Annotated in this window: 53 protein-coding genes (2 of these 53 cut by a window edge); 28 read left to right on the top strand and 25 right to left on the bottom strand. The window is 74.4% G+C overall.

Annotated elements, in window-relative coordinates:
* Positions 1-663 carry the 3' portion of a TetR/AcrR family transcriptional regulator gene (locus BMY04_RS03545; protein ID WP_091177683.1) on the top strand. Its footprint begins 9 nt before the window's first position, so 663 of the gene's 672 nt are visible here — the last part of the coding sequence; its start codon lies off the left edge, out of view; it ends in the stop codon at positions 661-663.
* A gap of 75 nt (positions 664-738) precedes the next feature.
* Here BMY04_RS03545 and BMY04_RS03540 read toward each other — a convergent pair whose 3' ends face one another.
* Positions 739-1299, bottom strand: coding sequence for a type 1 glutamine amidotransferase domain-containing protein (locus tag BMY04_RS03540; RefSeq protein WP_091177682.1), 561 nt, complete (start codon positions 1297-1299; stop codon positions 739-741).
* A gap of 112 nt (positions 1300-1411) precedes the next feature.
* Here BMY04_RS03540 and BMY04_RS03535 point away from each other — a divergent pair, with 112 nt between their 5' ends.
* The 4 genes from BMY04_RS03535 (at position 1412) to nagZ (ending at position 6120) form a co-directional block, all read left to right on the top strand.
* Positions 1412-2503: a spore photoproduct lyase family protein gene (locus tag BMY04_RS03535; protein ID WP_091177930.1), complete on the top strand. Its 1092-nt coding sequence runs from the start codon at positions 1412-1414 to the stop codon at positions 2501-2503.
* Positions 2504-2578: 75 nt separating this feature from the next.
* On the top strand, positions 2579-3724 hold the full coding sequence (locus tag BMY04_RS03530; protein WP_091177681.1) for an N-acetylglucosamine-6-phosphate deacetylase: 1146 nt from the start codon (positions 2579-2581) through the stop codon (positions 3722-3724).
* The gene (locus BMY04_RS03525) at positions 3721-4692 is read left to right on the top strand and encodes an acyltransferase domain-containing protein (RefSeq protein ID WP_091177680.1); all 972 of its coding nucleotides are present in this window, start codon (positions 3721-3723) and stop codon (positions 4690-4692) included. The genes BMY04_RS03530 and BMY04_RS03525 overlap by 4 nt, the downstream gene beginning before the upstream one ends.
* A gap of 3 nt (positions 4693-4695) precedes the next feature.
* Positions 4696-6120, top strand: a complete 1425-nt coding sequence (gene nagZ, locus BMY04_RS23505; protein WP_091177679.1) for a beta-N-acetylhexosaminidase — start codon at positions 4696-4698, stop codon at positions 6118-6120.
* A 6-nt stretch (positions 6121-6126) separates the two neighbouring features.
* Here nagZ and BMY04_RS03515 read toward each other — a convergent pair whose 3' ends face one another.
* Entirely contained in the window at positions 6127-7083 is a 957-nt protein-coding gene (locus tag BMY04_RS03515; RefSeq protein ID WP_091177678.1) for an AraC family transcriptional regulator, read from the bottom strand.
* Between the two features lie 82 nt (positions 7084-7165).
* Between BMY04_RS03515 and BMY04_RS03510 the strand changes: the two genes are divergently transcribed.
* From BMY04_RS03510 to nagB, 3 genes are read left to right on the top strand one after another with little or no spacing between them, the layout of a single operon-like run.
* Positions 7166-8029 carry an SDR family oxidoreductase gene (locus tag BMY04_RS03510; RefSeq protein ID WP_091177677.1) on the top strand — a complete coding sequence of 288 codons (864 nt, stop codon included), beginning with the start codon at positions 7166-7168 and terminating at the stop codon, positions 8027-8029.
* Positions 8023-8529: an anthrone oxygenase family protein gene (locus tag BMY04_RS03505; RefSeq protein WP_198409907.1), complete on the top strand. Its 507-nt coding sequence runs from the start codon at positions 8023-8025 to the stop codon at positions 8527-8529. The genes BMY04_RS03510 and BMY04_RS03505 overlap by 7 nt, the downstream gene beginning before the upstream one ends.
* A gap of 11 nt (positions 8530-8540) precedes the next feature.
* On the top strand, positions 8541-9323 hold the full coding sequence (nagB, locus tag BMY04_RS03500) for a glucosamine-6-phosphate deaminase (RefSeq protein ID WP_091177676.1): 783 nt from the start codon (positions 8541-8543) through the stop codon (positions 9321-9323).
* A 177-nt stretch (positions 9324-9500) separates the two neighbouring features.
* Here the strand turns inward: nagB and BMY04_RS03495 are convergent, their stop codons facing one another.
* A complete protein-coding gene (locus BMY04_RS03495) occupies positions 9501-10682 on the bottom strand; it encodes an ROK family transcriptional regulator (RefSeq protein WP_091177675.1) in 1182 nt (393 codons plus the stop codon).
* Between the two features lie 37 nt (positions 10683-10719).
* Positions 10720-11406: a nucleoside/nucleotide kinase family protein gene (locus BMY04_RS03490; protein WP_091177674.1), complete on the bottom strand. Its 687-nt coding sequence runs from the start codon at positions 11404-11406 to the stop codon at positions 10720-10722.
* Positions 11407-11526: 120 nt separating this feature from the next.
* Here BMY04_RS03490 and BMY04_RS03485 point away from each other — a divergent pair, with 120 nt between their 5' ends.
* The 3 genes from BMY04_RS03485 (at position 11527) to BMY04_RS03475 (ending at position 15258) form a co-directional block, all read left to right on the top strand.
* Positions 11527-12654: a substrate-binding domain-containing protein gene (locus tag BMY04_RS03485; RefSeq protein ID WP_091177673.1), complete on the top strand. Its 1128-nt coding sequence runs from the start codon at positions 11527-11529 to the stop codon at positions 12652-12654.
* 64 nt (positions 12655-12718) lie between these two features.
* On the top strand, positions 12719-14227 hold the full coding sequence (locus BMY04_RS03480; protein ID WP_091177672.1) for an FGGY-family carbohydrate kinase: 1509 nt from the start codon (positions 12719-12721) through the stop codon (positions 14225-14227).
* Positions 14228-14289: 62 nt separating this feature from the next.
* Positions 14290-15258, top strand: coding sequence for a class II fructose-bisphosphate aldolase (locus BMY04_RS03475; RefSeq protein ID WP_091177671.1), 969 nt, complete (start codon positions 14290-14292; stop codon positions 15256-15258).
* Between the two features lie 66 nt (positions 15259-15324).
* Here the strand turns inward: BMY04_RS03475 and BMY04_RS03470 are convergent, their stop codons facing one another.
* The 5 genes from BMY04_RS03470 to BMY04_RS03450 form a co-directional block, all read right to left on the bottom strand.
* Entirely contained in the window at positions 15325-16518 is a 1194-nt protein-coding gene (locus BMY04_RS03470; RefSeq protein WP_091177670.1) for an ROK family protein, read from the bottom strand.
* A gap of 22 nt (positions 16519-16540) precedes the next feature.
* Positions 16541-17803, bottom strand: a complete 1263-nt coding sequence (locus BMY04_RS03465) for a sugar ABC transporter permease (RefSeq protein WP_091177669.1) — start codon at positions 17801-17803, stop codon at positions 16541-16543.
* A complete protein-coding gene (locus tag BMY04_RS03460; RefSeq protein ID WP_091177668.1) occupies positions 17800-18606 on the bottom strand; it encodes an ATP-binding cassette domain-containing protein in 807 nt (268 codons plus the stop codon). Before BMY04_RS03460 ends, BMY04_RS03465 begins: the two co-directional genes overlap by 4 nt.
* A 129-nt stretch (positions 18607-18735) precedes the next feature.
* Positions 18736-19851 (bottom strand): sugar ABC transporter substrate-binding protein, encoded by a 1116-nt coding sequence (locus BMY04_RS03455; RefSeq protein WP_091177667.1) that lies wholly within the window; start codon positions 19849-19851, stop codon positions 18736-18738.
* A gap of 270 nt (positions 19852-20121) precedes the next feature.
* On the bottom strand, positions 20122-21102 hold the full coding sequence (locus BMY04_RS03450) for an N-acetylglucosamine kinase (RefSeq protein WP_091177666.1): 981 nt from the start codon (positions 21100-21102) through the stop codon (positions 20122-20124).
* 179 nt (positions 21103-21281) lie between these two features.
* Between BMY04_RS03450 and BMY04_RS03445 the strand changes: the two genes are divergently transcribed.
* The 5 genes from BMY04_RS03445 (at position 21282) to BMY04_RS03425 (ending at position 26529) form a co-directional block, all read left to right on the top strand.
* A complete protein-coding gene (locus tag BMY04_RS03445; RefSeq protein ID WP_332452306.1) occupies positions 21282-22223 on the top strand; it encodes a MurR/RpiR family transcriptional regulator in 942 nt (313 codons plus the stop codon).
* Entirely contained in the window at positions 22220-23089 is an 870-nt protein-coding gene (locus BMY04_RS03440; RefSeq protein ID WP_232506073.1) for a sugar isomerase domain-containing protein, read from the top strand. The genes BMY04_RS03445 and BMY04_RS03440 overlap by 4 nt, the downstream gene beginning before the upstream one ends.
* An 85-nt stretch (positions 23090-23174) precedes the next feature.
* Positions 23175-24599: an N-acetylglucosamine/diacetylchitobiose ABC transporter substrate-binding protein gene (gene ngcE, locus BMY04_RS03435; RefSeq protein ID WP_091177664.1), complete on the top strand. Its 1425-nt coding sequence runs from the start codon at positions 23175-23177 to the stop codon at positions 24597-24599.
* A complete protein-coding gene (locus tag BMY04_RS03430) occupies positions 24596-25624 on the top strand; it encodes a carbohydrate ABC transporter permease (protein ID WP_232506072.1) in 1029 nt (342 codons plus the stop codon). Before ngcE ends, BMY04_RS03430 begins: the two co-directional genes overlap by 4 nt.
* On the top strand, positions 25621-26529 hold the full coding sequence (locus BMY04_RS03425; protein WP_198409906.1) for a carbohydrate ABC transporter permease: 909 nt from the start codon (positions 25621-25623) through the stop codon (positions 26527-26529). The genes BMY04_RS03430 and BMY04_RS03425 overlap by 4 nt, the downstream gene beginning before the upstream one ends.
* A 53-nt stretch (positions 26530-26582) precedes the next feature.
* Here BMY04_RS03425 and BMY04_RS03420 read toward each other — a convergent pair whose 3' ends face one another.
* A complete protein-coding gene (locus tag BMY04_RS03420; RefSeq protein WP_091177663.1) occupies positions 26583-27170 on the bottom strand; it encodes a LysE family translocator in 588 nt (195 codons plus the stop codon).
* A gap of 122 nt (positions 27171-27292) precedes the next feature.
* Here BMY04_RS03420 and BMY04_RS03415 point away from each other — a divergent pair, with 122 nt between their 5' ends.
* A complete protein-coding gene (locus BMY04_RS03415; protein ID WP_232506071.1) occupies positions 27293-27754 on the top strand; it encodes an Lrp/AsnC family transcriptional regulator in 462 nt (153 codons plus the stop codon).
* Positions 27755-27761: 7 nt separating this feature from the next.
* On the opposite strand, the gene BMY04_RS03410 is transcribed toward BMY04_RS03415, so the two are convergent.
* A complete protein-coding gene (locus tag BMY04_RS03410; RefSeq protein ID WP_170853967.1) occupies positions 27762-28355 on the bottom strand; it encodes a TetR/AcrR family transcriptional regulator in 594 nt (197 codons plus the stop codon).
* Between the two features lie 67 nt (positions 28356-28422).
* On the opposite strand from BMY04_RS03410, the gene BMY04_RS03405 reads away from it, so the two are divergent.
* Entirely contained in the window at positions 28423-30003 is a 1581-nt protein-coding gene (locus tag BMY04_RS03405; RefSeq protein WP_091177661.1) for an FAD-dependent oxidoreductase, read from the top strand.
* Here BMY04_RS03405 and BMY04_RS03400 read toward each other — a convergent pair.
* Positions 29993-32278: a glycoside hydrolase family 3 N-terminal domain-containing protein gene (locus BMY04_RS03400; protein WP_232506070.1), complete on the bottom strand. Its 2286-nt coding sequence runs from the start codon at positions 32276-32278 to the stop codon at positions 29993-29995. The genes BMY04_RS03405 and BMY04_RS03400 overlap by 11 nt on opposite strands.
* Positions 32279-32476: 198 nt before the next feature.
* On the opposite strand from BMY04_RS03400, the gene BMY04_RS03395 reads away from it, so the two are divergent.
* Positions 32477-33883, top strand: a complete 1407-nt coding sequence (locus tag BMY04_RS03395; RefSeq protein WP_091177660.1) for a sensor histidine kinase — start codon at positions 32477-32479, stop codon at positions 33881-33883.
* A gap of 20 nt (positions 33884-33903) precedes the next feature.
* Here the strand turns inward: BMY04_RS03395 and BMY04_RS03390 are convergent, their stop codons facing one another.
* The gene (locus BMY04_RS03390) at positions 33904-34962 is read right to left on the bottom strand and encodes a DNA topoisomerase IB (protein WP_091177659.1); all 1059 of its coding nucleotides are present in this window, start codon (positions 34960-34962) and stop codon (positions 33904-33906) included.
* Positions 34963-35126: 164 nt separating this feature from the next.
* Between BMY04_RS03390 and BMY04_RS03385 the strand changes: the two genes are divergently transcribed.
* Together BMY04_RS03385 and BMY04_RS03380 are read left to right on the top strand one after the other, a co-directional pair.
* Positions 35127-35486, top strand: coding sequence for a DUF3072 domain-containing protein (locus tag BMY04_RS03385; RefSeq protein ID WP_091177658.1), 360 nt, complete (start codon positions 35127-35129; stop codon positions 35484-35486).
* A gap of 158 nt (positions 35487-35644) precedes the next feature.
* Positions 35645-36640 carry a TIGR03557 family F420-dependent LLM class oxidoreductase gene (locus BMY04_RS03380; protein ID WP_091177657.1) on the top strand — a complete coding sequence of 332 codons (996 nt, stop codon included), beginning with the start codon at positions 35645-35647 and terminating at the stop codon, positions 36638-36640.
* A gap of 70 nt (positions 36641-36710) precedes the next feature.
* Here BMY04_RS03380 and BMY04_RS03375 read toward each other — a convergent pair whose 3' ends face one another.
* Positions 36711-37400, bottom strand: coding sequence for a response regulator (locus tag BMY04_RS03375; RefSeq protein ID WP_269766190.1), 690 nt, complete (start codon positions 37398-37400; stop codon positions 36711-36713).
* Entirely contained in the window at positions 37397-38617 is a 1221-nt protein-coding gene (locus BMY04_RS03370; RefSeq protein WP_091177656.1) for a sensor histidine kinase, read from the bottom strand. The genes BMY04_RS03375 and BMY04_RS03370 overlap by 4 nt, the downstream gene beginning before the upstream one ends.
* Positions 38618-38723: 106 nt before the next feature.
* Between BMY04_RS03370 and BMY04_RS22620 the strand changes: the two genes are divergently transcribed.
* Positions 38724-38861, top strand: a complete 138-nt coding sequence (locus tag BMY04_RS22620) for a hypothetical protein (RefSeq protein WP_170853966.1) — start codon at positions 38724-38726, stop codon at positions 38859-38861.
* 32 nt (positions 38862-38893) lie between these two features.
* Here BMY04_RS22620 and BMY04_RS03365 read toward each other — a convergent pair whose 3' ends face one another.
* Both BMY04_RS03365 and BMY04_RS03360 read right to left on the bottom strand, forming a co-directional pair.
* On the bottom strand, positions 38894-39700 hold the full coding sequence (locus BMY04_RS03365) for a hypothetical protein (RefSeq protein WP_091177655.1): 807 nt from the start codon (positions 39698-39700) through the stop codon (positions 38894-38896).
* A gap of 97 nt (positions 39701-39797) precedes the next feature.
* The gene (locus tag BMY04_RS03360) at positions 39798-40424 is read right to left on the bottom strand and encodes a DedA family protein (RefSeq protein WP_139209728.1); all 627 of its coding nucleotides are present in this window, start codon (positions 40422-40424) and stop codon (positions 39798-39800) included.
* A gap of 107 nt (positions 40425-40531) precedes the next feature.
* On the opposite strand from BMY04_RS03360, the gene sppA reads away from it, so the two are divergent.
* Both sppA and BMY04_RS03350 read left to right on the top strand, forming a co-directional pair.
* Entirely contained in the window at positions 40532-42226 is a 1695-nt protein-coding gene (gene sppA / locus BMY04_RS03355; protein ID WP_198409905.1) for a signal peptide peptidase SppA, read from the top strand.
* A gap of 92 nt (positions 42227-42318) precedes the next feature.
* Positions 42319-43284 (top strand): bacteriorhodopsin, encoded by a 966-nt coding sequence (locus BMY04_RS03350; protein ID WP_170853965.1) that lies wholly within the window; start codon positions 42319-42321, stop codon positions 43282-43284.
* A 9-nt stretch (positions 43285-43293) separates the two neighbouring features.
* Here BMY04_RS03350 and BMY04_RS03345 read toward each other — a convergent pair whose 3' ends face one another.
* From BMY04_RS03345 to ggt, 3 genes are all read right to left on the bottom strand, one after another.
* Positions 43294-44073, bottom strand: coding sequence for a hypothetical protein (locus tag BMY04_RS03345; RefSeq protein WP_091177653.1), 780 nt, complete (start codon positions 44071-44073; stop codon positions 43294-43296).
* Between the two features lie 73 nt (positions 44074-44146).
* The gene (locus BMY04_RS03340; RefSeq protein ID WP_170853964.1) at positions 44147-44857 is read right to left on the bottom strand and encodes a GAF domain-containing protein; all 711 of its coding nucleotides are present in this window, start codon (positions 44855-44857) and stop codon (positions 44147-44149) included.
* Positions 44858-44972: 115 nt separating this feature from the next.
* Entirely contained in the window at positions 44973-46874 is a 1902-nt protein-coding gene (gene ggt, locus BMY04_RS03335) for a gamma-glutamyltransferase (protein ID WP_091177651.1), read from the bottom strand.
* Between the two features lie 349 nt (positions 46875-47223).
* Here ggt and BMY04_RS03330 point away from each other — a divergent pair, with 349 nt between their 5' ends.
* Entirely contained in the window at positions 47224-47703 is a 480-nt protein-coding gene (locus tag BMY04_RS03330; RefSeq protein WP_091177650.1) for a DUF4383 domain-containing protein, read from the top strand.
* Between the two features lie 104 nt (positions 47704-47807).
* The gene (locus tag BMY04_RS03325) at positions 47808-48923 is read left to right on the top strand and encodes a sensor domain-containing phosphodiesterase (RefSeq protein ID WP_139209727.1); all 1116 of its coding nucleotides are present in this window, start codon (positions 47808-47810) and stop codon (positions 48921-48923) included.
* 34 nt (positions 48924-48957) lie between these two features.
* Here BMY04_RS03325 and BMY04_RS03320 read toward each other — a convergent pair whose 3' ends face one another.
* Positions 48958-49371, bottom strand: coding sequence for an ester cyclase (locus BMY04_RS03320; RefSeq protein ID WP_198409904.1), 414 nt, complete (start codon positions 49369-49371; stop codon positions 48958-48960).
* A 10-nt stretch (positions 49372-49381) separates the two neighbouring features.
* On the bottom strand, positions 49382-51751 hold the full coding sequence (locus tag BMY04_RS03315) for a putative bifunctional diguanylate cyclase/phosphodiesterase (RefSeq protein WP_091177647.1): 2370 nt from the start codon (positions 51749-51751) through the stop codon (positions 49382-49384).
* An 87-nt stretch (positions 51752-51838) separates the two neighbouring features.
* Between BMY04_RS03315 and BMY04_RS03310 the strand changes: the two genes are divergently transcribed.
* Both BMY04_RS03310 and BMY04_RS03305 read left to right on the top strand, forming a co-directional pair.
* Positions 51839-52669 carry an SDR family oxidoreductase gene (locus BMY04_RS03310; protein ID WP_091177646.1) on the top strand — a complete coding sequence of 277 codons (831 nt, stop codon included), beginning with the start codon at positions 51839-51841 and terminating at the stop codon, positions 52667-52669.
* Between the two features lie 178 nt (positions 52670-52847).
* Positions 52848-53843 carry a glycerophosphodiester phosphodiesterase family protein gene (locus tag BMY04_RS03305; RefSeq protein WP_232506068.1) on the top strand — a complete coding sequence of 332 codons (996 nt, stop codon included), beginning with the start codon at positions 52848-52850 and terminating at the stop codon, positions 53841-53843.
* Between the two features lie 43 nt (positions 53844-53886).
* On the opposite strand, the gene BMY04_RS03300 is transcribed toward BMY04_RS03305, so the two are convergent.
* The 3 genes in view from BMY04_RS03300 to BMY04_RS03290 are tightly spaced (each overlapping or abutting the next) and all read right to left on the bottom strand, a layout consistent with a single transcriptional unit that may run on beyond the window.
* Positions 53887-54717, bottom strand: a complete 831-nt coding sequence (locus BMY04_RS03300; protein ID WP_091177644.1) for an ABC transporter ATP-binding protein — start codon at positions 54715-54717, stop codon at positions 53887-53889.
* On the bottom strand, positions 54714-55784 hold the full coding sequence (locus tag BMY04_RS03295; RefSeq protein WP_091177643.1) for a FecCD family ABC transporter permease: 1071 nt from the start codon (positions 55782-55784) through the stop codon (positions 54714-54716). Before BMY04_RS03295 ends, BMY04_RS03300 begins: the two co-directional genes overlap by 4 nt.
* Positions 55781-56392, bottom strand: the 3' portion of a protein-coding gene (locus tag BMY04_RS03290; RefSeq protein ID WP_091177642.1) for a FecCD family ABC transporter permease. Its footprint extends 450 nt past the window's final position; the window shows 612 of its 1062 coding nt (coding positions 451-1062); its start codon lies off the right edge, out of view — the gene reads right to left on this strand; the stop codon is at positions 55781-55783. The genes BMY04_RS03295 and BMY04_RS03290 overlap by 4 nt, the downstream gene beginning before the upstream one ends.

Raw genomic sequence — 56392 nt, 5'->3', positions numbered from 1 at the left:
GACGTCAAGGCCCGTCGCTACGACGCCTCGGGGCGGCAGGCGGCGGCGGTGGAGACGCGCCGCCGGATCCTGGCGGCGGCGTCGGAGCGTTTCCTCGCCGACGGGTACGCCGCCACGACCGTGGCCGTGGTCGCGCGGCAGGCGGGGGTGTCGGTCGACACGGTGTACGCCTCCGTCGGACCCAAGCCGGCGCTGTTCCGCGAGCTGGTGGAGCTGGCGCTGTCGGGCACCGACCGGCCCGTCGAGGGCGGCGCGCGGGAGTACGCCGTGCGGATGCGGGCTGAGCCGAGCGCCACCGGGAAGCTCGCGATCTACGCGGACGCGGTCAGTGAGCTCCAGGGGCGCGTGGCGCCGCTCTTCCTGGTGCTGCGCGACGCGGCGAGCGCGCACCCCGACCTCGCCCAGGTCTGGCGGGAGATCACCGAGCGCCGTGCGCGGAACATGCGCCGGCTGGCGGCCGACCTCGCCTCCACGGGCGAGCTGCGCGAGGACCTGACGCTCGACGAGGTGGCCGACGTCGTCTGGACGACCAACGGCGCCGAGCACTACGCGATGCTCGTGCGCGACCGCGGGTGGAGCACCGAACGGTTCCGGTGGTGGCTCCTGGACAGCTGGCAGCGCCTGCTGCTGAAGGACGTGCCCGCGGCGTCAGCGGGATCCTGACCACTCGTCGAGGTGCCTCCCGCTGTCGCACCGGGGCTGCCGGCGCCCGGTGCGACGAGCGGTCAGAGGTGCGCGCTACGAGGCGGAGAGCTCCTCGACCAGCGCCGCGCCGAAGGCGGGGATGTCGTCGGGGTTGCGGCTGGTGATGAGGACGAAGCCGCCGGCGTCCGAGCGGGTGACCTCCTGGTCCTGCCAGGTGCCGCCGGCGTTGCGGATGTCGGTCTTGAGCGAGGGCCAGCTGCTCAGGGTGACGCCGCGCACGACGTCGGCCTCGATGAGGGTCCACGGGCCGTGGCAGATCGCCCCGACCGGCTTGCCGCTTCGCGCGAAGCGCTTGACGAACGACACCGCGTCGTCGTCCTGGCGCAGGGTGTCGGGGTTCGTCGTGCCGCCGGGCAGCACGAGCAGGTCGTAGTCGCCCGGGTCGGCGTCGCTGACCGCGAGGTCGGCGTCGAAGGTGTCGCCCTTCTCGACGTCGTCGTTGAACGCCTGGATCGTGTCCTTCTCCGGCGCCAGCAGGACGACGGTCGCGCCGGCCTTCTCGAGGGCCTCGCGCGGCCCGGTCAGCTCCACCTGCTCGACGCCGGCGTTCGCCATCAGGAAGGCGACGGTGCGCCCGTTCAGCTCGTCGGCCATGTCGGTCGCCTCTCGTGGGAGTGTCTTGTCGTGCGCGACCCAACGTAGTGCGGGGCCGTCACGCCCCTGCGGTGCGTCGCTCCGGGCGGGTGCCGCGGAAGCATGGGTGACGATGACGACCCCCACCGCCGCACCGGTCCGCCCCACGCCACCGCTGCTGGACATCACTCGTATCTACGCCGAGCCGGCTGCGCTCGCGTCGCCGCGCGGTCAGCAGGTCGCGGCCCGGTGGCCCGACGCCGAGGTCGTCGAGGTCGCGAGCCACTGGCGCATCCCCGAGCTGCACGGGGACGAGGAGAACGTGCGCCGCTGGGTGCGGATCAAGCGCGAGGCGCTGGTCCTGGGCGAGCTCAAGACGGTCCGCACCCGGCCGAACGGGCGCTCCGCGGACTTCATCGCGCCCTCGACGAGCAACGGCTGCGCCATGGCCTGCGCCTACTGCTACGTCCCGCGGCACAAGGGCTACAGCAACCCGGTCACCGTGTTCACGAACATCGACCAGATCACCGCGCACCTCGTGCGACACGCCGCCAAGCAGGGCGTCAAGCCCGAGCCCAACCAGTGCGACCCGACCGACTGGGTCTACGACCTCGGCGAGAACAGCGACTGCAGCGTCGACGCGATGATCAGCGACAACGTCGCCGACCTGGTGGCGACGTTCCGCTCCCTGCCGAACGCCAAGGCGTCGTTCGCCACCAAGTACGTCAACCGGGACCTGCTCGACCTGGACCCGCAGGGCCGTACGCGCGTCCGCTTCTCGCTCATGCCCGAGGACACCGCCAAGCTCCTCGACATCCGGACCAGCCCCGTCCCGGAGCGGCTGGCGGCGATCGACGCGTTCGTCGAGGCCGGCTACGAGGTGCACGTGAACTTCTCGCCCGTCGTCGTCGAGAACGGCTGGCTCGCGCGCTGGGCCGACCTGCTCGACGCCCTCGGCGACGCGACGTCGGAGCGCACCAGGGCCCAGCTCGCCTGCGAGGTCATCTTCCTGACCCACAACGAGCAGCTCCACGAGGTCAACCTCGGCTGGCACGCCAAGGCCGAGGACCTGCTCTGGCAGCCGCGCCTGCAGGAGACCAAGCGTTCCCAGAACGGCCAGCTCAACGTCCGCTACGCCTGGCGCGCCAAGCAGGGCTACGTCGAGCAGCTCCTCGCGCTCATCGAGGAGCGCGCGCCCTGGTGCACGGTCCGGTACGCCTTCTGAGCCCCGGTCGCGGAACCCGGCCCCGTCCCCTGAGCCTGGCGAAGGGCCGCGGGCTCCGCTCGTTAGCCTGAGGCCGTGACCGACGACGTCCACCGCTTCCGGGCCGCGCACGTCGTGACGGCGGGCGGAGTGCTGGACGACGCGGTCGTCGAGGTCCGCGGCGAGCGGGTGGCCACGGTCGCCGCGAACGCCTGGGACGAGCGCGCGGAACGTCTGGGCGGCTGGGTGGTCCCCGGCTTCGTCGACACCCACGTCCACGGCGGCGGCGGGCACGACTACGCCACGACCGACGCCGACGAAGCCCTCGCCGCGCGCGACTTCCACGCGGCGCACGGCACGACGACGAGCTTCGCCAGCCTCGTCACCGCCTCGGTCGACGACCTGTGCGCCCAGCTCGACACCCTCGCCGACCTCGTCGCCGACGGCCACCTCGCGGGCGTGCACCTCGAGGGGCCGTTCCTGTCCGCCGACCAGCCCGGCGCCCACGAACCCTCCCTGCTCCGCGCCCCCGACCCGCAGGCCGTCGACCGGCTCGTCGAGGCCGGGCGTGGTGCGCTCCGCCTGGTCACGCTGGCCCCCGAGCTGAACGGCGGGCTCGACGCCGTACGCCGCTTCGTCGCCGCCGGCGTGCACGTGGCGGTGGGCCACACCATGGCCGACGACGCCATGGTCGTCCGGGCGCTGGAGGCCGGGGCCGACGTCGGCACCCACGTCTTCAACGCGATGTCGCCCATCCACCACCGCAGGCCCGGCCCGGTGCCGCGGCTGCTCACCGACCCGCGGGTGGCCGCGGAGCTGATCGCCGACGGGTTCCACGTCGACGCCGAGGTGCTCCGCATGGCCCTGGGTGCAGCCGGACCCGACGGCGTCGTGCTCGTCACCGACGCGATGGTGGCGGCGGGGATGCCCGACGGCCCGTACGCGCTCGGCGGCCTGCAGGTGCAGGTCGTCGACGGACAGGCCCGGCTGGTCGGTCGCGACGGCGCCCCGGGGGCCATCGCGGGCTCGACGCTCACCACGGGCCGCGCGTTCGCCCTCGTCGCGGGGATGACCGGCGACCTCGCCGCGGCCTCGCGCGTCGCGTCGACGAACGCCGCCCGGCACTACGGCCTGGACGCCGGGACGTTGCGGCCCGGCGGTCCGGCGGACCTCTGCCTGGTCGACGACGACGGGACGCTGCGGCGCGTGATGCGGCGCGGTCGCTGGCTCGACGCCGCATGAGCGCCGACCCCTCCGCCGCGCCCACCGCCACCCTCGGCGCCGCACCGTCCTCCAGTCCGGCCCATGTCCGGGCCGAGCTGTCCCGGCCGGACCTCGAGGAGCACGCCGAGGCGCTCGGGTTCCGGGGGCCGGACCTGCCCGACCTGGTCGCCGCGGCCCGCGGCGTGCTCGAGCGGCCCGCCGACCTCGCCGTCGTCGAGCAGGCGGCGCGACGCCTGCTCGACCGCATCGGCGACCTGCCGGCGCGCGACGGGGACGACGTCTGGGAGGGCGTCGAGGTCGGGGAGGACGGCGTGCTCGCCGTGCTCGCCCTGCTGGCGACCGCGCCCGCGCTGGCCGCCTTCCACGCCTCGCGCGGGGTCCCGGCCGACGTGTCGGCCGCGACGGTGGCCGACCTGGGACAGCAGGTCTGGGTGCACCGCCTGGTCAGCGGCCGGTTCGGCCTCTACTCGTACGCGTGGGAGACCGGGTGGGTCTGGTCGGGGGCGCTCTACCGGCTCGGTCGGCTCCAGTTCTCCGTCGAGGAGGGCACCACCGTCGACGGGAGCGGGCGCGAGCTCGTGTGCTCGACGCACATCCCGCGCGGTGCCGCCCTGCGCGACGCCGACGTCGACGCGGCGCTGGCCGCCGCGCAGCCCTTCTTCGCCCGGCACTTCCCCGAGCTCGGTCCGCTCGACCTGCACTGCGTCAGCTGGATGCTCGACCCGCGCCTGCCCCGGCTGCTGCCGGGCTCCAACCTGGCGCGGTTCCAGCGGCGCTGGCGCACCTACGGGGAGCGGCGCGAGGCCGACGAGGACGCGTTCTTCTTCGCCTTCGCGCGCCGCGGCCGGCCCGAGGTGGACCGCCTCGTCGCAGAGACGTCCCTGCAGCGGGCGATCCTCTCCGTGTGGCGCTCGGGTGAGCACTGGCACCTCGTCGAGGGCCGGCTGGCCGCACCGGCCGGCACCCGGAACGACGGGGAGGTCTGAGTCGTGGACGTCCTGCCCACCCTGCTGCCGGGGTTCTCGGGGACCACGCTGCCGGGCTGGCTGCGCGACCGGCTGCGCGACGGCCTGGGCGGGGTGTGCCTCTTCGCCCGCAACATCGCCGGCCACGCCCAGCTGGCGGCGCTGACCGCGGAGATCCGCGAGGCCAACCCGGACGCCGTCGTCGCGCTCGACGAGGAGGGCGGGGACGTCACGCGGCTGTTCGCCGACGTCGGCTCGCCGTTCCCGGGCAACGCGGTCCTCGGCCGGCTCGACGACCTCGCGCTCACGCGGGTGGTGGCCGCCGAGGTGGGCTGGGCGATGCGCCGCACCGGGTGCACGATGACCTTCGCGCCGGACGTCGACGTCAACAGCAACCCCGACAACCCGGTGATCGGGATCCGCAGCCTGGGGGCCGACGCCGACCTCGTGGCCCGCCACGGGGTCGCCTGGGTCGAGGGCCTGCAGGCGACGGGCGTCGCCGGCTGCGCCAAGCACTTTCCGGGCCACGGGGACACGGGCCAGGACTCCCACCTCGCGCTGCCGGTCGTCGACCGCTCGCCCGCCGAGCTCCGCGAGCGTGAGCTGGTGCCGTTCGTCGCGACGGTCGGGGCGGGCGTCCGGGCGGTGATGACGTCGCACATCCTGCTGCCGCAGGTCGACCCGGACGCCCCGGCGACCTTCAGCCGACGGGTGCTGACGGGCCTGCTGCGCGAGGAGCTCGGGTTCGACGGCGTCGTGGTGACCGACGCGCTGGACATGGCCGGGGCGTCGAGCCCGGGCGGGCTGGGGGAGAGCGCGGTCCGGGCGCTGGCGTCCGGGTGCGACCTGCTCTGCCTGGGCAACGACAACACCGCCGAGCAGGTCGACGCGATCGTCGCGGCGGTGGGACGGGCGGTCGCCGACGGTGCGCTCGGCGGCGACCGGGTCGCGCAGGCCGCGGCCCGGGTGCGGGCGCTGGCCGCCGCCGAGACCCGGCCGGTGGTGCCCGAGGGATCGACGGCCGACGCCCTCGCCGGCCTCCTGCCGCCCGGACGCGTCGCCGCGGCCTTCGACGTGAGCCCGTACGCCGCCGCCTGGCGCGAGCGGGCGGCCGGGCGCTTTGGCGTGGTCCGGCTCGAGGACCGCCCGAACATCGCCGTCGGGGTCGTGCCCTGGGGCCCCGAGCTGCCCGGGCGGCCCGTGGTCGTGGCGCACCCTCAGGACCGGCTCGACGAGGGCGCCCTCGGGGCCGACCCGGTGCTCGTGCTCGGCCGCGACGTCCACCGGCACCCCGAGGCCCGCGCGGTGGTCGACCGGCTGCGCCGGGACCGCGACGTGCTGGTCGTCGACCTCGGCTGGCCCTCGCCCGACCGCGCGTACGCCGACGTCGCCACGTTCGGCGCGTCCCGGCTCGTCGGCACGGCGCTGCGCGGGTGGCTCGGGGCCTGAGGGCGCTCAGCCGGCGAGGGCCCGGCCAGCCTCCTGCCGCCAGGCCAGCGGACCGCGCCCGTAGCGCCGCTTGAAGGCGGTGCTGAAGGTGAAGGGGCTGGTGTAGCCGACGGCCCGGCTGACCGCGGCCACCGTGTCCTGGCCGTCGCGCAGCCGGTCGGCGGCGAGCGCGAGCCGCCACGCGGTGAGGTAGGCCATCGGCGGCTCGCCGACGGCCTGCCCGAACCGCCGGGCCAGAGCGGCCCGCGAGAGCCCGACCGCGTGCGCGAGCGAGGCCACCGTCCAGGGCCGGGCGGGCTCGTCGTGCAGCAGGGCCAGCGCCTGCCGGACGACCGGGTCGTCCCCGCGCCACCACGCCGGCACCGTGCGCGCGCCGGTCGCCCACTCGCGGCAGGCCGCGACGACGACGGCGTCCAGGAGCCGGTCGAGCAGGCCCGCCTGCCCCAGGTCGTCGGCGCCGGCCTGGCCGGCCAGCACGGCCACGAGCGAGGCCAGCAGCGGCGAGCGGGCCTCGCCGGCCCTCAGCACGACGACCCCCGGGAGCGGTGCGAGCAGGCGCGCGCCCACCTCCCCGGCCCGCTCGTACGTCCCCACGAGCAGGGTGTCGGGACCGTCGCCGGCGTTGCCCCACGACCGCACTCCCTGGCGCATCGCCAGCTCCAGGCTCACGCCGTCGGGCGTCTCGCACCGCCCGCCGGGGTGGATGACGGCCTGCGGAGCGGTGCCGTCACGGTCGGCGACGACGTACGGGTCGGGGCCACGCACCAGAGCCACGTCCCCTGCGCCGAGCTCCACGGCCGGCCCGGACCCGGGCCGGAGCACCGCGGAACCGCTCGTCACGGCCATCACCGTGAGCGGGGCTCCGTCCTGCACCCGGACCGACCACGGGGGCGCCATGACGACGCGCAGCAGGAAGGCGTCCGCCGCGCGCGGCGCCCGAAGCAGGTCGCTGAGCGGGTCCACGGGACGTCACCCTAGACGCTCACGAAGGAAAGCGAGCGTTCAGGTCATGGATCGTCTCGCTCGGCTCGGGCTGGATGGAGCCATGACCACCTCGTCCCGTCCGCCCGTCCTCCTCCTCGGCGGCACCGGCCGCACCGGCCGCCGCGTCGCCCGCCGCCTCGCCGCCCGCGGGCAGCGCGTCCGCGTCGCCTCGCGGCGCGGGGACCCGCCCTTCGCGTGGGACGCGCCGGACGGCTGGCCGGCGCTGCTCGACGGGGTGTCGGCCGCGTACGTCGCCTACGCCCCCGACCTCGCCCTGCCGGAGGCCGAGGGCCACCTGCGCCGGCTCGGCCGCGCGGCCCGGGCAGCGGGGCTGCAGCGCCTGGTGCTGCTCTCCGGGCGCGGCGAACCGGCCGCCGCCCGCAGCGAGGCCGCGCTGCGCGAGGCCGGCGTCCCCCTCGCGGTCGTGCGCTCGAGCTGGTTCGCCCAGGACTTCAGCGAGCACTTCCTGCGCGACGGCGTCCTCGACGGCGTGGTCGCGCTGCCCACGGCCGGGCGTCCCGACGCGGCCGAGGCGTTCGTCGACGTCGACGACGTGGCCGACGTCGTCGTCGCCCTGCTGCTCGCGGTCGAGGCGTCGACGCAGACCCTGGAGCTGTCCGGGCCCGGACTCGTCACCTTCGGCGAGGCGGCCGCGACCATCGCCGCGGCGACCGGCCGCCCGCTGGCCCACCTGCCCCTCGACGTGGCCGGCTTCGCGGCCGGCGCGGTCGCCGCCGGCGTGCCGCGGGAGGAGGCCGAGCCCCTGGCGCGGCTCTTCGCCGAGGTGCTCGACGGGCGCAACGAGCACCTGACCGACGACGTCGCGCGGGTCCTCCGGCGCCCGCCGCGCGCGTTCGCCGACGTCGTCCGCGAGGCGGCCGCGGCCGGCGCCTGGGACGTGGTCCCGGCGGGTGCGGCGTGCTGACCGGCGGCCCCGCGACGGTCGCCACAGCGCTCGCCGCGCTCGGGTCCGCACTGGTCGCCGGGATCTTCCTCGCCTTCTCCGCCTTCGTCATGAGGGCGCTGCAGGCCCTCGACCCGGCCTCGGCCCTGGCCGCCATGCAGCAGGTCAACCGCTTCGCCCCGCGCGCCGGGCTGCTCGTCCCGCTGCTCGGCACCGCCCTGCTCTGCGCCGTCCTCGGCGTCGTCGCCGTGGTCTCGCTGGCGACCGGTCCGTCGGCGCGCGGCTGGCTGGTGCTCGTCGGCTGCCTGCTGCACCTCCTCGCCTTCGGCGTCACCTCGGGCTACCACGTGCCGCACAACGACGCGCTCGCCCTGGTCGACCCGCACGCGGCGGGGGCCGCCGCGGCCTGGCGCGCGTACGCCGGCCCGTGGCTCGTCTGGAACCACGTCCGGACCGCCGCGGCGGCGCTCGGTGCGGCCGCGCTGCTGGCCGCTCTCGGGGCCGGTCGGCAGGTGCCCTAGGGTGCGAGGCGATGGAGATCGTGATCCTGCCCTCGGCGGCCGAGGTCGGCGTGCTGGCCGCCCGCAAGATCGCCCGGGTCGTCCGCGACAAGCCGGACGCCGTGCTCGGGCTGGCGACGGGGTCATCGCCGCTGGCCATCTACGCGGCCCTGGCCGAGCAGACCCGCGACGGTTCGCTCGACGTGAGCCGGGTGAGCGCGTTCGCCCTCGACGAGTACGTGGGCATCCCGGCCGAGCACCCCGAGTCGTACGCGGCCGTGATCGCCCGTGAGGTCACGGGCCCGCTGCACCTCGACCCTGCGGGGGTGCAGGTGCCGGACGGGCGCGCGGTCGACCTCGAGGCGGCTGGGGAGCGCTACGAGGAGGCGATCCGTGCGGCCGGAGGGGTGGACCTGCAGATCCTCGGCATCGGCGCGAACGGTCACGTCGGGTTCAACGAGCCGACCTCCTCCTTCGCCTCGCGCACCCGCATCAAGACGCTCACCGAGCGCACGCGGAGCGACAACGCACGGTTCTTCGACTCCGCCGACGACGTCCCCACGCACTGCCTGACGCAGGGCCTCGGCACGATCATGGACGCGCGCGAGCTGCTGCTCGTCGCGCAGGGACCGGCCAAGGCCGCCGCCGTCGCCGCCGCCGTCGAGGGGCCGGTGACGAGCATGTGCCCGGCCTCGATCCTGCAGCACCACCGGCGCGCGACGATCATGGTCGACGAGGACGCCGCCGCCCGGCTCACCCTGGGCGACTACTACCGCTGGACGTACGCGCACAAGCCGTCCTGGCAGCAGTTCTAGCCTTTCGCACAGACCCTGGGCACCGCCGTCCGGCGCGCCGTCGCCTGGACGACCGAGCGAGGAAGCCCCGTGGCACCCGGCTGTCCGCCGCACGACCTGCGGGCTTCCGAGCGAGGGAGGAAGGCGACGGGTCCGAGCGCCGGGCGCGTCCGAGCGGAGCGAGGACCGAGGATCGGACTACGCCAGGGCGCGGAGGCGGTCGTTGACCGCGTCGGGGCGCAGGGTCTTGGCCGCGACGAGCCGGGCGGCCCCGGTCGCGCCGCCGCGCTCGTCGTGGCGGCCCTCGACGATCCGGAGCTCGTTGGTGGCCAGCGGCAGCGAGTGGGCGTAGACCGAGGCCCGGACCCCGGTCAGCAGGTGCTGGCCCGCCGTGCCCGTGAGGCTCCCACCCACGACGACGACGGCCGGGTCGAGGAGGTTGACCGCGTACGCGATCGCCTGGCCGAGGGTGCGGCCGGCGGCCTGCAGCAGGGCGACCGCCTGCGGGTTCCCGGCGCGGACCAGGTCCATCGCCTCGCGGGTGGTGCTGACCTCGAGGCCGTCGCGACGCAGGTCGCGCACGATGCTCCACCCGGCGGCCAGCGCCTCGACGCAGCCCCGGTTGCCGCAGCGGCACAGCGGCCCGTCCTCGGGGCGCAGCCGGATGTGGCCGATGTCGCCCGCGGCGCCGTGCGTGCCCCGGAACAGCTGGCCCGCGCTGATGATCGCGCTGCCGATGCCCGTGCCCGCCTTGACGTAGAGCAGGTCGTCGTCGGGGCCCCAGGCCTGCAGGTGCTCGGCGTAGCCGCGGGCGTTCACGTCGTTCTCGACCACGACGGGCACGTCGAGCTCGGCCCGGATCAGGCCCTCGACGGAGCGCCCCTCCCACCCGGCCATGACCGACGGCGAGGCGGGCCGGTTCGTCGCGCGGTCCACGGGTGCCGGCACGGAGAGGCCGACGCCCAGCAGGTCGCGCCCGGTGCGCCCGCTCGCGGCGAGCAGCTCGCGCCCCGTCGCGGTGACCCAGCCGAGCACGGCCTCGGCCCCTGCGGACACGGGCATCTCGGTCAGCCGCTCCGCGACGACCACGCCGGTCAGGTCGGTGAGCAGCAGCCGGACGTGGTCCTCGCCGACGTCGGCGCCGAGGACGACGTAGCGGTCGCGGTCCAGGTCGAGCACGCGCGACGGGCGCCCGCCCGACGACGCGGCGTGCTCGCCCTCGCGGATCAGCCCGGCCCGGAAGAGCACCTCGAGCCGCTCGGCGAGCGTGGGCCGGGACATGCCCGTCAGCCGGGCGAGCGCGCCGCGGGTCTGGGCCTGGCCGGAGGCGATCAGCCCGAGCACCTCGCCGGCGCTCACGCCCACGCTCAGCGCGGCCACACCGCTCCCGTCGCCGGTCCTGTCGGTCGCACCGGCGTCAGGACGCCGGGGCCAGCGTCGTGGTGAGCCGCAGCACGGCGTCGGCGCGGCTGCGGGTGGTGGCGACGAGCTCGGCGTTGCGGCCGTCGCTGCCGACCGTGCGGGCGTACGCCTCCTCGGGGCTGCGCCCGAAGCGCTCGTGCCGGGCGACGAGCCGGTCGACCCGGACGTCCTCCCCCGGCTCGAGGAACCAGCACTCGTCGAGGAGCCCCCGGACCCGGGCCCAGTCGCCCGCGTCGGCGAGCAGGTAGTTGCCCTCGGTGACGACGAGCGGGACCTCGGCCCGGACGGGTTGCGCCGACCCGATCGACTCCTCCAGCCCGCGGTCGAAGACCGGCGCGTAGACCACCGCGTCCGTACGGGCGCGCAGCCGCTCGAGCAGGTGCACGTAGCCGGCGGCGTCGAAGGTGTCGATCGCGCCCTTGCGCTCGCGCCGGTCGAGGCGGGTGAGCTCGTCGTCGCGCAGGTGGAAGCCGTCCATCCCGACGAGCACCGCCTGGTCCGGCCCGAGCGCAGCCACGACCGCCTCGGCCAGGGTCGACTTGCCCGCGCCGGGGGCGCCGGTGATGCCGAGGAACGTGCGTCGCCCGGCGTCCACGAGGCGGCGGGCCCGCTCGACGAGCTCCTCGACGGTGCAGCTGACGGGGGTCACCGGGGTGGCTGCCGGTGCGGGGGTCGCAGACATCCCACCCATCCTCTCGTCCCGGTCGTCAGGCCAGGGGCTCGTCCCAATCGTTATGCCAGGTGCTAGACGTAAGCACCGGAACTTCGGTAAGAATAGCGTCAAAAGCCACCAGGAGGACCCATGCAACGTCGCATCTCTCTCGTCCACCGTCCCGTCCGCCGCGGTCTCGCCCCGCTCGCGCTGCTCGCCACCGGCATGCTCACCCTCGCCGCGTGCGGGGGGTCGTCCGCCGCGCCGGACGCGCAGGGCAGCGCGAGCGGCGGCGGCGACAAGCCCGTCGCCGTCACGCTGATCACCAAGGACTCGATCAACCCGTTCTGGATCGCCATGCAGAACGGCGCCAAGGAGTCGTCGACCAAGAACAACGTCGACCTCACCATCGCCGCGGGCAAGGAGGACGGCGACGAGGACGGCCAGGTCCAGGCCATCGAGGCCGCAGTGACGCGTGGCGACCAGGGCATCCTCATCACCCCGAACGGCCCCGGCGTGAACACCGCCATCGAGAACGCCCGCAAGCAGGGCCTCTACGTCATCGCCCTCGACACCCCGCCCGAGCCGGCCGACGTCGTCGACATCACCTTCGCCACCGACAACTTCAGCGCCGGCGAGGAGATCGGCAAGTGGGCCGCCGCCCAGATGGACGGCAAGAAGGCCACGATCGCGCTGCTCGACGCCTTCAACGACAAGGTCATCTCGGTCGACTACAACCGCGACCAGGGCTTCCTGACCGGCATGGGCATCGACGTCAAGGACCCCAAGAAGAACGGCGACGAGGACAAGACCGGGAAGTACACCGGCGGCAAGGGCGGCGACTACGAGATCGTCTGCAACGAGCCGACCAAGGGCGCGCAGGACGGCGGCAAGTCGGCCATGGAGGCGTGCCTGTCCAAGAACTCGAACATCAACCTCGTCTACACGCTGAACGAGCCGGGCGCCGCCGGTGCCTCGGACGCGCTCAAGGCCGCCGGCAAGAGCGCGCTCATCGTGTCGGTCGACGGCGGCTGCCAGGGCGTCGAGAACGTCAAGAACGGAACGATCGGCGCGACCTCGCAGCAGTACCCGCTCAAGATGGCCGAGCTCGGGGTCGACGCGATCGCCAAGATCGCCCGCGGTGGCGAGAAGCCGGCGGTCACGCCGGGCCTCGACTTCTACGACACCGGCGTCAAGCTCGTCACCGACAAGCCGGTCGACGGCCTGGACAGCATCGACACGGCAGAGGGCCTGAACCTCTGCTGGGGCCAGAAGTAAGAGCCACCCGGCGCCCCCGCGACGGGTCCGGCCGTGCTCACCTCCACCGGAGGGTGAACTCCCGGTGAGCACGGTCGGGCTCGACCTCGGCACGACCGGGGTGCGGGCGGTCGCCTTCGACGGCGACGGTCGCGAGCTGGCGTCCGCCGCCATCCCCACCCGCCGGTGCGCCCCACGCCCCGGGTGGCTGGAGGTCGACGCCGAGGCCGTGCTGCGCGACGCGGAGGCGGTCCTCGCTGACGTCGCGCGGCGGGCGGCGGAGGCGGGCGACCCCGTACGGGCGGTCGGCTTCAGCAGCCAGGGCGAGGCCGTCGTCCCCGTCGACGCGGCGGGCCGCGCGCTGGCCGGCGTGCCGCTGGGCCTGGACGCCCGCGGCGCCCGGGCCGCGGCGGCGCTGGCCGCACGGCTCGGCGCCGACCGGGTGCAGGAGCTGACGGGGCAGCCCTCGCACCGGATGTTCTCGGTGGGCAAGATCGCCGAGGGCGGGCCGGCCTGGCGCACGCCGGCCGTCGTCGGCTACCGCACGCTGGCCGACTTCGTCGCCGGTCGCCTCGGCGCCCCGCCCGCGGTCGACTGGACCGGCGCCGCCCGCACGGGCATGTTCGACGTCTCGGCGCGCACCTGGTCGGGCGAGGTGCTCGGGGCGACGGCGCTCGACGCGCCCTGGCTGGAGCCCGGACGGCTGTCCCCGCCGGTCGCCCCGGGCACCGACCTCGGTCCCTTCCACCCCGGCGTCGCCGACCGGCTCGGGCTCGCCCGCAGCACGCGGCTCGTCGCCGGGATGCACGACCAGGCCGCCTCGTACGTCGGCGCGGGCGGGTCGCCGGGGGCGGTCTCGGTGTACGCGCTCGGCTCGAGCGACTGCCTCGCCGTCGGCACGACGACGCGGCCGCAGGGGCTGGGCGGGACCGGCTTCGCGACGTACCCGTGGCGCGAGGACCGCTGGCTGACGCTGGCGGGTTCGGCCACGGGCGGGCTCGCCGTCGAGTGGTGCGCCGAGCTGCTCCGGTCCGCGGACGTGGAGGCGCTGGTCGCCGAGGCCTCGGCCTCGCCGTCGCCGGTGCTCGTGCTGCCCTACCTGGCCGGCTCGGGGACGCTCGACAACGACCCGGACGTCCGGGGCTCGGTCGTCGGGCTGACCCTCGCCACCACCCGGGCGGACGTGCAGCGGGCGTTCCTGGAGGCGAGCGGCTTCGAGCTGGGCGTGCTGCTCGAGGCCTTCCTGACCGTCGGCGTCGTGGCCGGCGACCTGCGGGCGGTCGGCACCGGGGCGACGAGCCCGGTCGCCCTCGGCGCGCGCGCCGACGCCGGCGGCACCGCCCTGACGCCGGCTCCCGGTCGTTCGTCCGCACGGGGGGCCGCCCTGCTCGCCGCGGCCGCGCTCGGCGCCGTGGACCTCGACCACCTGCCGCCCCCGGTGCTCGGCGAGCCCCGCCGACCGGTGCCCGCCACCGCCGGCTGGTACGCCCGGCAGCGTCGCGCCTACCGCGCCCTCGCGCTGACCCTGCGCTCCTTCGAGCACGAGCACGGGGCGGTCGCCAGGCAGGCCCCGCCCTGCGTGCCGGCTCCCTGAACCCGCCCGATCCCCACGACCCACCACGACCCACCAACCCCTCACCCGGACAGGACCTCGCCGTGCCCCTCACGACCCTCGCCCACCTCCTCGCCGACGCCGAGCGCGGCGGCTACGCCGTGGGCGCGTTCAACTGCTCCGACCTCAACCAGGCCGTCGCGGTCCTCGACGCCGCGCGCGCCGAGCGCTCGCCGGTGATCGTCCAGGCCATCGCGGGCACGAGCGCGTACGACGACGAGGGCTGGTGGTGGGACCAGCTGCGGGCGGTCGTCGAGAGCTACGCCGACGTGCCCGTCGGGCTGCACCTCGACCACGGGCGCCACCGCGACGACTGCGTCCGCGCGATGGACCACGGCTTCACCAGCGTCATGATCGACGCGAGCCGCTCCGTCGACGACGACGAGCCGAACGACCTCGAGACCAACATCGCCCTGACCCGCGAGGTCGTCGAGATCGCGCACGCGCGCGGCGTCAGCGTCGAGGGCGAGCTCGGCACGGTCGGCGGGGCGGAGTCAGGCGCGAGCGGGATCGTCGAGGAGATCGTCTACGCCGACCCGGACGAGGCCGCCCACTTCGTCGAGGCCACGGGCGTCGACGCGCTCGCCGTGGCCGTCGGCACCAGCCACGGGACGGTCAAGTTCACCGACCCGTCCGGCGGCGAGCGGCTGCGCCCCGAGCTGGTCGCGGCCATCAAGGAGCGGGTGCCCGGCGTCGGGCTCGTGCTGCACGGCAGCTCGTCGATCCCGCCCGAGTACGTGGAGACGATCAACGCCCACGGCGGCGCCCTGACGCCCTCGTACGGGATCGCGCCGCAGCAGAAGGTCGAGGCCGTCCGGCAGGGGATCCGCAAGGTCAACCAGGGCGCGGACAGCCACCTGGCCTGGACCGCGGCGCTGCGCACGGCGCTCGCCGAGCGGCCCGCGGAGGTGGAGCCGAGCGCCGCGGTGGCGCAGGCCAAGGCCGCCATGGGCGCCATCGTGCGCCGGCGGATGCGTGAGTTCGGCTCGGCGGGGCAGGTTCCGTCGGCCTGAGGGTGGTGCGCGTCCTCGAGGACCGTGCCGGGTCGACCGGGAGGTCGCGGTCGGCGCCGGGAGCGCTCAGGCGCTGAGCGCGGCGACCGGGTCGAGGAGGACGCGCTGCCAGACGGCCTCGGCGGCGCCGAGGAGGACGGCGTCGTCGCCGAGCTCGGGCAGGGCCAGCCGCACCTGCTCGGCGGGGGCCGCGAGGGCGCCGCGGACCATCGTGCGGCGCACCTGCGCCGAGACGACCGGGTAGAGCTCGCGCAGCAGCCCGCCCAGCACGATCAGCTGGGGGTTGAAGACGTTGACCACGGTGGCCAGCCCGGCCCCGAGGTGCTGCGCGACGCGGTCGAGCCCTGCGACCTCGGCGGGGCCCGCGGCCCGCAGGGCGTCGACGACCTCGCGCCGGTGCGCGTCGTCGTCCAGCCCGAGCCCGCGCACGATGGCGTCGAGGCCGATCTCGGTCTCCCAGCAGCCGTACGACCCGCAGCGGCAGCGGCGCCCGGCCAGGCCCGCGACGGCGATGTGGCCGAGCTCCCCGGCGTAGCCGCCCGCCCCGACGAGGGGCTTGCCGTCGACGATCACGCCGCTGCCGACCCCGACCTCGCCCTCGACGAAGACGACGTCGCCGCACCCGCGGGCCACGCCGCGCAGGTGCTCGGCGAGGGCGCCGGCGTCGCCGTCGTTGACGACCCGGACGTCGGTCCCGGGCAGCCGTGCGGCGAGGAGCCGGCCGAAGGCGACGTCGCGCCAGGAGAGGTTCGGGGCGAAGCGGACGGCCCCGTCGTCGTGCCGGGTGACGCCGGGGACGGCGACCCCGAGGCCGAGGACCCGGCCGGGGGCGGCCCGGGCGAGCTCGGTCACCGCGTCGGCCAGGAGGTCGGCGATCGGCTCCGGCGCCGACGCCGCGGTGCGGTGGCTCTCGCGCCGCAGGACCGTGCCGCCCAGGCCGACCAGGGCGACCTCCACCGCGTCCACCCGGACCTCGGCGGCCAGCACCTGCACCCCCAGGGGGCAGGGCCGGACGACGGGGGAGGGCCGGCCGCGGGTCGGGGCGCCGGCGGTCGGCGTGGTGGTCGCTGCCGTCTGCTCGACGGCCCCGAGACGCCCGAGCTCACCGACCAGGCCGGCGACCGTGCTGCGGGTCAGGCCGGACCGGTCGGTGAGCTCGGCCCGGCGCATCGGGCCGTCCAGGTGCAGGTGCCGCAGCAGGACGGCGAGGTTGGTGCGCCGGACGTCCGGGGACCCGGCGAGGGTCTCCCGGACGCTCATCGGCTCTCTCCTCCTCCGGGCGCTAGCGCCCGGAGGCCGCGGCTCGTCGGCGGGAGATCGCGTCGACGCTCGCCGCCAGCAGCAGCACCAGCCCGGTCACGATGAACTGGATCTCGGCGCGCTGGGTGATGAGCGGCAGACCGTTCTGGATCACCGCGATCACCAGCCCGCCGATGATCGCGTCGATGATCCGGCCCTTGCCGCCGAACAGCGAGGTGCCGCCGATGACGGCCGCGCCGACCGCGAGCAGCAGGGTGGAGGCACCACCGGTCGAGGGCGACACCGAGTTCGCCCGCGAGGCCAGCAGGATGCCGCCGAACGCGGCCAGCGTCGAGCTGATCATGAAGCAGGCGATCTTGATCCGGTTGACGTTGATGCCGGCCCGGCGCGCCGCCTCGGCGTTGCCGCCCACGGCGTAGATGTGCTGGCCGAAGCGGGTCCGCTTGAGCACGAAGCTCAGCACGACCACGAACACCACGGCGATCGGCACGATCAGGGGCACGCCCTTGAGCGACTTGATCGCCGGGTTGACCGCGCGCTCGAGGTTGAACAGGTAGACGACCAGGCCGAGGAGCACGGCGATGACCGCGATCCGCAGCGCCGGCAGCGCCACCGACGGCGACGGCAGCCCGGCCTTGCTGCGGCGGCGCCGGCCGAGGACCTCGGTGAGGGCGTAGCCCGCGACGACCAGGAACCACATGACCCAGCCCAGCGCCGGCGGCATGTTGTCGTTCATCAGCGAGAGGACGAACGGGTCGCGGATCGGCACGGTGCCGCCGGTGCCGATCACCGTCAGCAGCACGCCCTGCAGGGCCAGGAAGGCCGAGAGGGTGACGACGAACGAGGGGATCCCGAGCCTGGCCACCAGCAGACCGATCAGCGCGCCGATCACCAGGCCGACGACCAGGGCCGCGAGGACGGCGGCGGGCCACGGCCAGCCCTTGAAGGTCAGCAGGACGGCGAGGGTGCCCGCCCCCACGCCGGCGGTGTAGCCCGCGGACAGGTCGATCTCGCCGAGGAGCAGCACGAACACCAGGCCCATGGCGATGAAGATGACCGCCGCGCTCTGGTTGAGCAGGTTGGCCCAGTTGAGCTTCGTGGCGAAGTTGTCGGGGCGGAGGATCGTGAACAGCACGACGAGGAACACGAAGCCGGCGATGGCCGGCAGCGAGCCGACGTCGCCGCCGCGTACGCGGGTGACGTAGTCGCGGGCGGCGCTGCCGAGGGTGGCGCGCTCCGGCGCGACCTCGGTGGACGCGGCCGTGGGCTGGGTGGTGGTGCTCATCGCAGCACCTCTCTGTCGGCGGCGAGCCCGAGCTCGCCGCTGCGTCCGGTGGTGATGAGCTCGACGATCTGGCCGGTCGTCACGTCCTCGGCGCGCACCGTGGCGGCCAGTTGGCCGAGGTAGAGCGCGGCGACGGTGTCGGCGACCTGCTTGACGTCGTTCATGTTGTGCGAGATGAGGATGACCGCGAGGCCGCTGTCGGCGAGGCGGCGCACGAGGTTGAGCACCTGCTCGGTCTGGGCCACGCCGAGGGCCGCCGTCGGCTCGTCGAGGATCACGAGCTTGCTGTTCCACAGCACGGCCCGCGCGATGGCGATGGTCTGGCGCTGGCCGCCGGAGAGCCGGGAGACGGAGGTGCGGACCGACTTCAGGGTGCGGACGGACAGGCCCGCGAGCGTCTCCTGCGCCCGTCGTTCCATCGTCGTCTCGTCCATGACGATGCCGTTCGTCTCCTCGCGGCCGAGGAACATGTTGTGGACCACGTCGAGGTTGTCGCACAGGGCGAGGTCCTGGTAGACGACCTCGATGCCGAGGTCGCTGGCCGCCTTGGGCGAGGTGACGTTCACGGGACGGCCCTCGAAGAGGTACTCGCCGCCGTCGAAGGTGTGGGTGCCGGCGATGCCCTTGACCAGGGTCGACTTGCCGGCGCCGTTGTCGCCGACCAGGGCGGTGACCTGGCCGAGGTAGCAGTCGAGGTCGACGCCCTTGAGGACGTCCACCGCCCCGAAGCTCTTGGTGATGCCGCGCAGGCTGAGCAGCGGCTGCTGCCCGTCACCCGCGGCGCTGACGCTGTCGGACGTCATCGGTTCTCCTGGTTCATGGTTCGTGTGCGGGCGTGCGGGTCGTGCCTCCCGGTCGCGGCCGGGGCGGACGAGGGACGGCCTGGTCGCCCCGCTCACGAGGAGCGGGGCGACCAGGCCGGGTGCGTCAGGTCAGGAGATGCCCGCGGAGGAGCACGCCTTCTTCAGCGCCGCCGTCGTGCAGATCTTGTCGGCGGTGGTGTAGCCGTCGTCGATGACCGCCTTGACGTTGTCCTTGGTGATGGCCTGCGGGTCGAGCAGGATGGCCTTCTTGTCGGCGCCGGCCTTCGGGTCGTTGAAGGTCTGGGTGGCCAGCGCGTCGGCCCCGGACACGTCGCCCTTGGCGAGCGCGATGCCCAGCTTGGCGGCGGCGTCGGCCTCCTTGGCCACGGCCTTGTAGACGGTGTTGCACTGCGTGCCGAGCAGGATGCGCTGCAGGCCCTCGTCCGTCGCGTCCTGGCCGCTGACCGGGACCTTGCCGGCGAGGCCGTTGCGCTGCAGCACGGAGACCACGGCACCGCCGAGGCCGTCGTTCGCGGCGGCGACGCCGTCGATCTTGCCGCCCTGCTTGGTGTAGATCTGCTCGAACAGCTGGCCGCCCGTGTCGTTGTTCCACTTCGGCACGGCCTGGTCGGCGACGACGGTGTAGCCGGCGTCGCGGATGACCTTGTCGTAGCCCTGCTTGAACAGCGTGGCGTTGTTGTCGTCCGGCGAGCCGTTGAGCTCGACGACGTTGCCGCTGGTCTTGCCGTCGGCCTTGAGGCAGCCGACGAGGCCCTCGCCGATGGTCGTGCCGACCTTGACGTTGTCGAAGGACACGTAGTACTTCGCGCCGCCGCCGAGGTTGGCGCGGTCGTAGTCGATGACCGGGATGCCCGCGTCGGTCGCCTTCTTGATCACGGCGCTGCCCGAGTCGGGGTCGAGGCTCGTGATGATCAGCGCCTTCACGCCGGCGCTGATCATGCCGTCGGCGATGGTCTGGAACTGGGTGGCGTCGCCCTGGGCGTTCTGGATGTCGGCCTGGACGCCGGCGTCGCCGAAGGCCTTGGTGAAGAACGGCCGGTCGGCGTTCTCCCAGCGGGCCGAGGACTCGGTGTCGGGGAGGATGACGCCGATCTTGCCGGTCACGGCGGCGGACGAGCCGCCCGAGGCTGCGGGCTGGGCGTCGGAGCCCGAGCCGCCGCAGCCAGCCAGGGTGAGAGTGGCGACGGCCGCGAGCGTGCCGATGCCGAGCAGGTGCTTCTTCATGGAGTACGGACCTTTCTCGAGCCGGCTCTCGTGCCGGCTCAGAGGGCGCACCGGGTGGTGCGCTGGACGTGTCCGTCGTGCCCTGCGGGCAGCCTCGCACCCGGGTGGGTCCCGGGAGCGGGTGGACCGCGTCAGCGTTGACGGGTTAAGTAGTGCAGCGAAACATAACAGCCGGCTGAGGGAATCGGGCGCCCTCGAGATCACGGCTTGATAACCGTTGGAGGCGAAACTTTCGAGGGGGCTTCGCGCGGTTTCGCGCTCGTGCGCCCGTCAGCGCGTCGGGCCGCGGCCGGTCACCTCGGCGCGGAGGCGCTGGTAGCGCTCGTCGTCGACCACGGTGCCGGTGTGGCGCAGGGCGAGCACGGCGGCCCCGACGAGCCCGTCCGGGACGGCCTGCACCGCGGCTCCCCGGGCCGGCGGGACGAGGTGCGGCGCCAGGTCGTCCGACGCGCCGAGGATGCCGCGGGCGACCACGCTGCCGCCGACGACGAAGGGCCCGGCGAGGTCGGGCACCCGGACGGCGTCGAGGAGGTCCGCCAGGGCCTCCGACGCCGCCACGGCGATCCCGCGCGCCACGGGGTCGTGGGGGAGGGCGAAGACGAGCGGGGCCAGCTCGGCGAGCGCGACCGGTCGGCGCGCGTACACGGCCGACACGACCTGCCGGATCGCGGCGACCCGGCCCGGCTCGCCCGAGGGGTCCGCGACGACGCCGAGCGCGCCCAGCACGAGCGGCGTGAGGTCGGTGGGCTCGCCCTGGCCGTCGAGCGCGGCGACGACGGCCCGGGCGACGCGGCGCCCGATCCAGAACCCGCCGCCCGCGTCGCCCAGCAGCCAGCCGCGGCCGCCGACGACGCGCTCCAGCGAACCGTCGCGGACCCGCGCCGCCACCGTTCCGGTGCCGGCGATCAGCGCATACCCCTCGAGCGCCGCCGTCCCGGAGCAGAAGAGCGCCAGCAGGTCGTGGTCGAGGACGACGCGGGAGACGCCGTACGCCGCCAGACCCTGCTCGACGAGGCTGCGGAAGGCGTCGCTCTGCTCCCCGGCCATGGCCAGCACCGCGACGTCCGCGCGCGCCCTTGCGCCCAACGCGGCCCCGGCCGCGGCGACGACGGCCTCGGCCGCCGGGACGACGCCCGCGGCCGTCGGGTTCCCGGCGCTGCTGCGCCCGAGGCCGAGCACGCGCCCGTCGTCGTCGAGCGCGACCGCCCGGGTGCTGGTGCCGCCCGCGTCGAGGGCGAGGAGCCGGGTCATGGGTCGTCGGTCTCCTGGTCAGGGGCTCACCCGCGTCACCTGGTGTTCGGGCGATGGTCGCCGGTCGGGGGTTGTGTTGCGGTTGCGTTGCGGTCCTGCGACGCCGCCATGAGGTGGTTGCCAGCGGCGCGGCCACACACTAGCGTGATAGCGAATTTCACGGACCAGGGCGAGAGGCGATACTCATTCTCACGTCGGAGCGGGCTGCGCAGACGCGCGAGCAGGCCCCCGGTGTCGCGGACCGGATCCGCGCGCTGCAGCCCGACATGCCCGCCGCCCTGGCCCGGGTCGCCGACTACCTGCTCCTGCACCCGCAGGCACCGCTCACCCTGTCGATCGGCGAGCTGGCCGAGCAGGCAGGCACCTCCGCCGCGACCGTCACGCGTTTCTGCCGCATGATCGGCTACGCCGGCTACGTCGAGATGCGGGTGGGGGTCGCCACCGACGTCGGTCGCAGCACCGCCCGCGAGTCGTGGGCCAACGAGATCGGGCGCGAGTTCGGCCCCGACGACACCCCCGAGCTGCTGCTCGCCCGGCTCATCGGCAGCCACACCAAGTCGCTGCGCGAGGCCACCTCGGCCATCGACCTCGCGGTGATGAGCGAGGTCTCCCACCGCATCGGCCGCAGCCGCCAGGTCGACATCTACGGCGTCGGCGGCAGCGCGATGCTCGCCTCCGAGCTGCAGGGTCGGCTCTACCGGATCGGCGTGCCCGCCTTCACCTGGGCCGACGTCCACCTCGGCCTGGTCAGCGCCGCTATCCAGGGCCCCGACACCGTCGCGATCGGCATCTCCACGACGGGACGGACCGAGGAGACGATCGAGATGCTCGCCGAGGCGGGCCGGGCCGGCGCCTTCACGGTCGCCGTCACGAACAACCCGGGCTCGCCCCTCGACGAGCTGGCGCAGGCGAGCATCGTCACCTCGGTCTACGAGCAGGCCCTGCAGCCCGACGACCTCTCGGCCAAGCACGGCCAGCTGCTCGTGCTCGACCTGCTCTACCTGCTCGTCGCGCAGGAGGACTTCGACCGCTCCAGCGACAAGCTCGCCGCCTCCGCGCTCGCCGTGACCTCCCACCGCCGTCCGCGGCGCTCGGCGCGGTCGGCGGCGGAGCACGCATGAGCACCCCGACGCTGCCCACCGGGCAGACCAGCCCCACCGACCAGAGGAGCCCGATGGACTTCGCCGCCGTGGCGAACGACTTCGCCGAGCAGGTGCGCACGCGCCTCGACGCGATCACCCGCACCGCCGCCGAGGGTGGCCTCGACGCCGCCCTCGACCTGATGACCAGCACCATCGAGTCCGGCGGTGTCGTGCACGCCTTCGGCACCGGCCACTCCGAGGCGTTCGCCATGGAGATCGCCGGCCGGGCGGGCGGATTCATCCCCACCAACAAGATCGCGCTGCGCGACCTCGTGCTGCGCGGCAGCCTCTCGGTCGACGACCTCGGCGGCTCGAGCCTGGAGCGCAACCCGGACAACGTCACCGAGCTGTGGGAGCTCGCCGGCGTGCAGCCGGGCGACCTGCTGATGATCGCGTCGAACTCCGGCGTGAACGGCTCGATCGTCGGCCTCGCGCTCGTCGCCAAGGAGCACGGCATCCCGGTCGTCGCGGTCACCTCGATGGAGCACACGATGGCCGTGCCGATCAAGCACCCGAGCGGCCAGCGGCTCTCCGACGTCGCTGACGTCGTGATCGACAACCTCGCCCCGTACGGCGACGCGACGCTGACCCTCAACGGCTCGAGCGGTTCTCGGGGGGTTCAAGGGGGGTCGTCCCCCCTTCGCGGAGAGACGGTCCCGGTCGGCGCGGTCTCCTCGATCACCGCCGCGTACATCGCGCAGCTGCTGACCGTCGGCGTCTCCGAGCGGATCGCCGCCGACGGCCGGCGCCCGCCGCTCTACCTCTCCGCGAACATCCCCGGCGGCGACGAGCACAACTCCGCCCTCGAGCAGCGCTACGCCGGCCGCATCCACCGCGGCACCTAGACCCCGAGCACATCCCGTACGACCTCAGCAGCACCTCGGACCCATGCAGCACCTCACACCCACACGCACCCGGAGGACCAGCCAGATGACCACCTCGCTCCCGTCCCTGCGCTCGCTCGACAGGCGGGACTTCCTGCGCGGCGGGCTCGCCGCCGCGGCGCTCGCCGCCACCGGCGGCCTCGCCGGCTGCGCGACGTCGGGCACCGGCTCGACCGCGCCCTCGGCCAGCGCCACCGGCGCGACCAGCGCCGACAACCCGTTCGGCCTCGCCGCGAACTCCTCCACGGAGGCGGTGATCTTCAAGGGCGGCTACGGCATCGACTACGCCACGTTCGCCGGCCAGCAGATGCAGGCGAAGAACGCCGGGTCCACCGTCAAGGTCAGCCCCGCGACCAACATCGCCCAGACGCTGCAGCCGCGCTTCGTCGCGGGCAACCCGCCGGACGTCATCGACAACTCCGGCGCCGGCCTCATCGGCATCAACACGATCCGCGACCAGCTGGCCGACCTCACCGACGTGATCAACGCCAACAACTACGAGGGCACCAAGATCGCGGACACCCTCTACCCGGGCGTCACGGCGCCGGGCACGTTCGACGGCAAGTTCGTCCAGCTCAACTACGTGCTGACGGTCTACGCGCTGTGGTACTCCGCCTCGCTCTTCGAGTCGGAGGGCTGGACGGTGCCGAAGACGTACGACGAGATGTACGAGCTCGGCGGCAAGGCCAAGGCCAAGGGCAAGTACCTGCTCGGCTGGGGCAAGGAGGCCGCGACCTACTACCAGACGATGGCCATCGCCTCCGCGATCAAGCAGGGCGGCGACGAGGTGCGCCTGGCGCTGGAGAACCTGAAGCCCGACTGCTGGTCGATGCCGGCCGTCCAGGCGGTCTTCACCGGGCTGAAGAAGATCATCGACGCGGGCTACGTGAAGCCGGGCGGCGCGGGGACGCAGTTCACCGCGGCGCAGGCGCAGTGGAGCAACGACCAGGACTTCGTGCTCTACCCCTCGGGCGGCTGGATCGAGAACGAGATGAAGACCCAGACCAAGGACGGCTTCAAGATGACCGGCGCGCCGGAGCCGACGGTCGACTCCAGCTCGTCGCTGCCGTGGGAGGCGCTGCACTCCACCGCCGGTGAGGGCTACATCGTGCCCGCGCAGGCGAAGAACCTCGCCGGCGGCAAGGAGTTCCTGCGGGCGATGCTCTCCAAGGAGGCCGCGACGAACTTCGCCAAGACGACCTTCAGCTCGAGCATCGTCAAGGGCCTCATCCCCGAGGACGGGTTCGGCTCGACCGCCCTGCAGTCGCAGGTCAAGATGCTCGACGCGGCCGGCAGCAACGTCTTCACCTGGAACTTCGTCGACCTCTACGGCACCAACACCGACCAGCTCGTGCTGTGGAACGCCTTCCTGCAGGGTGACTCCGACGTCGCCACCCTGACCAAGGGCCTGCAGTCGATCACCGACAAGATCGCCAAGGACGACTCGATCAAGAAGGTCCCGGTGTCGTGACGGCCGTGGGTCCGGTCGCCCCCGTCGAGGGGGCGGCCACCGGCGTCGGCCTGCGTCACAGCCTGCGCCTGCTCGGGTCGGCCCGGTGGCGCCGGCGCAACCTGACCTTCGACCGGATCAGCTTCTTCGCGGTCTTCCTGGTCGTCCCGCTCGTCGGGTACATCGCCTTCGTGGTGTCGCCCTTCGTGCAGGCGGCGTACTTCTCGCTGACCAGCTGGACGGGGTTCTCGCCGAGCATCCCGTTCGTCGGCCTGGCGAACTACACCAAGCTGCTCGACGACGAGATCTTCCTGAAGGCCCTGGGCAACAGCGTGGTCCTCGCGCTGGTGCTGCCGACCGTCACGCTGGTGCTGGCGATGTTCTTCGCCACGCTGGTGACGGTGGGCGGCTCCAGCCGCGGCAACGTGCGCGGCCTGGCCGGGTCGAGCTTCTACCGGATCGTGTCGTTCTTCCCCTACGTCGTGCCGGCCATCGTCATCGGCCTGATCTGGTCGCAGATCTACGACCCGAACAGCGGCCTGCTCAACGGCGTCCTGACGCGGCTCGGGCTGGACTCGTTCACCTCGTTCGCGTGGTTGGGCGAGGTCAGCACGGCCAAGCTCGCGGTGATGTTCGTGATCGTGTGGGGCCTGGTCGGCTTCTACATGGTGCTGTTCATCGCCGCGATCAAGGGCATCCCGGCCGAGGTCTTCGAGGCGGCCCGCGTCGACGGGGCGGGACGGTTCCGCACCACGGTGTCGATCACGATCCCGCTGGTGCGCGACAACATCCAGACCGCGTACATCTACATGGGCATCCTGGCCCTCGACGCGTTCGTCTACATGGCGGCGCTCGAGCCGGGCGGCGGCCCGGAGAACTCCACCCTCGTGATCTCGCAGCGGCTGTTCACGACGGCCTTCACGCAGGGCCAGTTCGGCTACGCCTGCGCCATGGGCGTCGTGCTCGCGGCGGTCACGCTCGCGTACGCGGGGCTGGTGTTCGCAGTGATCCGGCTGACCGGCGGACGGGACGAGGTGGCGGAGTGACGTCGACGCAGGCGCCGGTCGAGGCGCCCCCCGCCCCGCGGGCGACCCCCGTGACGGACCGCGCGCAGGGCCGTTCGGCGGGCGACACGGCCGTCACGGTGGGCTCGCACGCGGTGCTGATCATCTGGTCCCTGCTCGTGATCGTCCCGCTGCTCTGGGTCGTGATGAGCTCGTTCAAGACGAGCTCGGAGATCTTCGCCTCGCCCTTCGCGCTGCCCGCGCGGCCGCGGTTCGACAACTACGTCAACGCGTGGACGACCGCCGGGATCGGGAGCTTCTTCCTCAACTCGGTGATCGTCGTCTTCGGCGCGCTCGTGGTGACGATGCTCTTCGGGTCGATGTCGGCGTACGTGCTGGCGCGGTTCTCCTTCCCGGGCAACCGCTTCATCTACTACCTGATGCTCGCCGGGCTCACGTTCCCGATCTTCCTGGCGATCGTGCCGCTGTTCTTCGTGCTGCGCGGCGTCGGGCTGCTCAACACCCTGCCCGGGCTGATCCTCACCTACGCCGCGTTCGCCTTCCCGTTCACGGTGTTCTTCCTCTACTCCTTCTTCCGCTCGCTCTCGCGCTCGATCGCCGAGGCGGCCGCGCTGGACGGGGCGGGGGAGTGGCGCACGTTCTTCTCGGTCATGCTGCCGATGGCCCGCCCCGGGCTGGCGACGGTCGCGATCCTCAACTTCGTGGGGCTGTGGAACCAGTTCCTGCTGCCGGTCGCGCTGAACACCAACACCGACAACTACGTGCTGACCCAGGGCATGGCGGCGTTCGCGTCGCAGGCCGGCTACTCCGTCGATTTCGGCGCGCTGTTCGCCGCCGTCGTCATCACGGTGGTCCCGGTGCTGGTGGTCTACCTGATCTTCCAGCGTCAGCTGCAGGGTTCCGTGTCGCAGGGCACGAACAAGTAGTTCCCGCGCGGGGAGGCACGAACGCCCCTGAGCTGGTCGGCGCCCCGACCAGCTCAGGGCGCCTCGAGCCACAGCGGGACGACGGAGGCGACGAGCAGGACGGCGAGGGCGCCGTTCAGCAGCCGCCAGTGCCAGGGCCGGGTGAGAATCCGGCCGAGCACGCCGCCGAGCGTGCACCACGCCAGCTGCGAGACCGTCGCCCCGACCAGGAACGTCCCGCCGAGGAGCAGCGCCAGCCGCGCGGGGCCGTCGACGGCGGTCGCGAAGGCGCCCGCCGCGCTGAGCGTCATGGCCCACCCCTTGGGGTTCAGCCACAGCAGCAGCACCCCGGCGCCGAACCGCCGCGGGCGCTCGAGCGTGGCCTGCCCGGGCGCTCCGCCCCGCGCCGTCTGCCAGGCCAGCCGGAGCAGGTACGCGGTGCCGAGCAGCCGGACCGCGAGCTCGACGTGCGGCACCCGGAACAGCACCCCGGCGAGCCCGAGCGAGGCCGCCGCCGCCAGCGTCGCCAGCCCGGCGGCGATCCCGAGCATCAGCGGCAGCGAGCGCCGTACGCCGAAGCGTGCGCCCGACGCCGTGGCCAAGGCGGTGGCCCCGCCGGGGGAGAGGGTGGCGACCAGGACGAACAGCAGCACGGCGAGCACGCCTCCAGCCTGGTCGACCCAAGCGCTGGCCGACAGGGGAAAGTCGCGGTAGAACTCGTCTCGTGCCTTCGAACCGACGCCGACTCGACGTCCACGCCGCCGAGAACGATGCCCTCGATGCGGTGAACCTGCAGATCCTCGCCGCCCTGCAGGACGACCCCCGGCTCTCCATGACGGCGCTCGCCCGGCGGGTGGCGATGAGCCCGCCCGCCGTCACCGAGCGCGTGGACCGGCTCCGGGAGGCGGGGGTGATCGCCGGCTGGCGCCTGGACGTCGAGCCGGAGGCGCTCGGGCTGCCGGTCAGCGCGTACGCGCGCATGCGGCCCGGGCCCGGTCAGCTCGCGCGGGTGACGGCGCTGCTGCCCGACGTCGAGGAGGTGACGGAGTGCCACCGCATCACCGGCGACGACTGCTTCCTGATCAAGCTCCACGTCCGCTCGATGGGTCATCTGGCCGACGTCCTCGACCGGCTCTCGGTGCACGGCCAGCTCACCACCTCGATCGTCGTGTCGACGCCGGTGCCCCTGCGGTCCGTGGCCCTGCCCCGGCGGGGAGTGGGAGCCGCTGCCGCCACGCCGGCCTAGCGGGTGCTCAGCGGTCCGGCGTCTGGAGGTGGACCTGGACGAGCGGGGCGGTCCGCGCGACGACCTCCTCGAGGTCCGGCTCCACCAGCGGCGGGACGCCGATGACGTGGCGGCCGAGGGCGGTCCCCAGGAGCTGGGACATGGCGAGGGCGAACCCGGTCCGGCGGCCGTCGATCAGCTCCCCGAGCCCCGCGATGGCCCCGGTCAGCAGGGCCCGCAGCTGCTCTGACGCGGCGTCGTTGCCCAGCGCCGACCGGGCGAGCGCCTGCAGGTGGGTGCTGGTCGCGGGCTCCTCCCAGAGCGTCAGGTAGCGCCGGGTCAGGCGCTCACCCTGCGTCTCCATGGGTCCCGACAGCGCCTGCGCCAGCATCCCGTAGGCCTCCTCGGGCAGCTCGAGGGTGGCGGCGAAGAGGCCGTCCTTGTTGCCGAAGTAGTGCGACAGCAGCGCGATGTCGACCCCGGCCCGGAGCGCGATCGCCCGCATGGTGGCGCCGCGGAACCCGTGCGCCGCGAAGACCTCGCGCGCCGCCCGGCGCACCCGCTCGCGGTTGGACCCGTCGCTGCCGGCCGGTCGCCCGGGGCGGTCGCTCGTGCTGCTCACGACCCCCACCCTACGACCGTCATCATCAACCGTTGACATCATCACCTGATGAGATCACCATCGAGGCATGCGTACGAGCGATCTGCCAACCACTGCGACGACCGTCCTCGTGGTCGGCGCCGGACCGACGGGACTGATGGCCGCGCTGGTGCTGGCGCGGCGCGGGGTGCCCGTGGTCGTGGTCGACCGCAAGGCCGGTCCGACGCGGGAGTCGCGGGCGATCGTGCTCCAGGCCCGGTCGATGGAGCTCTACGACCAGCTCGGCCTCGTCGAGAAGGTGCTGGCCGGGTCGTACCTCGCCACCCGTCTCCAGGTCCGGCCCGACCGGCCGGCGCAGAGCCTCCGGGTCGACCGGGCCCAGCAGGGCGCGACGCGCTTCCCCGGCCTGCGCGTCTTCGAGCAGAGCCGCAACGAGAGCCTGCTGGTCGAGGCGCTCGACGAGGCGGGCGTCTCCGTGCGGTGGCGGCACCGGTTGGTCGACCTGATGCAGGAGGACGGGCCCGAGGCCGGCGTCACGGCCCTCGTCGAGGGACCGGACGGCCTGTCGCGGGTCCGGGCCCGCTGGTGCGTCGGTGCGGACGGGGCGGCGTCGGTCGTGCGGCGCCTGCTGGACGTGCCCTTCGAGGGGGTCACCGACGACGCGACGTTCTGGGTCGCCGACCTGCGCGGCGTCCCGGGCACGGCCGACGACGCGATCGTCGCGCGGTTCGGGGACGCGACCTTCGCCCTCGTGTTCCCGCTGGGGCCGGGCGGGCACGTGCGGCTGATCTCGCTGGCGTCCCACGACGGCGTCGACCAGGAGGAGGCGCTCGCCGGTGCGCGCGCCGACCTCGGGCTCCGCTACGACGCCGTCGACTGGTTCTCCACCTACCGCGTCCACCATCGGGTCGCCGCCCGCTTCCGTACGGGCCCGGTCTTCCTCGCCGGGGACGCCGCGCACGTGCACTCCCCGGTCGGCGCCCAGGGGATGAACACCGGCCTGCAGGACGCGCACGACCTCGCCCACCTCCTGGCCGACGTGGCGCACGACCACGTGACGACGGCTGCGCTGGACCGCTACGAGGGCGAGCGCCGCCCGGTCGCGCTGCGGCTGGTCCGACTCACGGACCGGGTGTTCGGCGTCGTCGGCCGGCGCGGGCGGGGGCCCGCGTGGGTGCGGCGCCGCTTCAGCGTGGTGGCGGCGACGCTGCTGCCCTCCTTGCTCGAGCGGCCGGCGGGCGCCCGGCTCGGGGGCTGGCTCGGCCAGTACCGCATCCGGTACCACCTCGCCGCGAGCGCGACGCCTCCCGCCTGGGCGGACGACCCGGCGGTCGGGGTGCGCCTGCCGCCGGCCGGGGAGAACGCCGCGGCCCTGCGCGACCTCACCTGGCAGCTGCACACCTACGGCGGCAACGCCGCGCGACCGGACGTGCCGGGCTGGGTCGACGGGCCCCGAGACCTGGGCCCGGACGACCGGCGCCGCCTGCGGCCCGACCGGCTCTACCTCGTCCGGCCCGACGGCTTCGTGGTCGCGTCGCTCCCGCTCGCAGGCGGCCGGGTCGACGACGCGCTGCTCGGCGCCGCCCTCGAGGCGAACCACGTGGTCCGAGGTCCGGACGCCCCGGACCCCGCCTCGGAGACCGGGGTCGCGCCCGGGGTCAGCCGGTGACCTCGAACGAGCCGGTCAGGTCGGCGGTGGAGCTGCCGCCGACCCACACGTCGAAGGTGGAGGGGTCGAGGACCCAGTCGCGCTCGACGGCGTTCCAGTAGCGGCGGTGCTCCGGGCCGACCTCGAAGGTGACCGACCGCGCCTGGCCGGCGCCGACCGCGACCCGCTCGAAGCCCTGGAGCAGACGTACCGGGCGTGACGAGCGACCGCTGCGCTGGTGCAGGTAGAGCTGGACGACCTCCTCGGCGTCCCGGTCGCCGGTGTTGGTGACCGTGACCGTCACCGAGACCGTGCCGTCGAGGCCGACGGAGTCGGCGCTGAGGTCCAGGTCGGAGTACGAGAACGGCGCGTACGAGAGCCCGTGCCCGAAGGGGAAGAGCGGGGTGCTCTCCTCGTCCCAGTAGCGGCGGCCCTGGTTGTCGGGCTCGTGGGAGATCGTGTGCGCGTAGTAGATCGGCACCTGTCCGACCGTCCGCGGCCAGGTGAAGGGCAGCCGGCCGCCCGGCACCGCGTCCCCCACGAGCAGGTTGGCGACGGCGGCCCCGCCCTGACTGCCGGGGTACCAGACGTCGAGGATCGCGGGCACGTGCTCGGCGGCCCAGCGCAGGGCGAGCGGGCGGCCGTTCATCACCACCGCGACCGTCGGCGTCCCGGTGCCCACCACGCGCTGCAGCAGCTCGAGCTGGCGGCCGGGCAGCTCGAGCGAGGAGCGCGAGGCCGCCTCGCCGATCATGTTCTGCCACTCGCCCACGACGACGACCGCCACCTCGGCGCCCGCCGCCAGGTCCACCGCCCGCTGGAGCTCGGCCTCGTCGTCGAACCCCTCCGGGTCGACCGGCGCGTTGTCGCCCCACATGTCGAACATCGAGGGGAAGGTGCGCTGCCCGGGCCGGACGCCGGGGGCGAAGTCGACCCGCGTTCCCTCGCCGAGCCGGGCGCGCAGCCCGGCGAGGATCGTCACCGTCTCGTCGTTGTCGTAGTCGAAGACCCAGGGGCCGATGGTGTCGCGCCGCGAGTCGGCCAGCGGGCCGAGCACGGCGACCCGGGCCAGGGCGTCGGGCTCCAGCGGCAGCAGCCCGCCCTCGTTGCGCAGCAGCACCGCGCTCCGCTCGGCCGCCAGCCGGGCGACGTCGCGGTGCGCCGGGTCGGACAGGACCTCGGCCGCGCGGCCCTCGTGCACGTACGGGTCGTCGAAGAGCCCCAGCCTGATCTTGACCGCGAGCACGCGCCGCACGCAGACGTCGAGGGCGGACTCGTCCACCAGGCCGGCGCGGACCGCCTCCGGCAGGTGCGCGTACGCGGGGTCGGAGACGGCCATCTCGAGGTCGACGCCCGCGCGCAGCCCGCGGACGCCGGCGTCGGTGAGGTCGGTGGCGAAGCCGTGGGTCATGAGGTTGCGCACCGCGTTGGCGTCGCTGACGAGGAAGCCGTCGAAGCCCAGCTCGCCGCGCAGGATGTCGTCGAGGAGAAAGCCGTTGCCGGTCGCCGGCACGCCGTTGACGTCCATGTACGCCGTCATCACGTTGCCCGCGCCGGCGTCGACGGCCGCCGCGAACGGGGGCAGCACGACGTTGTGGAGCTCGTGGTCGGAGACGCTGACCTCGTCGTAGTCGCGCCCGCCGACGCCGTAGCCGTAGCCGGCGAAGTGCTTGGGGCCGGCGACCACCCGCTCCGGAGCACCGATGCCCTCGCCCTGGAACCCCCGCACCTGCGCGGCGGCGACCGCCGCCCCGAGGAAGGGGTCCTCGCCGGCGCCCTCGACGATGCGCCCCCAGCGCGGGTCGCGGGCGATGTCGACCATCGGGGCGAAGGTCCAGTGGATGCCGACCGCCCGCGCCTCGCGGGCCGCGACCGCCTGGCCGCGCTCGATGGTGACCGGGTCCCAGGACGCCGCCAGGGCGATCGGCACGGGCAGGATTGTGCGCAGCCCGTGGATGACGTCGAAGCCGAAGAGCAGCGGGATGCCGTGGCGGCCGCCCTCGATCGCCAGGTGCTGGAGCCGGTTGGTCTGGGCGGGATCGGTCACGAAGAGCAGCGAACCGGCACCGCCGCGCCCCAGGGCCTCCTCGACCGAGCCGGTCGGGTCGTCGGCGACGCCGATGGTGGCCCTCGCCTCCGAGTCGGCCTCGGACCCGGCGAGGTCGCCGAAGTAGAAGAGCTGGGTCAGCTGGCCGGCCTTCTCCTCCACCGTCATCCGGGCGAGGAGCTCCTCGACCCGCTCGGCGACATCGCTCCCGCCCGGCTCGACGGACCCTGCTGCGTACGGCTGCTCCACGGACGTCCTCCCACGGCTCTGTCGGTCCGACCATGCTCCCAAGCGCCCCTTCGAGCAGGGACTCGGGGCCACGTTGCAGAAGAGTCTTGAGATTTTTCTGAGAAATGTTCGAACTGAGGCTTACGATGTTCACAGTGACCGGCGCTCCCCAGGTGCCGGCGCGGACGACGGCGACGTCAGAGGTGGAGGACCGGCGCGGTGGAAGGTCTCTGGAGCTACTTGCGGCGCAAGCCGCTGCAGCGACGGGTGACCCTGCTCACCGTCCTGCTCGTCATGCTCGCCATCCTCGTCTCCAACGTCGCCGGTTACATCGCCCTCCGCCACACGCTGGTCGCCGCCTCGCAGTCCGTCGCCTTCTCCATCGCCGACGACATCGTCTCCGACACCACCGCCTCGCTGCAGCAGTCCGGCACGCTCCTGCCCGAGTCCAGGCAGGCCGGCGGGGTCATCGTCGAGGCGGTGGACCCGACCGGGCGGGTCGTCCGCTTCCCGGGCGAGACGGCCGAGCTGGTCATCGAGCCGGGCGACCTCACCGCCGCGACGCCGGACGGCCCGCGCGTCCAGCGGACCGGCGTCGACACCCGCGGCCTCCCGTACGTCGTGGTCGCGGTGCCCGCCGGGGCGAGCGGCTACGCGCTGGTGGTCGCCCGCCCGCTCGGCCCCGTGCTCGAGATCCTCTCCACCGAGCGCCTCATCGTCTTGTGCGTGGTCCTGGCCAGCATGGTCGGTGCGGGCGTGGCCGGCTTCTTCGTCGCCCGCTCCGCCCTGCGGCCCGTCCGGCAGCTGACCGCCGCGGTGCAGCACGTGACCGACACCCGCGACTTCCAGCCCATCGCCATCAAGTACGCCTTCGGCGACCTCTCCGTGCTGGCGGCGTCGTTCAACCAGCTCATGCGTGCCATCACCCGGATGCGCGAGCGGCAGTCCCGGCTGGTCGCCGACGCCGGCCACGAGCTGCGGACCCCGCTCACCAGCCTCACGACCAACGTCGACCTGCTGAGCAGCGACCTGCGCAACGGCTACCTCTCCGACACCCAGAAGAGCCAGATCCTCGGCGACGTCCGGGCCCAGCTCGGCGAGCTGACCGGCCTGGTCGGCGACCTCGTGCAGCTCTCGCGCGACGACTCCGCGGGCTCGTTCAAGCCGACCGACCTCCGCACCGTCGTGCAGGCCGCCGTCGAGCGCGTCCGGCGCCGCGGCTCGGACCGGGTCTTCGACGTCTCCCTGGACGAGTTCCACGTCATCGGCGACCCGGACGGCCTCGAGCGCACGGTCACCAACCTCCTCGACAACGCCGTGAAGTGGAGCCCCTCGGGCAGCACCATCCGGGTGCGCCTGGAGGGCAACCGTCTCCGCGTCGCGGACTCCGGCCCGGGCATCCCCGAGGCCGACCTGCCCTACGTCTTCGACCGGTTCTTCCGCGGGTCGTCGGCGCGCAAGACGCCGGGCACCGGGCTGGGGCTCTCGATCGTGGCCAAGACCATCGAGGACCACGGCGGCAGCGTGAGCGCCGGCCGCTCCGACGACGGCGGCGCCGAGTTCACCATCCAGCTCCCGGGCGTGACCCACGTCGAGGCGCTGCCCGCGGTGCTCGTCCCCGCCTGAGCCGGAGGGCCCGGCCCCCGTCACTGCAGGTGGGCCAGCTCCCTGCGGAGCTCGCGCTTGCTGGTGGTCAGCAGCTCCTGCACGGCCTTCTCGATCCGGCCGTGGGTGGCGCCGCCCGCGAGGTCGTGCTTGCCCCTGGCCAGCGCCGGGTCGATCGTGATCCCGTCGTTGAAGAGGTCGATCAGGCGCGGGTCGACGTAGGACTTGCGGGCCACCGTCGGGGTGTTGCCCAGGTAGGCCGACACGTCCTTCATCGCCGCGCTGATCGCACGCTTGCGCTTCGACTCGGTGGTCGCCGCCTCGTTGCGCTCGGCGAGCTCCACCGCGGCGATCACCGTCCCGTGCCAGGTGCGGAAGTCCTTGGCCGAGACCTCGCCGCCGACGACGTCCTTGACGTAGGCGTTGATCTCGGTCGAGGTCACGTCGTGCCAGCCGTCGGCGGTCTCGTACGCCAGCAGCTCGGGGTTGTCGTCGTCGCGGTCGACGAGGGCGCGGACCGACGCCATCACGGCCTTGTCGACCAGCGCGATGTAGCGCTCCTTGCCGGACTTGGCGATGTAGTCGAAGACGACCTGCTCGCCCTCGAAGGAGACGTGCTCGCGGCGGATGGTGGCGAGCCCGTAGCTGTGGTTCTCCTCGGCGTACGCCTCGCCGCCGATGCGGAAGAAGCCGAGGTCGAGCAGGCGGAAGGCCGTCCCCATCGCCCGCTCCAGCGGCATCCCGGGCAGCCCGAGGTGCTTGGCCGCCTTGCGCCGCGCGCGGGGCAGCTCGGAGGCCACCTCGAGGACACGCTCGTGCTTGGCGGCGTCGCGCTTGATCCGCCACTGCTCGTGGTAGCGGTACTGGCGCCGGCCGGCCTCGTCGGTCCCGACGGCCTGGATGTGGCCGTTGGGGACGGGGCAGATCCAGACCTTCTCCCACGCGGGCGGGATCACGAGGGCGACGCAGCGCTCCATGTCCGGCCCGGCGAGCTTCTCGCCCTGCAGGCCGAGGTACTCGAAGTCCTTCGTCGGGTCCGGGGGGACGCGCTCGCGCGTCCAGCCGGGCTGGGACGGGGAGACGGTGCGGAGGCGGACCACGCGTTCGTGTTTACCCGGTGGCGCCCCGCGTAACGCGGCCGGTCGTCGCGACGGCCGCGCACACCCGGTCCTGCCGCCGTGCCCGGCGGCGTCGTGCACCCCCGGAGGGTGTGGTCGTCCACCGCCCACGAGAACTGTCAGAGGTCCGACCTAGGTTGTGCGGCATGACCGACAGCGCCAGCACGAACGACAGCAACGCCACCGCGACCAGCGACCAGGACTCGACCGCGCCCGAGGGCGAGTTCACCTCCGAGACCAGCCAGGCCGCCGCCGAGGAGACCTCGGAGGTCCAGACCTCGCCGGAGCACAACGAGGAGGTGCTCGGCGCCTCCGGGAGCGGCGACCCGTCCCTGGAGAAGGACCCGAGCGAGTGGGTGACCGGCGGCGACCCCATCACCGCCGCCCAGAAGAGCTACCTCGACACGCTCGCCCGCCAGGCGGGCGAGGAGATCCCTGCCGACATCACCAAGGGTGAGGCGTCGGAGCAGATCGAGCGCCTGCGGGAGAAGACGGGCAAGGACTGACCCGCCCGCGCACCCGGTCGGGCTCACGGGCCCGGCCGGGGCCGGAGGTCGACGGCGACGCCGGTCCGGCTCGGCGCGGGTCCTGCACGTCCTCGGCGGGCGCCGTACGGCTGACCCCTGCCGTGCTAGGACGGGCCGCGGCAGGGTAAGCAGTCCCCATGGTGCGATTCGGCTACACCCTCATGACCGAGCAGAGCGGTCCCAAGCAGATCGTCGAGTACGGCGCGCGCGCCGAGCAGGTCGGCTTCGACTTCGAGGTCTCCAGCGACCACTACTCCCCGTGGCTGGCCTCGCAGGGCCACGCGGGCTACGCGTGGACCATGCTGGGCGCCGTCGCCGCGCTCACCTCGAGCGTCGAGCTCATGACGTACGTGACCTGCCCGATCCAGCGCTACCACCCGGCCGTGGTGGCGCAGAAGGCGGCGACGCTGCAGATCATCAGCGACGGGCGCTTCACCCTCGGCCTCGGTTCGGGGGAGAACCTCAACGAGCACATCACCGGCGAGGGCTGGGCGCCGGTCGCGCAGCGCCAGGACATGCTCGAGGAGGCGACCACGATCATCCGCGAGCTGCTCACCGGTGAGCTCGTGACGTGGGGCGGGGAGTACTTCCGCGTCGACTCGGCGCGGATCTGGGACACCCCGGACGGCGGCGTCCCCATCGGGATGGCCGTGTCGGGGGAGAAGTCGATCGAGCGGTTCGCGCCGCTCGGCGACCACCTCATCGCCGTCGAGCCCGACGCCGACGCCGTGAAGGCGTGGGACAAGGAGAAGGGCGGCATCCTCTCCAGCGGCAAGGGCTCCCGCAAGATCGGGCAGATCCCGATCTGCTGGGGCACGGACAAGGACGCGGCGATCGCCAAGGCGCACGACCAGTTCCGCTGGTTCGGCGGCGGCTGGGCGGTCAACGCCGACCTGCCGACCCCGCACGGCTTCGCCGGGGCGACGCAGTTCGTCCGCCCCGAGGACGTCGCCGAGTCGATCCCCTGCGGGCCCGACGTCGACGCCATCGTCCAGGCCGTCAGCGCGTACTGGGAGGCCGGCTTCACCGACATCGCCCTGGTCCAGGTCGGCGACGACGGCCAGCGCGAGTTCCTCGACACCGCGGCGGAGCCGATCCTCGCCGCGCTGCGCGAGGCCGCACCCAAGAGCTGAGCCGAGAGGGAGCCCGTCCTCCTCGTCGGGGCCGGGCTCATCCACCTCTCGCCCGGGGAGGTCGGCCGCGTCAGCGGTCGGGTCGCAGTCCGACCTCGAAGGCGAAGAGGACCAGGCCGACGCGGTCCCGGACGCCGAGCTTGGACAGCAGCCGGCCGACGTGGGTCTTGACGGTGCCCTCGGCCATGTAGAGGCGGGCGCCAATCTCGGGGTTCGTCGCGCCGGCGGCGATCTCGCGCAGGACCTCGAGCTCGCGGGCGGTGAGCTCGTCGAGGCGCTTGTCGTCGCGGCTGGGTGGTTCGCCCGGCAGGGTCGGTACGACGTGGTCGAGCAGCCGGCGCGTGGCGCTGGGGGCCATCACGGCGTCGCCCGCCGCGATGTCGCGGATCGCCGAGAGCAGCTCGTCGGGACGCGCGTCCTTGAGCAGGAAGCCGCTGGCCCCCGCCTTGAGCGCGGCGAACACGTACTCGTCCAGGTCGAACGTCGTCAGCACGAGCACGCGGGCCGGGTTGCCGTCGGCGAGCAGGCGCCGGGTGGTCTCGACGCCGTCGAGCACGGGCATCCGCACGTCCATGAGCACGACGTCGGCCGGGGTGGTCCGCAGCCGCGCCAGCGCCTCCTGGCCGTCGGAGGCCTCGCCGACCACCTCGAGGTCGTCCTCGGCCTCGATGAGCATCCGGAACCCGCCGCGCACCAGCGCCTGGTCGTCGACCAGGAACACCCGCGTCGCGGTCGAAGGGACCGCCGCGATCCCGCTCACCACGCCACCACCCGCGGCAGGTCGGGCTGGGTCTCGACCGCCCGCTCGTACGGGATCCAGGCCCGCACGACGAACCCTCCGTTCGCGCCGGGGCCGGCCGACAGCTCGCCGTCGTGCAGGCTGACCCGCTCGGCCATCCCGCGCAGCCCGTGGCCCTGCCCGTCGGGCGGGGGCACCGCGGCCGCGCCGCCGCCGTCGTCGACCACCTCGATCTCGACCGCGTCGGCGGTGCACGCCACGACGACGCGGGCGCGGGCGTCCGGCCCGGCGTGCTTGAGGACGTTGGTCAGCGACTCCTGCACCACCCGGTACGCGGTCAGCCCCACGGCCGGCGACAGGGGCGGCGCCGTGCCGAACGTCGTCAGCTCGGCCCGCTCGCTCGTGCGGCGCACCAGGTCGGCGATGTCGGCGAGCCCGGGCTGCGGCCCGTACGCGGTGCTCGCGTCCCCGCGGCCGTCGCGCAGCACGCCGAGGATGCGGCGGGTCTCGGTCAGCGCCTCGCGGCCCGTCTCGGCGATGGTTCCGAGGACCTCGCCGGCGCGCTCGGGGTGCCGGGTGGCCAGGGCCCGCCCGCCCTCGGCCTGCACGACGATCACCGAGAGGGAGTGGGCCACGATGTCGTGCAGCTCGCGCGCGATCCGGTTGCGCTCGTCGACGGTGGCGGCCCGCTCGCGCTGCTCCTGCTCGGACTCCAGCAGCCGGACCCGCTCGGCCTCCGCGCTGCGCTGGCGCCCCGCGCTGTCCTCGGACTCGCGCAGCTTGCGGCCCACCACGTAGGTCCCGGACACCACGGCCAGGCAGGCGACCACGCTGACCATGAAGACGGTGACGTCGGTCAGCCCCCCGCCGCCCAGCGCCCAGCGCGCCGGCCCGAGCACCGAACCCACGACGCCCACCGCCCACCCGAGCCGGGCGAGCGTGCGCGGGCTCCAGCGGGCGAGCGTGTAGACCATGATCGGCACGGAGACGATGCCCGCCGCGGACGGCAGCTGGCTGACGGCGAGGGAGAACAGGCAGCCGGCCGTCATCATCACGAAGGCCGCCGCCGGGAAGGCCCGGCGCACGAGCAGCGGCAGCGTCACGACGAGCGAGGCGAGGCCGAGCGCCCGCTCGCCCACCGCCAGGGAGTAGCCGGTCGTCACGACCGACACGAGGGCGCACAGGCACAGGTCGAAGAGGAGCTGGCGGTCGCGCACGAGGCGTTCGGCGGTGAGCATGGCGTCTCGACCCTACGAGCCGGCGGTCCCGCCCGCATCCCACCACGGTCGTGCCGGTGCCGTCGGGTCTCGGCCCGCGGGCCCACGCGCTGGTTAGGCTGGCGGCGTGAGGTGGACGGTCGCGGCTCTGGTCGGTGCCTGCGCGGGCGGGGTGGTGTGGGCCGTCCGGCGGCGCACGCGGCAGCCGGCCGACCAGAGCGAGTGGGCCGCGGCGACCGACACGGTGACCCCGGCGCGCGGCTGAGCCCACCGGGTCCGGGAGGGACCGCGTCGGGCTCAGAGCAGGTCGTCGAGGCCGATGCTGCGCCGGTGCGCCAGCCGGACCGCCACGGCGCTTAGCAGGCCCCAGCACACCACTCCAAGGGCGAGCACCTCGACGCCGTGCACGCCGGAGCCGCGGGGCAGGTGCAGCACCGAGCTCAGCAGGCGGGGCACCCGTGACATCGGGTCGACCGCGAGGCACAGCGCGTACGGCAGCCCGAGGCAGAACAGCCAGCGCCCCGTGCGCCGCCACACGCGGCGCTGCTGCCAGCGCACGCGCAGCGGCAGCGGCCGGTAGGGCAGCAGCACCGACACGAGGTTGCCCACGCCGAGCCAGAGCAGCGTGGGGTAGAGGACGCCCGGCAGGGTCAGTGCCAGGCGGTAGTCCGGCTCGTCGACGACCGTGATCCACGCCGTGGCGACGAGGGTCGGCAGGCCCACGATGACCATCAGGGCGATGTTCTTGACGAGCAGGATCTTGGTCAGCGCGACGCCGCGCAGGAGCCGCAGCCGGGTGCGCTCCGCGTCGACGCCCAGGACGTTGGTGCTGGTCACGTCGGCCAGGATGAACACGGCGAAGTACGTGCCGACGAGGACGGCCCAGTCGCGGTGCGTGCCGTCCCGCAGCGGTTCGACGAGCAGGTAGGCCAGCGACAGCACCAGGTTGACGGCGATCCCGACCAGCCAGCCGTACGGGCGCTGGAACGCCCACCGCAGGTCCTGAGCCACCATCCGGAGCAGACCGGCCCGCACGGACGTGCCGGTCGGCGCCGGCACGACGGGCACCACGGGCCCGGCCAGGCTGCGCTCGGCGGTCGTCACGCCGACAAGCGTGCCAGGTCGTACCCCACGCTGCCTGCGGAACGGCTGTGCGACCGCTGTCCGGACGACGGGGGGCGGAACCCGGTCCCGGACCGGTTCAGCCCTCGCTCGGCCGGCGGCCCGCGCGGCCCTCCCGCACCCGGCGCACCACCACGAGGACCACGGCCAGCGCCGCGACGACCACGACGACCTCCTGGAACCTTCCCACCCAGGTCTCGACGACCGACCAGCGCGACCCGAGGGAGTAGCCGGCGCTGATGAGGAGGGTGTTCCAGACCAGGCTGCCGAGCGCGCTCAGCAGCAGGAACCGGGGGACGGGCATCCGGGCGACCCCGGCCGGGATGGAGATGAGGCTGCGCACGCCGGGCACCATCCGGCCGAAGAAGACGGCCTTGCCGCCGTGCCGCTCGAACCAGCCGTCCACGGTGTCGATGTCGGACTCGCGCACCAGCGGCATCCGCCGGGCGACGGCCCGCAGCCGCTCCTCGCCGACCTTCGCCCCGAGCGCGTAGAGCACGACCGCGCCGACGACCGACCCGAGCGTCGTCCAGACGACGGCGGCCACCACGTCCAGCTGGCCCTGGCTCGCGGCGAAGCCGGCCAGCGGCAGGATCAGCTCGCTGGGGATCGGCGGGAAGATGCTCTCCAGCGCCACGAGGAGGCCTGCGCCGGGGCTGCCGAGCGTGGCCATCAGGGAGACGATCCAGTCGGTCACCGTCCCCATTGTCCCGGACCCCACGACCCGTACGGGCCGGGCGACGACCCTGGGCCGACCCGGAGACGGCCGTCGGTGCGGCGGGTGCCGTCGGCACGCCGTCCTACGTTGGGCGCGTGGACCCCCTTCGACAGGCCCAGGACAGCGCCACGCGAGGCTCCCGACGGGCGCTGCCCGGCACGGGCCCGCTGCTGCTCGAGATCGACCTCACCGTCGCGCCGGCCGACCCGGCACCGGGCGACCCGCTCGCGCGGCTCTCGTCCCGGGGGCGTCCGCAGCGCGGGCCGCTGCTGAGGGCGCTGCACGAGGCCGGGTCCGACCGGCGCGTGGTCGGGCTCGTCGCCAAGGTCGGCGGCACGCCGGGCTGGGCGGCCGCCCAGGAGCTGCGCGAGGGCGTGGCCGCGTTCGCCGCGACGGGCAAGCCGACGGTCGCCTGGGCCGAGACCTTCTCCGCCGGCGGCGGCGACCTGCCGGCGTACGTGCTGGCGTCGGCCTTCGACGAGGTCTGGCTGCAGCCGAGCGGGGACCTGGCGCTGCTCGGGGTGGCGGTGGAGACGACCTTCCTGCGCGGCGCGCTCGACAAGCTCGGTGTCGAGCCCGAGATCGAGGGCCGCCACGAGTACAAGAACGCGGTCGACCGGATCAGCCGCACCGGTCTGACGGACGCCCACCGCGAGTCCCTGGAGCGCCTCAGCGGCTCGCTGCTCGACCGCGCGGTGGCCGACGTCGCCCGAGGCCGCGGGCTGGCGGTCGAGGAGGTCCGCCGGCTCGTCGACACGGGCCCGCGCACGGCGACCGAGGCGCGCGCGGCGGGACTGGTCGACCGGCTCGGCTACCGCGACGAGGTCTACGCCTCGGTGAGGGAGCGGGTCGGCGAGCGCGCCGAGCTGTTGTTCGCCGACCGCTGGCGCCCGCGCCGGAAGCCCGCGCTGCCGTCGCTGCCCGGCCGGCCGCGCGGCCACGTCGCGCTGGTCGAGGTGCGCGGCGGCATCGTCAGCGGGGCCAGCCGGCGTGGCCCGATGGGGCCCTCGGTCGGCAGCGACACCGTCTCGGCGGACCTGCGGGCCGTCCTCGACGACGACGCCGCCCGCGCCGTGGTGCTGCACGTCGACTCGCCCGGCGGTTCCTCGGTCGCCTCCGACACGATCTGGCGCGAGGTGTGCCGGGTCCGCGAGTCCGGCCGACCGGTGGTGGTGTCGATGGGGTCCGTCGCCGCCTCAGGGGGCTACTACGTGGCCTGCCCGGCCGACGTCGTCGTCGCCCTGCCGGCGACGCTGACCGGGTCGATCGGGGTGTTCGGCGGCAAGTTCGTGGTCTCCGAGCTGCTGGAACGGCTCGGCCTCTCGACCGGCGCGGTGGAGCAGGGCGCCCGCGCCCGCATGTACTCCTCGCGGCGCCCGTTCACCGACGAGGAGCGCGAGCGCCTCGACGCCAGCCTCGACCAGGTCTACGAGGACTTCACCCGGCGGGTCGCGGACGGCCGGGGCCTGAGCCGGGAGGCGGTCGAGGCCGTGGCCCGCGGCCGGGTCTGGACCGGTGCCGACGCCCAGCAGGTCGGGCTGGTCGACGAGCTCGGCGGGCTGCACGAGGCCGTGCGGATCGCCCGCGAGCGGGCCGACCTGCCCGTCCGGGCGCCCGTCCGGCCGGCCCGGCACGTCGCGCCGCTGGCCCGGCTCGGCCGCCCGCGCAACAGCGAGGACCCGCGTACCGCGCTCGTCGGCACCGGCCTGGGTGACCTCGACCGGCTCGCCGCGGTCCTCGGGCTGCCCACCGGCGCCGCGCTGCGGATGCCGTCGCTCTCGCTGGGCTGAGGCCCCGGGGACCACGAGCGCCGACCGGCGGGCGTCCCGGGCTCGGCGGCCGGAGGGGTTTCGGCCCGGCCGCTGCGGGAGAAACCCCGTCCGTGGAGAGCCGTCTGACCTACACCGAGGCGCAGTGGGACGTCGTCCTCGCCGGCTTCGTGCTCGCCTTCTTCCTGCTGCTGGGCCTGTCGGTCTACCTGCTCGCGTCCCGCCGCGAGCTGTCGGCGCGCTACCGGCCCTCGAGCGACGCCGGGGCCGTGATCGGCCTGGTCGCCTGCCTGTCGTACGTGCTGCTGGTCGCCGCGTGGGTCTCGGGCTTCGACTACGACCCGGAGCGCGCGACCTTCTCCCCGTCGTCGTCGACGCTGCAGTTCCGGAACTCCTACCGCTACGTCGACTGGATGATGACGGTTCCGCTGCTCACCCTCGAGCTGCTCGCCGTCACCACCCTGACCGGGCTGCGGGCCCGCAGGACCCGGGCCACCTGGATGGCGCTCGGGTTCCTCATGATCCTCACCGGCTACCTCGGCGCGGCCGTGTACGAGGGTCGCCTCGGGCACCTGGTCTGGGGGCTCGTCTCGACCGCCTTCTTCGTGCCGCTCTACGTCGGCCTGCTGCGCACCGGGCTGCGCGAGGCCCGCCGGCTGGGCGAGCCGGCCGGCGAGCACCTGCGGGGCGCGACGCTGATGCTGTCGTGGACGTGGGGCGTCTACCCGCTCGCCTACTGCGTGCCGTTCTTCTTCGCCGACTCGACGCGCTGGGCCGTGGGCCGCCAGCTCGCCTTCGACGTCGCCGACGTCTGCGCGAAGGTCGCCTTCGGCCTCTACGTCCACTCCTGCGCCAAGGCGCGCACGGCCGTCGACGTGGCCCGTGGGGAGTCGGCCCACCCCGAGCCCGTGTACGTCAGCACCGAGAAGGTGGCCGAGGCCCAGCCGGTGCTGCCCGGCGACCGCAGCGTCGGGGCGTACGGCCACCCCGGCGACGTCCGCGAGGGAGAGACCCACGTCGCCCCGGGCCCGCACGAGCACCGGGGAGAGGCCCCGCCTGCCGCCACCGGGCGGGACTGACCCGCCGGCTCAGCCGGAACGGCGACCGCCCTGCTCGAGCAGCTGCGTCGTCTCCTTGGCGGCCCGCTTGATGCCGCCCCGTTCGTCGAGGAACCCGCCCGCCACACCGACGACGGGCACCTGGGCGATCGCCCGGAACAGGAAGCTGCCGCGCGGCCGCTCGTCGAGGATCGACTGCAGCTCCCAGATCTGGCGGCCCAGCCGCCAGAGCGTCCCCACGCCGCGGCGGGCCGCGGGACCGAGCCCCGTCGCCTCCTCCTCGTGGGGCGGGACCGTCCGCAGCCGCGCCTCGGCCTCGGCGTCGGTCGCCTTCGCCGCCTCGTCGGCGGCCAGCCGGTCGGGCAGGTCGCGGTCGAGCAGGACCTTGGCGAGCAGGGGCACCCAGCGTTCCGCCTCGACGACGCCGTGCTCGCGGGCGACGGCGCAGACGGCGAGCCCGGCACCCGAGGCGCCCAGCGCGGCCTGCAGCGGGATCCGGTCGGCCAGCGCCCCGGCCACCCGCGGCACGGCGGCGGCCAGCCCGGCGGTCAGGCCGATGCGGCGGGTCCACCAGCGGACGCGCTCGTCGAGCGGTCGCTGCTCCCAGGTGGGCGACGCCGGCGTCTCCTCGCCGAAGACGCGGTCGCGCAGCTCGTCGAGGACCTTGGCGGGGATGCTCGCGTCCTCCGGCGGCTCGTCGTCCAGCCCGAGCCACTGCTCGGGGTCGGCGACCACGTGGTGCGCCATGCGGGCGTAGAGCCCGAGCACCTGGGCCACGCGCTCGTCGGAGATGGCGGGGTCGTCGAGCACGGGGGCTCCTTCAGCGTCGGGGTCGGGCGATGATCGTCGCAGAGGGTCGGGGGCGCGGCGGAGCGGCCGGACCTCAGCCGACCTCGAGGACGTCGGCCGCGGCGAGCGCGCCGCCGGTCATGCGCCCCGCGACCGTGTCGAGGAGCGTGCCGGTACGGAACGCGTACCCCCGCATCAGCGCGAGCGCGTCGAGCTCCTCGACCTCGGCGGCCTCCATGAGCATCCCGAGCGCCACCTGCACCTGCTCCCGTTGCTGCACCCGGACGCCGGCGGCCCGGTCGTGGGGGTCCTCCGGCCGTGGCGCAGGAGCCAGCAGCAGGGGCGCCACCAGGTCGGCCACCTCGGCGGCGATGACTGCCAGTGGAGCCGGCAGGTGCGGTTCGGGGTCGCGGCCGTAGACGTCGAGGGCGGCGAAGACCCGACCGCCGCGGAGCAGCGGGAAGGAGAGCGTGCTGCGGTAGGGCGTGGCGGCCACGAGGGCCCGGCGGTAGACGGGCCAGCTCTGCGCGAGCTGCGTCTCCGAGGAGGCGAACGCCCGGCCTGAGTCGGCCGAGGCCAGGCACGGCCCCTCGCCGAGGGTGACCTGCAGCTGCTCGGCCAGGGCCACCTGCTCGCCCGCCGCGCCGACCGGGACGCGGAGCAGCCGGTGCAGCATGACGATGCCGGCCCCCGGGTGCCCCAGGGCGCGGCGCACCGCGTCGGCGACCCTGCTCGGCGACAGGTCGTGGAAGCGGCCGCCGCTGACGGCCTTGAGCTCGGCGACGAAACGGGAACGCAGCTCCACGAGGGCTCCGATGCTCTCAGGGACAAGCCCTCGACGGGCCTCGACGGGTCGGGGGATACCCGTCGAGCCTTGATACCCGCCGCGGACCCCGTTCACCCAACCCGGCGGGTGCTCCTCAGCGGCGCCGCACCACCTCCGCGTCGCCGCCGCCGCGCCGGACCGGTTCGGCGACCGCGATCACGCGGCCGCCCTTGCGGAACTCGAGCGCGGCGACCGCGCCGATCTGCGCGTTCAACGTGAAGGAGTCGCCGGTCGGGGTGAGGGTGTAGCCGAGCGCCTTCAGCGCGTCGCCGTACTCGGCGATGAACTCGGGCTCGGCGCTGACCGAGGCCATGTTGCGGGCGCTGGCCCGCGGTTCCGCGACGGCCTGCGGCAGCGTCATCCCGAGATCGACGCGGTTGACCAGCGTCTGCAGCACCGTGGTGATGATCGTGGCGCCGCCGGGCGAGCCGATGGCGTACTTCGGCTTGCCCTTCTTGAGCACGATCGTCGGTGCCATCGAGCTGCGCGGCCGCTTGCCGCCCTCGATGCGGTTCGGGTCCTTCGCGTAGTCGGGGACGGTGGGGTCGTAGCTGAAGTCGGTGAGCTCGTTGTTGAGCAGGAAGCCGCGGCCGGGGACGACGATCCCCGAACCGCCCGTCTGCTCGATGGTCAGCGTGTACGACACGACGTTGCCCCAGCGGTCGGAGGTGACCAGGTGCGACGTCGACGTGCCGACCTCGTTGCGCCCGGCCGCGGGGGCCTGGGCGCAGCCGGTGGCGTCGAGCGCCCCGGGCTGGGTCGGCGTGGGCAGGGCGCGGTCGCCGATGAGGCAGGCGCGGGAGCGGGCGAAGCGCTTGGACAGCAGCGTCTCGAGCGGGACGTCGACGAAGGCCGGGTCGCCGACGTAGGCGTTGCGGTCGGCGAAGGCGAGCGAGGACGCGTCGAGGTAGTCGTGCAGCGCCTCGGTCCGCGGCACCTCGGACAGCTTCTTCGTGCCGAGGATGTTCAGGGCCTCGCCGACGGTCGACCCGCCGCTCGAGGACGGGGCGATGCTGTAGACGTCGAGGCCGCGGTAGCGCACCTTGGTCGGCTTGGGCCGCTCGACGCGGTAGGCCGCCAGGTCGGAGCGCTCGAGGTAGCCCTTCGGGAAGGGCAGCGTGGCGTCCGCCGTCTTCGGCGGGCTCTGCACCGTGTCGACGATGTCGGCCCCGATCCGTCCGCGGTAGATGACGTCCGTGCCCTCCTCGCCGAGCGCCCGGTACGTCGCGGCGAGGTCGCGGTTGCGGAAGACCGACCCGACCTGCGGGGCGTCCCCCTTCGGGAGGTAGAGGTTGCGGGTGCTGCGGACCTGGGCGAAGCGCACCTTGTTCTGCAGGGTCTGCTCGCGGAACGTCTCGTCCACGACGAAGCCGCGGTCGGCGATCTTCTCCGCCGGCTCGAGGGCCTTGCGCAGGCTCAGCGTGCCCCAGCGCCGCAGCGCGGTGTCCCACGTCGCCGGCGTGCCCGGGACGCCGACGCTCACGCCGCTCGTCACCAGCTCCGGGGTGAAGGGGTAGGGCTTGCCCGTCTTCGGATCGAGGAAGGCGTTGGTCGGGATCGACTCGGGCGCGGTCTCGCGGCCGTCGATCGTGCGGACCTTCTTCGCCTTCGCGTCGTAGAAGACGAGGTAGCCGCCGCCGCCGATGCCGGTCGAGTAGGGCTCGGTCACCCCGAGCGCCGCCGCCGTCGCGATCGCGGCGTCGACGGCGTTGCCGCCCTTCTTCAGCACCTCGATGCCCGCGTGGGTCGCCTCGGGATCGACGCTGGACACGGCACCGCCGCTGCCGCGTGCGGTCGCGTTCTTCTTGGTCACGCGCCCCGCCTTGGCCGCGGCGGACGTCGCCGCGGGCGCGGCGGCGGGCTGCGGCGCGAGGCCGGGGGCCGGACCGGCGGCGCGGGGGGCGGGGCTGGCGCTCGGTGCGAGCGCGGCCACGAGCGCGAGCCCGCAGGCGCTCGCGACGAGGCTGCGACGGAGGTGGGGGGTCGTGACCGGCATCGCTGGGCCTCTCGACGGCTGGAGCACCGGTGGTGCACCGGAGGACCACAGCCAAGCGCACACCACCGACGAAAGTCGAGGGGCTCGGGCGACGGATGTCACGCGCGGGCACGGACGGCTGCCGGCGGACGGTGCGGCCGTGCCTTGCAGGGGCGCGCGCCGGCGGATGCGGAGGGCGTGCCCGGGCGGACACGCCGGGCCGTCCGACGGGTGGTCGCCCCGCGCGGGGGCAGCCGGTGGGCCAGACTGTGGCTACCCCCGACCGCCGGAGGCCGGGACCGCCCCGGGCACCGTGCCCGCGACGCCAGCGGTGCCCTCGCGGCACGCGCAGCCGACCTGAAGGAGAACGATGGCCGCCCTCGCCCCGGAGCCCCGCCGGCCCAAGCGGTCGCAGATCCAGCTGGGCGCCGCCGGCTTCGGCGTCGTGTTCCTGCTCGTGGGGATCGCGGGCTTCATCCCCGGCATCACCAGCCACTACATGCACCTCGGCATGGCCGGACGGATGTCGACCGCCCGCCTCCTCGGCATCTTCCAGGTCTCCGTGCTGCACAACCTGGTGCACCTGCTCTTCGGCGTCGCGGGCCTGCTCTTCAGCTCGACGCCGATGCGGGCCCGGAACTACCTCTTCTACGGCGGCATCGTCTACGCGGTCGTCTTCTTCTACGGGATCCTCATCCCCTACCAGGGGGGCGCGAACTTCCTCCCGCTGAACGCGGCCGACGACGCCCTGCACATCTTCCTGGCCGGCGCCATGATGACGGCCTCGCTGGTGCTGGACCGCGGTCCGACGTGGACCGAGGTCCTCGAAGAGGGCAAGGCCGACCTCTGAGCACGCCAGGGTCGTCCTCGGGCGCCGACGGACCGGACGGTCCGGACGGCCGGGTCGACCCTGCCGGCGTCCCGACGGCGCGGGCGCCGCTCGGCGACGGCCTGGTGGCGACCGCGCAGCGGCTGGCGAAGGTGGCCGCGCTCGCGCTCGGCTTCGACCACGGGACCGTGCTGCTGCCGGACGGGACGACGGCCGACGCGTTCCCCCCGCGTCCGCGCGCGGCGCGGGAGCTGGACCGCCAGGTCCTCGCGTCGGGCGAGGCCCTCGTGGTGGAACGGGCCGGCGCCGAGCAGGCGCCGCTGGGCGCGTACGTCGGCCTGCCCGTCTCCTGCGAGGACCAGGTCCTGTCCGTGCTCAGCGTGAGCGACGAGCTCGGGCGGACCGTCTCGCGGCGCGACCTGTCCGTCCTGCTCGAGCTGGCGGAGCTGTGGTCGGTGGCCCTGTGCCGCGACCTCGCCGACGCGCCCCCGGTGGACCCCGTGGCCGTCGACCTCGCCCGCGGGCTGCAGCGCGGCGAGGTCGTCCCCTGGTACCAGCCGGTGGTCGACCTGGTCAGCGGGCAGGTGGTCGGGGTGGAGGCGCTCGCGCGCTGGCGCCGGGCCCCGGGCGTGGTCGAGCCGCCGAGCGTCTTCGTACCGGTCGCCGAGCGTTCCGACCTGATCCTCGACGTCGACCTGGCCGTGATGCGGCAGGCGTTCGCCGACCTGGCGGGCTGGCAGGCCGTGCGCCCCGGGTTCTGGGTGACCACGAACCTGTCCGCGCGCCACCTCGCCCAGGAGGGCTGGACCGGCACGCTCCAGGAGGCGGCGGCGACGGCCGGCGTCGACCCGGCGTCGGTGATCCTCGAGCTCACCGAGACCGCGGCGCCCGCGGACGAGGCGAGCAGCCGGGTGGTCGTCGACGCGATGCGCGGCCTCGGCTACCACGTCTGGTTCGACGACTTCGGCTCCGGCTGGTCGGCGCTGTCCGACCTCGGCCGCTTCCCGGTGGACGGCATCAAGATCGACCGCTCGTACGCCGACCAGCTCGGCACCAAGACCGGTGAGGTGGTCGTCCGCGCCCTGGTCTCCGCAGCGGCGGAGCTCGGTCTGAGCGTCACGATCGAGGGGATCGAGACCGCCTCGCAGTACGAGCGGGCGCGCAACCTCGGCTGCCACTTCGCGCAGGGCTACCTCTGGTCGCGGCCCGTCCCGCCGGCCGCGATCGCGCGCTGGGTCTGAGGCCGGCCGCGGGCCGCGCCGTGGGGGGAGACGGTCAGCCGGTGACGTCCTCCGGGGCCGTCAGGGCGTCGCGGAGCACGGGGAACAGGTCGCCCCAGCAGTGGGTGACGAGCCCGCCCGCGAAGCGGTAGACGACGAGCTCCTGGACCTCGACCCGGCGACCGGTCGGGGCGATCGCGCCCAGCGGGCCCTCGTGCGTGCCGGAGCCGCGCAGGCGAGCGACGACCGTCGAGCCGTCGACCAGCACCTCCTGGAGGTCCCAGCGGTAGTCGGGGAAGGCGCGCAGCACGTCGGCGACGCGCTCGACGTAGGCGGCGCGCCCGTCGACGGACCCCGACCCGGCCACCTCCTCGGCCACGAGCCCCGCCAGCTCGTCGAGGCGGCGCTCGTTGCAGCAGGCGAGGTAATGCTCGTAGAGGCCGACGATCTCGGCGCGCGCGGGTCCCACGGCCTCATGCTCACACGACGGTGGTGGGCGCGGCGGAGCCGCGGTCGGTCGTCGCGGCGAGGGCCGCAAGGGTGCGGCGCGGCATCGGTCCCTGCGCGTAGCGGCAGCCCATCTCGGTCAGGGCCGCGAGCTGGTCGGCGGTGGTGACGCCCGCGGCCACGACCTGCCAGCCGAAGGTGTGGGCCGTCTCCACGGTCAGGCGCAGCAGCATCGAGGAGCGCATCGGGCCGCGGGCGAGGGCCTCGGCGTCGAGGCGGACGAGGTCGACCGGGAGGAGGGCCCACCGGTCGGTCGGCGCCTCGTGCGTGCCGAACCCCTCGACGCAGACCATGACCCCCAGGCTGCGCAGCTCCCCGAGGTGGGCGAGCGCCGTGACGTCGGCGACGACGTCGGAGGCCCCGACGACGAGGACGAGCCGGGCGGGGTCGAGCTCGGCGGCGGCCAGGGCCGCGGCCACGTCCGTGACGACCCGTCGGCGACGGAGGTGGCGCACCGAGACCGGGACCTCGACGAGCGCCGGGCGCGAGCCGGCGGGGATGCTGGCCGCCTGGCGGGCGGCGGTGCGCAGCGCCCAGGCGTCGAGCTCGCAGACCAGCTCCGTGCGCTCGGCGACGGGGAGGATGGCGTCGCGGGTCAGCTCGTCCGCCCCGGGCCGGGGCCAGCTGACCTTGGCCTCGTAGCCGGCCACGCGACCGGCGCGGAGGTCGACGACCGGCTCGTGCCGCAGCTCCAGGTCGCCCGCCGCGATGGCCGCGAGCAGCGCGTCCTGCAGGCCCTGGCGCCGGTCGAGCTCCTGGCGCAGGGAGGTGTCGAAGACCTCGACCCGGCCCCGGCCCGCCAGCTTGGCGCGGTAGACGGCGACGTCCGCCTCGGCCAGCAGGCGCTCCGGGTCGACCGTCCCGTCGAGCGCGACCGCCACCCCGACGCTCGCGCCGATGCTCACCTCGCGGCCGCTGCCGAGCACGACCGGTTCGGAGAGGACGCGGACCAGACGTTCCGCGACGGCGACCGCGGAGGCCTCCTCGTCGACGGGCTCGACGAGCACGACGAACTCGTCGCCGCCGAAGCGCGCCACGACGTCGCCGTCGCGGACCGCTTCCTGCATCCGCGCCCCGGCCACCACGAGCACCTCGTCGCCGGCGGCGTGGCCGAGGGTGTCGTTGACCTGCTTGAAGCCGTCGAGGTCGACGAACAGCACCCCGACCACCGCGCCGCTGCGCTGGGCCCGGCTGAGCGCGCCGCGCATGAGGAAGACGGCCTGGGCACGGTTCGGCAGCCCGGTGAGGCTGTCGTGCGCCGCCTGGTGGGCGAGCGCGACCCGGGCGGCCTCGCGCTCGGCGTTCGCGGTCGAGATGAGGTCGAGCGACAGCTTCATCCGCGCGACGACCAGGCCCGACAGGGCGACCGACCCGACGACGACCGCCCAGAGGTCCAGGCGCAGGCCGAGCGCGGCCTGGACGGCGAGGACGACGGGGGCGACCACGGCCGCGCCCGCGAGGCTCGCCAGTCGCAGCCGGCTGAACCGGACGGGTTCGACGCGGGACGCCTCGGTCATCGAGACCATCGACGGGTGCAGCGCGGCGACGCCCGTCAGCGCGTACGAGAGCAGCCAGAGGAAGTCGATCGCCCCGCTGGCGTCCCAGGTCGTTAGCCGCAGGCCGGTGGTCAGGGCGTCCCCGACGGCGAGCAGCGCCATGGCCGCCACCAGGAAGCGGAACGACCGGCTCCGCCCGCCCGGGGTCGTGACGAGCCGGATGAGCAGGCCGACGAGCACGATGTCGGCGACGGGGTACGCGGCGGCCACGGCCGCCGCGGCGGCGGAGTCGCGGAACAGGTCGAGCGTGGGCCGGGCCAGCAGCACCCAGGCGAGGACGCCGAGCGCCACCGCGAGGATCGCGCTGTCGAGCAGGCCCGCGGTGTCGCGCACGGAACGGCGGCCGCGGATGAACAGCAGCAGGCCCACGGCCATGACCGGGTAGCCCGCGAGGTAGACGGGGTCGGCCACCGTCGGGAAGCCGTCGGCCCCGAGCACGTCGGAGAACCACGACCCGAGCGCGTCGCCGACCGACCACACCATCGTGCCCGTCGCCAGCAGGTGCCAGGGCCAGGCCTGCGACGGCCGGTTCGCCCGCACCCCGCACTCGATCGCGACGACGGCGGCGAGGCCGACGGCGACGTACGCGGCGTCGCGGGGCAGGCCGTCGGGCAGCAGGTAGTAGCTGGCGACGACGAGCGCCGCGGCGCCGAGGAACCACCCCCAGGCCCGACCGGCACCCCGGATCCCGCGAGCGCCTGGGGCAGCGCCGCCCGCGGGCGCGGGCACGGCGGCAGGGTCGACGGTGAGGTCGACGGGGACGAGAGCGGACGCGACGGGGCGCACGGAACCTCCTGGACGTGCTCTCCCCGAGCACTGGCAATCTATCGGTTCCGGCCGGGCGGCGGGCGCGGCGAGGGACGAGGGGTCGAGATGGTGCTGGCGGTGACGGGCTCGACGGGTCACGTCGGAGGGCGGGTGGCGCGGGCGCTCGCGCCGGCGGTGGACCGGCTCGTGGTGCGGGACGCCTCGCGCGCGCCGCGGCTCGACGGCGACCCGGAGGTCGTCGAGGCGGCGTACGACGACGCCGCCGCGAGCGAGCGGGCGCTGCGGGGCGTCGACGTGCTGTTCATGGTGTCGGGCGCGGAGTCCCCGGTGCGACGGGCGCAGCACCGCACGTTCATCGAGGCGGCCGCCCGCGCCGGCGTCCGGCACCTCGTCTACACCAGCTTCGCCGGCGCGGCGCCGGACGCGGTGTTCACGCTGGGCCGCGACCACCACGACGCCGAGGAGGCCGTCCGGGGCAGCGGGATGGCCTGGACGTTCCTGCGCGACAGCTTCTACGCCGACTTCTTCCCGATGTTCGCCGACGAGGAGGGCGTGATCCGCGGGCCGGCCGGCGAGGGCAGGGTCGCCGCCGTGGCGCGGGCCGACGTCGCCGACGTGGCCGTCGAGGTCCTGCGCGACCCGGCGGCGCACACTGGGGCGACCTACACGCTGACCGGACCGGAGGCGTTCACGGTCCGCGAGGCCTGCGAGCGGATGACCGTCGCGCTCGGCCGCCCCTTCTCCTACGTGCCCGAGACGCTCGACGAGGCGTACGCGTCGCGCCGGCGCTGGAGCACCGAGCAGTGGCAGCTCGACGCGTGGGTCAGCACCTACCTGGCCTTCGCGTCCGGCGACCTCGCCGCCGTCAGCCCGGACGTCGAGCGCATCACCGGGCACCCGCCGCGGACGCTGGAGCAGAGCCTCCTCGGCGACTGAGCCCGCTCCGATGCTGAGCGCAGGCTGAGCGCGGACACCCAGAGTTCACACGCACGTCGGCCAGACGTGCGTGTCGGAACACCGCGCCGTCTCCTGGCGGGAGTGCGATGGAGCCATGCTCTCTCCCGCCCCAGCGGCAGCGACGAGTGGTCCGGACACGGACCCCCAGCAGCTGGTCGTGGCGCACCGTGGCGCCAGCGGCTACCTTCCCGAGCACACCCTCGCCGCCTACGAGCTCGCCTTCGCCCAGGGCGCCGACGTCGTCGAGCCCGACCTCGTGATGACCGCCGACGGCGTGCTCGTCGTGCGGCACGAGAACGAGATCGGCGAGACCACCGACGTGGCCCGCCGGCCCCGGTTCGCCGACCGGCGCACGACCAAGGTCGTCGACGGGCACGTCTGCACCGGCTGGTTCGCCGAGGACTTCACGCTCGAGGAGCTGAAGACCCTCCGCGCCGTCGAGCGGCTGCCCCACCTGCGCCCCGGCAGCAGCGCCTTCGACGGCGCCTTCGGCCTGGTCACGTTCGACGAGCTCCTCCAGCTGGCCGCCCGTTCGCGGACCACGGACGGGCGTCCCGTCGGCCTGCTCGTCGAGGTCAAGCACGCCACCTACCTCGGCTCGATCGGCCTCGACCCGGTCCCGGCGATCCTGGCCGCGCTCGAGGCCGCCGGGCACACCAGCGTCGACGCGCCGGTGATGCTGCAGAGCTTCGAGACCACCTGCCTGCGCCGGCTCGCCGAGCAGTCCGACGTCCGCATCGGCCAGCTGGTCGAGGTGTGCGAGGGGCCGTACGACCAGACGGCCGCGGGCACGCCCCAGACGTGGCGCGACCTGCTCTCCGCGCCCGGTCTGGCCGAGATCAGCCGCTACGCCGACGCGGTCGGGCTGGAGAAGGAGCTGATCATCCCGCGCGACGCGGACGGCTGGTTGCTCGCGCCGAGCCCCGTCACGCACCGGGCGCACGACGTCGGCCTCGAGGTGTTCGGCTGGACCTTCCGCGGCGAGAACGGCTTCCTGCCGCTCGACTTCCGCCGGGGCAGCGACCCCTCGGCCCAGGGCGACCTGGCGGGCGAGATCGCCGTGCACCTCGCCGCCGGCATGGACTCGGTGATCACCGACCACCCCGACCTGGCCCGCATCGCCCGCCACGAGAAGGTGCTCGTCGCGGCCTGAGGTGCTCGGGTCCTGAGCGGGCGAGGAGCGCGCCCCTCTCGGCTCAGGCCGACGCAGCGCAGTGGTGGCGCCCGACCGGCACGACCGTCGGCGTGCCCGACAAGGGGTCGTCGACGACGACCGACGCGATCCCGAACACCCGCTGGACCAGCTCCGGGGTCACCACGGCCCGCGGCGCCCCCTGCGCGGTGACGGCCCCGTCGGTCATGGCGATCACGTGGTCGGCGTAGCGGCAGGCGAGGTTGAGGTCGTGCATGACGACGACGATCGTCGTGCCGCGCTGCCGGTTGAGGTCGGTCAGCAGGTCGAGCACCTCGATCTGGTGGGCGAGGTCGAGGTAGGTCGTCGGCTCGTCGAGGAGCAGGACGTCGGTCTCCTGGGCCAGGGCCATGGCGATCCAGACGCGCTGGCGCTGGCCTCCGCTCATGTCCTCGATCCGGCGGTCCGCGAGCTCGGTCGTGCCCGTCGCCTCCAGCGCGCGGGCCACCGCCTCGTCGTCGGCGGCCGTCCAGTGCCGGAACCATCCCTGGTGGGGGTAGCGGCCCCGCCCGACCAGGTCGGTGACCGTGATGCCCTCCGGTGCGACGGGTGCCTGGGGGAGCAGGCCGAGGACGCGGGCGACCTCCTTGCTCGGCGTGCGGTGCACGCTCTTGCCGTCGAGCAGCACAGCCCCGCGCACCGGCGTGACCAGCCGGGCCATCCCGCGCAGCAGCGTGGACTTGCCGCAGCCGTTCGCACCGACGACCACCGTGATCCGCCCGTCCGGGATCGCGACGGAGAGGTCGTCGACGACGGGCCGGTCGCCGTACGCGAGCACGAGCCCCTGCGCCTCGAGGCGGTGGGACGCGGCGGGTTCGACGTGCTCGGCGCTCATCCGCCGACCCCCGCCCGGTTGGAGCGGATGAGCAGGTAGAGCAGGTACGGCGCGCCGACGGCCGCGGTGACGACGCCGACGGGCAGCTGGAAGGGCAGCAGGTGCTGGCCGGCGACGTCGCTGACCACGACGACGAGGGCGCCGACGAGCGCGGCGGGCACGAGCGAGGGCCCGCTGCCGCCGGTGAGCCGCTTGGCCACGGGGCCGGCCACGAAGGCCACGAACCCCACCGGGCCGGCCGCGGCGGTCGCGACGGCCGCGAGCACCACGGCGAGCGCGATGACCGCGAGCCGTGCGGCCTCGACCCGGAGCCCGACCGACGCGGCGACGTCGTCGCCGAGCTGGAGCACGAGCAGCGTCCGGCCGGCGAGCAGCAGGAGCGGCACGAGGACGAGGCAGGCCAGGGCGAGGGTGCGGAGCTGGCCGGCGGAGGCGCCGTTGAGGCTGCCGGTGAGCCAGACGAGCGCAGCCTGGGCCTCGAAGACCTCGGCGCGGGTCATCAGGTAGTTCACGACCGCGACCATGAGCGCGGAGACGCCGACGCCGACGAGCACGAAGCGGTAGCCGGACAGCCCGCCGCGGTAGGCGACCGCGTAGATGAGGGTGGCGGCGAGGAGCGCCCCGCCGAGAGCGGCGCCGGAGACGAGCAGGCCGCTCCAGCCCAGCAGCAGGATCGCGAGCACGCCGCCCGCGCTGGCGCCGTAGCTGATGCCGATGATGTCGGGGCTGGCGAGCGGGTTGCGCAGCAGGCACTGGAACGTCGTGCCCGACAGCCCGAAGCACGCGCCGACGAGGATCCCGGTCAGCACCCGGGGCAGGCGCAGGCCGAGGACGATGAAGTTCGACGCCGTCGTCCCCTGCCCGGTCAGCGTGGCCAGCAGCTCGGCGAGGGGGAGCGGGTAGTCGCCGAGGCTGAGCGCCACGCCCGAGGCGACGGCGAGCGCGACGACGAGGCCGACGCAGACGGTGGCCGTCCGCGTGCGGGCGTGGCGTCGGACGCGGCGTACGGACGGGGTGCCGACGCGGGCGGCGAGGGTTCCGCGGGCGGCGGGCGCGAAGGTCGTCACAGGCCGGCCAGCCGGTGGCGGCGGACGAGGGCGACGAACACGGGCGCGCCGAGGACGGCGGTGACGATGGCGACCTGGACCTCTCCGGGACGGGCGACGACCCGGCCGACGACGTCGGCGGCCAGCAGCAGGACGGGCGCGAGCAACATCGAGGCGGGCAGGATCCGGCGGTAGTCGTTGCCGACGAGGGTGCGCGCGACGTGCGGGATGGTGAGCCCGACGAAGCCGACCGGGCCGACCGCAGCGGTCGCCGCCCCGGAGAGCAGCACGACCGCGAGGGCGCTGCCGAGGCGGACGAGGCCGACCCTCGCCCCCAGGCCTCGGGCGACGTCGTCGCCCATCGCGAGGGAGTTCAGGCTGCGCCCGAGCACGAGGGCGAGCACGCCGCCCACGAGGAGGAAGGGCAGCACCCGCGCCGCGACGCCCAGGTCGCGACCGTTCAGGGAGCCGACCTGCCAGAACCGGAACTGGTCGAACGTCGACTGGTCGCTCAGCAGCAGCGCCGTGGTGAAGGCGCCGAAGAACGCCGTGACGGCGGCGCCGGCGAGGGCCAGCTTGACCGGGGTCGCGCCCTCGCGGCCGAGGGCGGCGACGGAGTAGACGAGGAC

The organism is Microlunatus flavus, assembly GCF_900110855.1.
GTDB classification, from domain to species: Bacteria; Actinomycetota; Actinomycetes; order Propionibacteriales; family Propionibacteriaceae; genus Microlunatus; species Microlunatus flavus.
Note: the sequence above shows the minus strand (reverse complement) of the source record. Positions and strands in the feature narration are given on the sequence as shown.

Excerpts from the sequence above, each read along its gene's own strand:
- BMY04_RS03525 (WP_091177680.1), top strand. The coding sequence starts at position 3,721 with ATGAGCGCCGACCCCTCCGCCGCGCCCACCGCCACCCTCGGCGCCGCA.
- BMY04_RS03535 (WP_091177930.1), top strand. The coding sequence starts at position 1,412 with ATGACGACCCCCACCGCCGCACCGGTCCGCCCCACGCCACCGCTGCTG.
- BMY04_RS03470 (WP_091177670.1), bottom strand. The coding sequence starts at position 16,518 with ATGAGCGTCCGGGAGACCCTCGCCGGGTCCCCGGACGTCCGGCGCACC.
- BMY04_RS03385 (WP_091177658.1), top strand. The coding sequence starts at position 35,127 with ATGACCGACAGCGCCAGCACGAACGACAGCAACGCCACCGCGACCAGC.
- ggt (WP_091177651.1), bottom strand. The coding sequence starts at position 46,874 with ATGCCGGTCACGACCCCCCACCTCCGTCGCAGCCTCGTCGCGAGCGCC.
- BMY04_RS03300 (WP_091177644.1), bottom strand. The coding sequence starts at position 54,717 with ATGAGCGCCGAGCACGTCGAACCCGCCGCGTCCCACCGCCTCGAGGCG.
- nagB (WP_091177676.1), top strand. The coding sequence starts at position 8,541 with ATGGAGATCGTGATCCTGCCCTCGGCGGCCGAGGTCGGCGTGCTGGCC.
- BMY04_RS03405 (WP_091177661.1), top strand. The coding sequence starts at position 28,423 with ATGCGTACGAGCGATCTGCCAACCACTGCGACGACCGTCCTCGTGGTC.
- BMY04_RS03360 (WP_139209728.1), bottom strand. The coding sequence starts at position 40,424 with ATGGGGACGGTGACCGACTGGATCGTCTCCCTGATGGCCACGCTCGGC.
- BMY04_RS03485 (WP_091177673.1), top strand. The coding sequence starts at position 11,527 with ATGCAACGTCGCATCTCTCTCGTCCACCGTCCCGTCCGCCGCGGTCTC.
- BMY04_RS03490 (WP_091177674.1), bottom strand. The coding sequence starts at position 11,406 with ATGTCTGCGACCCCCGCACCGGCAGCCACCCCGGTGACCCCCGTCAGC.
- BMY04_RS03540 (WP_091177682.1), bottom strand. The coding sequence starts at position 1,299 with ATGGCCGACGAGCTGAACGGGCGCACCGTCGCCTTCCTGATGGCGAAC.
- BMY04_RS03450 (WP_091177666.1), bottom strand. The coding sequence starts at position 21,102 with ATGACCCGGCTCCTCGCCCTCGACGCGGGCGGCACCAGCACCCGGGCG.
- BMY04_RS03310 (WP_091177646.1), top strand. The coding sequence starts at position 51,839 with ATGGTGCTGGCGGTGACGGGCTCGACGGGTCACGTCGGAGGGCGGGTG.
- BMY04_RS03455 (WP_091177667.1), bottom strand. The coding sequence starts at position 19,851 with ATGAAGAAGCACCTGCTCGGCATCGGCACGCTCGCGGCCGTCGCCACT.
- BMY04_RS03510 (WP_091177677.1), top strand. The coding sequence starts at position 7,166 with ATGACCACCTCGTCCCGTCCGCCCGTCCTCCTCCTCGGCGGCACCGGC.
- BMY04_RS03370 (WP_091177656.1), bottom strand. The coding sequence starts at position 38,617 with ATGCTCACCGCCGAACGCCTCGTGCGCGACCGCCAGCTCCTCTTCGAC.
- ngcE (WP_091177664.1), top strand. The coding sequence starts at position 23,175 with ATGACCACCTCGCTCCCGTCCCTGCGCTCGCTCGACAGGCGGGACTTC.
- BMY04_RS03465 (WP_091177669.1), bottom strand. The coding sequence starts at position 17,803 with ATGAGCACCACCACCCAGCCCACGGCCGCGTCCACCGAGGTCGCGCCG.
- BMY04_RS03460 (WP_091177668.1), bottom strand. The coding sequence starts at position 18,606 with ATGACGTCCGACAGCGTCAGCGCCGCGGGTGACGGGCAGCAGCCGCTG.
- BMY04_RS03380 (WP_091177657.1), top strand. The coding sequence starts at position 35,645 with ATGGTGCGATTCGGCTACACCCTCATGACCGAGCAGAGCGGTCCCAAG.
- BMY04_RS03440 (WP_232506073.1), top strand. The coding sequence starts at position 22,220 with ATGAGCACCCCGACGCTGCCCACCGGGCAGACCAGCCCCACCGACCAG.
- BMY04_RS03330 (WP_091177650.1), top strand. The coding sequence starts at position 47,224 with ATGGCCGCCCTCGCCCCGGAGCCCCGCCGGCCCAAGCGGTCGCAGATC.